The sequence below is a fragment of the Winogradskyella sp. genome, from assembly GCF_016744625.1.
Classification (GTDB): Bacteria; Bacteroidota; Bacteroidia; order Flavobacteriales; family Flavobacteriaceae; genus Winogradskyella.
The window spans coordinates 1-43,178 of sequence record NZ_JADGDZ010000022.1 but is presented as its reverse complement, the minus strand read 5'-3'; the positions used below and the strand labels follow the sequence as shown (position 1 = coordinate 43,178).

Below are 43,178 nucleotides of genomic sequence, written 5' to 3'. Positions count from 1 at the left end.
AATCGGACATTACGTAGATATATTCAATATGATTATGCCAGCAACAGTTGGTGATAGATGGTCTATTGGAATTCCAGAGATAGGAGCGATATTATTATTTGCAGGTTTATTTATACTTATAGTGTTTACAGCACTTGGCAAATATCCATTGTTAGCAAAAGGAAATCCTTTTATGAAGGAAAGTGAACATTTCCATTATTAATTTTAAATAAGAACAGAAACGATAATGACTGCTTTATTAACTATTATAATTGTACTCTTTGTAGCTGTTGCCTTATGGCAAATGGTAAAGATTTTTGATTTAGCTGAAGTTGGTTCATCAAATACGCAAGTTGCTGATGATAATGACAACAAGCTAAATGGTTATTTAATGATGGGATTCTTAATATTCATCTATGCTATTACCATAGCTAGTTTTTGGTATTTAGGTGATTTACCATTAATGTCTAATGCAGCATCAGCGCATGGGCCAGAATTAGATAACCTTATGATAATTTCAATGATTATCATATTTATAGTTCAAACAATAACTCAATTCCTATTACATTATTTCGCTTTTAAATATAAAGGTGAAAAAGGTAGAAAGGCATTGTTTTATGCTGATAATAATACCTTAGAATTTATATGGACAATTATTCCTGTAATAGTTTTAGCAGGTTTAATTATATGGGGATTATTCACTTGGAATGACATTATGAATGTTGATGAAGATGAAGATCCAATGATTATCGAATTGTATGCACAGCAGTTTAATTGGAAAGCTAGATATGGTGGTGGTGATAATGTTCTTGGTAAAGCCAATGTTAGACTCATAGATTTAGATAAAAACAATATTTTAGGAATCGCAGTAGACGACCCTAATGCAAAAGATGATGTTATTGTAACAGAATTACATTTGCCAGTTGGGCAACCAGTATTGTTTAAGATGCGATCTCAAGATGTATTACACTCAGCTTATATGCCACACTTTAGAGCACAGATGAATTGTGTTCCTGGTATGGTAACGCAATTTGGTTTTACACCGACAATTACAACAGCAGATATGCGTCAAAATCCTGATATGATTGATAAGGTTCAAAACATCAATATGATTAGAACCGAAAAGAGTAAATCATTAACAGCAAATGGAGAGGAAGCTTTAGAGCCTTACGAGTTTGATTACTTATTGTTATGTAATAAGATTTGTGGAAAATCACATTACAATATGCAGATGAAAATTATTGTAGAGACTCAAGAAGAATTTGATGCCTGGATAGCAGAACAAAAAACGTTCACTAATTCATTAAACTAAATTAAAATCATTTTAAGAAATAGATAAAGAGATTATGTCAGCAACAGTAGATACACACGATCACGACGATCACGACGTACATCATCACAAAGAGACTTTTGTAACTAAATATATATTTAGTCAAGATCATAAAATGATTGCAAAGCAGTACCTAATTACTGGTACTATTATGGGTGTTATTGGTGTTTTAATGTCAATAATGTTCCGTATGCAAATCGCATGGCCAGAAGAGCCAAACGTATTATTTGAAGCTTTATTAGGAAAATGGGCACCAGATGGTGTTATGGATGCTGATATCTATTTAGCACTGGTAACGATACATGGAACCATAATGGTATTCTTTGTATTAACAGCAGGATTAAGTGGTACGTTTAGTAACCTTTTAATTCCATTACAGATTGGTGCACGAGATATGGCATCAGGATTTCTTAATATGATATCTTATTGGTTATTCTTTTTATCTAGTGTAATCATGATAATTTCATTATTTGTTGAAGCTGGACCAGCAGCAGCAGGTTGGACAATTTATCCACCATTATCTGCCTTGCCAATGGCTCAAGGTGGTTCAGGTATGGGTATGACTTTATGGTTAGTGTCTATGGCTATATTCATTGCATCTTCATTATTAGGTTCATTGAATTACATTGTTACTGTAATAAACTTGCGTACAAAAGGAATGTCAATGACAAGACTGCCACTAACAATATGGGCATTCTTTGTAACGGCTATAATTGGTGTGATTTCATTCCCAGTATTATTATCAGCTGCATTATTATTAATAATGGATAGAAGTTTTGGTACATCCTTCTTCTTATCAGATATATTTATTCAAGGTGAAGTATTACATTATCAAGGTGGTTCACCAGTATTATTTGAACATTTATTTTGGTTCTTAGGACACCCAGAAGTGTATATTGTATTATTACCAGCTTTAGGAATAACATCGGAGATTATTGCTACAAACTCACGTAAACCAATATTCGGTTATCGTGCCATGATTGCTTCAATTTTAGCAATCGCATTCTTATCTACAATTGTTTGGGGACATCATATGTTTATTTCAGGAATGAATCCATTCTTAGGGTCTGTATTTACATTTACTACTTTATTGATTGCGATTCCTTCTGCAGTAAAAGCATTTAATTATATAACCACGCTTTGGAAGGGTAATCTACAGATGAATCCGGCCATGCTGTTTTCAATTGGTTTAGTATCTACATTTATAACTGGTGGTTTAACTGGTATTATTTTAGGTGATAGTGCATTAGATATTAATGTACACGACACGTATTTTGTTGTAGCCCACTTCCACTTAGTAATGGGTATTTCTGCACTTTATGGAATGTTCGCAGGAATCTATCATTGGTTCCCGAAAATGTTTGGTAGAATGCTTAATAAAAACTTAGGCTACTTACATTTCTGGGTAACAGCAATCTGTGCTTACGGAGTATTTTTCCCAATGCACTTTATAGGTATGGCAGGTTTACCAAGACGTTATTATACGAACTCAAATTTCCCATTATTTGATGATACTGCTAATGCCAATGTGGTTATTACCTTATTTGCAATTGTTGGTGGTATTTTTCAATTGGTATTCTTATACAATTTCTTCAGTAGTATATTCTTTGGTAAAAAAGCACCACAGAATCCATGGAGATCTAATACACTTGAATGGACAGCACCAGTTAAGCATATGCATGGTAACTGGCCAGGAGCTATTCCTCATGTTTACCGTTGGTCTTATGATTATAGTAAGCCTGGTCATGATGAAGATTTTGTACCTCAAAATGTTCCTATGAAAGAAGGTGAAGAAGAGTTACATCATTAGAGTTTTAATAAAATAAGGATCTCACTAAAGAGACTCACAATATCAAAGTCTTTCTGTTTTCAGAAAGGCTTTTTGTTTATATTTGTTTTAGCATGAACGAAAACTTAGATCCATCCAACAATAATTTCACTCCAGAAGAACTTGATGTAGAAAAGAAGTTAAGACCCTTAAGTTTTGACGACTTTACAGGACAAGATCAGGTGTTAGAAAATTTGTTGGTTTTTGTTCAAGCTGCTAATCTTAGAGAAGAAGCCCTAGATCATACGTTGTTTCATGGACCTCCAGGTTTAGGTAAGACTACTTTAGCTCATATATTAGCAAATGAGTTAGAAGTCGGAATAAAAGTGACGTCTGGACCAGTTTTAGATAAGCCAGGAGACTTAGCCGGATTGCTTACAAATCTAGAAGATCGCGATGTTCTTTTTATAGATGAAATTCATCGTTTAAGTCCAATTGTAGAAGAGTATTTATACTCAGCAATGGAAGATTATAAAATTGATATTATGATTGAGTCTGGTCCAAATGCCAGAACGGTTCAAATCAATTTAAACCCCTTTACACTAGTTGGTGCAACTACACGTTCTGGATTACTAACAGCACCAATGCGAGCACGTTTTGGTATCAGTAGTCGATTACAATATTATAAAACGGATTTATTAACAACAATAGTACAGAGAAGTGCTTCAATTTTAAGTGTACCAATTTCTATGGAAGCTGCAATTGAAATTGCAGGACGTAGTAGAGGAACACCTCGTATTGCGAATGCTTTGTTAAGAAGAGTTAGAGATTTTGCTCAAATAAAAGGTGATGGGAATATTGATATTAAGATTGCCAAATTTGCATTAGAAGCTTTAAATGTTGATGCACATGGTTTAGATGAAATGGATAATAAAATTTTAACGACTATTATCGATAAATTTAAAGGCGGACCTGTTGGTATTAGTACAATTGCTACGGCAGTTAGTGAAAGCACAGAAACTATTGAAGAAGTATATGAGCCCTTTTTAATTCAGCAAGGGTTTATTATGCGTACACCTCGCGGTCGTGAAGTTACAGAGCAAGCTTATAAGCATCTTGGAAAGATAAAAGGGCCAACTCAGGGAGGACTTTTCTAGATTTATTTCATTTCCAATCATCGGAAAAATTAGCACCTTACATTCATTCAACTAATTTATTGCTCTTTGGTCTAAATGCGTAACTATATAAAATAGCTTCATTATATATTTGAGAGCCTTAAATATATAAATAATGAAAAATCTACATCTAAAATCAATTATCGTATTGATTTTTATATCACTTATGTCGTGTAATTCAGATAACGACAATTACCAAAACGTTTCAAATCAAATAGAACTCGAAAGTAGAATTATAGAATTATACGGTTCTAAAGTAGAATTAATTCAACCTCTAGAAACAGACTTTTCGTCTATTCCTAGCGATATTAATAATCCAATTACTGCTGCAAAAGTAGAATTAGGAAAGATGTTATATCATGAAACTATGATTGCTAAAAATGCGAACATGGATGATGGAATGTATACCTATTCTTGTGCAAGCTGTCATCATGTAGATGCAGGTTTTCAAAGCGGTGTAAAGCAAGGCATCGGAGAAGGTGGTTTAGGTTTTGGGACTTATGGAGAAGGTAGGATTAAAAACCCAATGTATACTGAAGATGACCTAGATGTACAACCAATTAGAACACCAACAACATTAAATGTAGCGTTTCAGTCAGTAATGTTATGGAATGGGCAGTTTGGTGCTAAAGGACTAAATGAAGGTACGGAATCTCAGTGGACAGTTGGTACACCAAAAGAAGCAAATACTTTAGGTTTTGAAGGTGTAGAGACACAAGCAATTGCTGGTTTAGATGTGCACCGATTACAAATAGATGCTGATGATATTATAAACTCTTCATATAAAGATCTTTTTGACAATGCATTTCCTAATGTAGAAGTAGGTCAACGCTATACAAAACTTAATGCAGCATTAGCAATTGCGGTATACGAACGTACGTTATTACCAAATCAAGCTCCTTTTCAAAGATGGTTAAGAGGAGATACAAATGTAATGAGAGATAATGAAATTGCAGGAGCAAATCTATTTTTTGGAAAAGGGCAATGTTTTACTTGTCACTCAGGTCCTGGATTAAATGGTATGGACTTTCATGCCATTGGTATGAATGATTTAGAAGGCGCAGAAATTATGACTGTTGTAGACGAAAGAACTAAAAAAGGTCGTGGTGGATTCACTGGAAACTCTGAAGATGATTATAAGTTTAAAACACCACAATTATATAACTTAAAAGATGTTCAGTTTTTTGGACATGGAGGGAATTTTCAAACCGTAAAAGAAGTTGTAGAATATAAGAACGATGCTAATTCTGAAAACTCAATTGTACCTCAAGATAAATTATCAGCTCTTTTTGTTCCTCTAAATTTAACCGAAATTGAAATTAATCAGTTAACAGTTTTCTTAGAGACATCTTTATATGATGATAACTTACAACGTTATGTGCCTGAAAGCCTTCCATCTGGAAACTGTTTCCCAAATGCAGATTATATGTCATCTTCAGACTTAGGATGTAACTAAGTGTTTTGAAGCTATATTTTGTAAAAACATTATTGTAGTTTAGTTCTTTATAGAACTCAGTTGAACAAAGAAACTTATACTAAAATAATAAAAGCCGAAGCTAAACGCCTTGGCTTTTTGTCTTGTGGTATAAGCAGAGCAGAATTTTTAGAAGATGAAGCTCCACGTTTAGAAAGATGGCTAAAGAATAATAGCCATGGAGAGATGCGCTATATGGAAAACCATTTTGATAAGCGCTTAGATCCAACATTACTAGTTGAGGGCTCTAAAAGTGTGGTGTCTTTATTACTTAATTACTATCCTTCAGAATTACAAAATGATAATTCTTATAAGCTTTCTAAGTACGCTTACGGCACAGACTATCATTTTGTAATAAAGGATAAGCTAAAATCACTTTTACATTATATTCAAGACGAAATTGGTGAAGTAAGTGGTAGAGCTTTCGTAGATTCTGCACCAGTTTTAGATAAAGCATGGGCAGCAAAATCAGGTTTGGGTTGGATAGGTAAACATTCAAATCTTTTAACCCAACAAGTGGGTTCTTTTTATTTTATTGCTGAATTGATTATCGATTTAGAATTAGATTACGATACACCAGTAACTGATCATTGTGGTACATGTACCGCATGTATAGATGCGTGTCCAACAGAAGCAATTACAGAACCTTATGTAGTAGATGGGAGTAAATGTATTTCTTACTTTACGATAGAACTAAAAGAAAATATACCAACAGAATTTAAAGGCAAATTTGATGATTGGATGTTTGGTTGCGATATCTGCCAAGACGTTTGTCCTTGGAATCGATTTTCTAAATCTCATAAAGAACCTTTATTTAATCCACACCCAGAGTTATTAGATATAACAAAAAAAGACTGGGAAGAGATTACGGAAGATACGTTTAGAAAAGTGTTTCAGAAATCTGCAGTTAAACGTACAAAGTTTTCTGGATTGGGTCGGAATATTGGGTTTTTGAAAAGCTAAAAGCATTACTTAAAACTAAACCCAAAGGAATATTTAAAAGCAAAATTATCACTAGAGTTGTCAAAACTATGATAGCCATAACGGTAAAATGCACCAACTCCTAAGCCAACATAACCTATATCTCCAAAAGGTATTTTTATAAGGTTCTGAAGTTCTAAACCAGTTTCCATAAATAATTGCTCTTTAGTAGAAAAGTCTATGAGTTGATGATTAGAAGCATTAGATAGACTTCCGACACCTAAATTATTATGCATTAAAATGTCTGGTTGTAAATACCCTTTATTATTAAAAAGCCTTCCAAAATTATGCACAGTAAAGAGATTCGTGAATTTATCAGATAGAAACTCATAAGGAGTTACAGTCTGAAAATAATTGCGAACTACAAACGGGATTTTCTTATCAAAAGTTCCTTCACCAGTAAAAAGTAATCCATAAGGAAGTGATCTATCTATATAGCCCAAATCTAATCGATATGTTGTTTTCCCAAGCCCTTTAGTTATAAAGCTATGGTCTAATGTAAATCGTAGTTTGTTGTAATTAAAGTCGCCATCAAATGTTCCTTTTAAACCTCTCGAGTAAATCAAATTAAAAATAGGTGCATTATTTTCGAGCCTGCTTGTCGTTCCAAAAACGTCTACTAATTTTTCGTTAACATGATAACCTATGCCTACATTAAATTCTGAATTGGTATAATCAGTAACGGTTAACCCATTCATCATAAACTCATAATCATAAAGAGGGTTCACATCAGCTGTATTAAATCCTAAAGACCAATTTACATTCCTTAATATTTTCATATCTGTATTTATGCTAAATGCTTCAAGACCATCCATCTGACTGGCTATCCAATTACGTTGTAAAAAAGGACTTTCAATTCTATCACTTGAGTAAGTTCCAGTTTCACGTAAATCATTGACATATTTTAAACTAACGGTGATGTCATTTTTATTTGGTACATCAATCAAAAGTTCTCCTCCATATTTCCAAGCTTTATCTTTTAAACCATAACCAGCATAACCACCAATTGAAACATGTTTAAAAATATCATCATTTGTATAAAGCCCTAAACCTAGTCTATTACCTTCGTAACGATTAAATCGTGTAATTTTATTAAGATCAATATCAACATACTTTAACGGAAACCGACCTTTAATTAAACTTGGAAATAAGTTAAATATCTTATCGATTTTCACCTTTTCTACAATGCTATCTATAAAAACATAAGTGCGTTTCTCATTACTATTCAAGGAGTCTCGTCTATTTAATTTCCAAAATGAAGCATCTTTTAGTCCTGCGTTTTCTGGTAAAGTTATTAATGTCAAAGGAAAATCCTTTTTAGTTAAAATGGCATTTGGTATAATTTCAGATAAATAGCTTTTACCAACATATTTGATGCTGCTAAAACCAGAACCAACATTAATTTCAAAATTTAACTGGTTAGGAAACCAATACTTATTTTCAATAAAGTTGTATTTCTGCTGAATTGTAACTTCTAATTTTCCTGAATTAAATGTAGTTGCATCTACACTCTGAACAGCATATTTATTAGAGTTAATTTGAAGTAAACCTTTTAAGCCTTCAAAATTTCGATTGGTTTTAGGTTCAAAAGAAATTACAAAAACAGTGTCTTTTCCTTTAATATATTCTTCCTTTAATCTGAATTTATACTTTTTTGTACTTCCTTTAGAAATAGGGTTAAGGTAATTCGTTTCAAATAATGAAATGTGTTCACTATAAAAAGAGAACGGTTGAAAACTATTAGCTAGTAGTGCAAATTTCGGGTTTTTAAAGCCTGAAGATTTTGTAGCAATAATACTATCCTCAGAGAATCTGGGCTTTAAGTATTTGTGTTTAGCTATGGTTTCAGTAATAAAAAAATAAGAGCCTTTCATTACCTTTTCCATTTCCTCTCTTAAAGAATCTGTTTTTTCTGCTTGCTTGCCAGACGTGATAATAATTTTGTCGTAGGACTTGTAAGTGTATGAATTTAAACTTTCTGGATTATTAATATTTTTATTAGCGACCGCTTTTCTGATAATACGATGCGCTGGGTTTTCTCTATCAATAAAAACTTCATCAAGTGCGCTAACTTTTTGTTTTAAGCTTATATAGTGGTTCTTTATGTCATCTATTTTTAAAACTTTTCTTTCATAACCAATATAGCTTATCGTTATATTTTCAACATGAGATAGTACATAAAAAACACCGTCAATATCTGTTGACGTTCCTTTATAATCTTTTCCATTAAAAATAATATTAGCAAAAGGAATTATTTTTTTGGTGCCTTCATCAATCAAGATAAACTTCTTCGTTGTTTGAGCTATAGTTTTAAAACTTAAAAGAAGAAAAATTAGTAATAAAAAGTTTTTCATAAAGAATGGTGGTTAGCGGTATTGCTAATTAACGTAGAATTTTTGAAACTATTGAGTTTTTAGACCAAGTTTCATTGTTTATCTTTGTGGCTTATTTTAATCAGATTATGAGTAAACAGAGTAAACGTATTGAGGCTTTAGTATATCATGCCAAGCCTACTCCAGGAAAGATAAAGGTAGTACCTACTAAAAAGTATGCTTCTCAACGTGATTTGTCCTTGGCCTATTCTCCAGGTGTAGCAGAACCTTGCTTAGAGATTGAAAAAGATGTCGAAAACGTTTATAAATACACAGCTAAAGGTAATCTTGTTGCCGTAATATCTAACGGAACAGCCGTTTTAGGATTAGGAAATATTGGTCCTGAAGCTTCTAAACCTGTAATGGAAGGAAAAGGGTTGCTCTTTAAAATCTTTGCAGATATTGATGTGTTTGATATTGAAGTTGATACTGAAGATGTAGATGCATTTATTGAAACCGTAAAAAATATTGCACCAACATTTGGTGGTATAAATCTTGAAGATATTAAAGCTCCTGAGGCTTTTGAAATAGAACGTCGTTTAAAGGAAGAATTAGATATTCCTGTAATGCATGATGATCAGCATGGTACAGCAATCATATCTGCTGCAGCATTATTAAACGCATTAGAATTGGCTGAAAAGAGCATAGGTGAAGTTAGTATAGTTGTAAGTGGTGCAGGTGCAGCTGCAATTTCTTGTACGCGTTTATACCAGGCTTTTGGAGCAAAGCGCGAAAATATAATAATGCTAGATAGCAAAGGTGTTATTAGAGATGATAGAGATAATTTAACATCGCAAAAAGCCGAGTTTGCTACTCATAGAAAGATTGATACTCTAGATGAAGCCATGGTAAATGCTGATGTGTTTATAGGTTTGTCTATGGCAGATATCGTTTCCCCAGAGATGTTAAAGTCAATGGCAAAGAACCCTATTGTTTTTGCAATGGCTAACCCAAATCCTGAAATAAAATATCAACTTGCTATAGATACTAGAGATGATATTATTATGGCTACTGGTCGTAGTGATCATCCTAACCAAGTCAACAATGTTTTAGGTTTTCCTTTTATTTTTAGAGGAGCATTAGATGTAAGAGCGACAAAGATTAATGAAGCTATGAAAATGGCAGCAGTTAAGGCTTTGTCTCGTTTAGCTAAGGAACCTGTACCAGAACAAGTAAACATTGCTTATGCAGAAACTCGACTTACTTTTAGTAAAGACTATATTATTCCAAAACCATTCGATCCAAGATTAATTGCCGAAGTACCACCTGCTGTAGCTAAAGCAGCAATGGAGAGTGGTGTTGCTAAAGAACCTATAGAAGACTGGGATCGCTACAAAAATGCACTATTAGAACGATTGGGTTCTGATAATAAATTAGTTCGTATGCTTTTAGGTAGAGCGAGAACTAATCCAAAACGTGTTGTTTTTGCAGAAGCCGATCAGCTCGATGTTCTTAAAGCTGCACAAATTGCATATGAAGAAGGTGTAGCTCATCCTATTTTATTAGGAAGAAGAGATACCATTATCGATTTAATGAAAGAAATAGAATTCGATGCAGACGTACCAATTATTGACCCTAAATCTGATGAAGAATTAGAACGTAAAAATCGTTATGCCAAAGCTTATTGGAAAAAACGCAAACGACAAGGTGTTACTATTTATTCTGCAGAAAAGAAAATGCGTGAGCGTAATTATTATGCCGCAATGATGGTAAATGAAGGAGATGCAGATACATTGATTACGGGCTATTCTCGTAGTTATCCGTCGGTTGTTAAGCCAATGTTGGCGCTAATTGGTATGGCTCCAGGTATTTCTAGAGTAGCAACAACTAATGTGATGATGACCCAACGTGGTCCAATGTTTTTAAGTGATACTTCTATAAACATTGATCCTACTGCTAAGGATTTAGCAAGAATAGCACGTATGACTTGCCGAGTTACTAAAATGTTTGGAATTGAGCCAGTAACTGCAATGATATCTTATTCTAACTTTGGGTCTTCTGAAAACCCACAAGCAGAAAAAGTAAGAGACGCTGTTGCTTACTTGCATAAAGCGTATCCAGAAATGATTGTTGATGGTGAGTTACAAACAGATTTTGCTTTAAATTCAAAAATGCTACAAGATATTTTTCCATTTTCAAAATTAGCAGGCAGAAAAGTAAATACGTTAATTTTTCCAAGTTTAGATTCAGCAAATATTACATATAAGTTGCTAAAAGAGCTTAATAAGGCAGAATCTATTGGTCCAATTATGATGGGTATGGCAAAACCAGTTCACATTCTACAATTAGGTGCTAGTGTAGATGAAATTGTAAATATGACGGCAATTTCAGTTATCGATGCTCAAGAACGCGAAAAGAAACAGCAGAAATAGTTGGTTTCTTAGTGGCTTACTTCATTCTGTAATGTAAATAATTTTATTACATTTGGTTTTTTAACCTTTGGTAATAAATGATTACACACATAGAAGGCAAGCTTGTTGAAAAAAATCCTACAGATGTTGTGATTGATTGCAATGGAGTAGGCTACTTTATTAATATATCTCTACATACGTTTTCTCAAATTCCAGATAGAGAGAATCTAAGGCTTTATACGTATCTCCAAGTAAGAGAAGATTCGCATAGTCTTTATGGATTTTCATCTAAAACAGAACGCGAAATATTTAAATTATTAATTTCCGTCAGTGGTATTGGGGCTAATACAGCACGTGCAATGTTATCTTCTTTAACTCCAGAACAAGTAAAAGAAGGAATTGCTAGTGGAGATGTCGCTTTAATTCAGAGTGTAAAGGGTATTGGTTTAAAAACAGCACAGCGTGTTATTATTGATTTAAAGGATAAAGTGTTAAAAGTTTATGGTATTGACGAACTTTCTTTAATACCAAACAATACAAGCAAAGATGAAGCGTTATCAGCTTTAGACGTTTTAGGATTTAACAAAAAACAATCAGAAAAAGTGGTTGATAGAATTTTACAAACCCAACCAGATGCCATTGTAGAGCACATTATTAAAGAAGCTCTAAAAAACTTATAATGCAATTGAACAAAACTAACTATACACAACCCAACTCGTTCCCTTTTTATTGCGTATTAGCGCTTATGATGCTAGTAGGTACATCTGTTTTTGCTCAAGAAACAGAACAAGAACAAGATTCAACAAAAACAACTTTTGCATTTGGAAAGCTTAATATGCCAAATCCAAGTAGCATTGTTTCAAAATATACGTACGATCCTATTTTAGATCGTTATATCTATACCGAAAAAATAGGAAGCTTTAATACTAACTATCCATTAATTCTAACTCCAGAAGAATTTCAAAAATTGGTGTTACAAGAAAAACTGAAGGAGTACTACAAGCGAATGGCTGATGCCGCAGCAGGACAAAAAGAAGGTACGGAAGAAGATCAAAAGAATTTGTTGCCAGAGTTTTATGTCAATTCAGGATTATTTGAAACTATTTTTGGAGGTAATACCATCAATGTAATTCCGCAAGGTTCGGTTGAAGTCGATTTGGGTGTATTATTTTCTAAACAAGATAATCCATCGTTTTCTCCAAGAAATAGAACAAATTTCACCTTTGATTTCGACCAAAGAATTAGCTTAAGTTTACTTGGTAAAGTTGGTACTCGACTTCAGGTAACGGCAAATTATGATACCGAAGCTACTTTCGATTTTCAACAACTCGTAAAATTAGAATATACACCAACTGAAGATGATATTGTTCGTAAGATTGAAGTTGGTAACGTTAATATGCCTTTAAACAGTTCTCTAATTACAGGTGCTCAAAGTCTTTTTGGTGTTAAAACGGAATTACAATTTGGTAAGACTAAAGTAACAGCTGTATTTTCAGAACAACAATCTCAGTCTAAGTCAGTTACTGCACAAGGAGGTGGAACTGTTGAAGAGTTTGAATTCTTTGCCAGAGATTATGATGAGAATAGACACTTTTATTTAGCACAATACTTTAGAGATAATTACGATAAAGCATTATTGCAATATCCTTTCATTGATAATCAAGGACTTCAAATTACTAGAGTAGAAGTATGGGTTACCAATAGAAATAATCAAACTGAGAATGTTAGAAATATTGTTGCATTTCAAGATTTAGGTGAATCTGAAGCAGATAATATAGGATTAACTCCATTGCCAGGTGGTTTTATAAATGCTGCACCAGGTGCATTGCCAAACAATGAAAACAATGATTTTGATCCAACTAATATTGGTGGAGCTGGTTCATTGTTAACTGATGCTGTTAGAAATATCACTAATGTTGAATCTGGAATCAATGTCCCAGTAAATGAAGGTTTTGATTATGGTAAATTGGAAGCCGCAAGAAAATTACAAGAAGGACAAGAGTATGTTTTAAACTCAGAATTGGGCTATATATCATTAAATCAAAGGTTGCTTAATGATGAAGTTTTAGCAGTTGCGTTTCAATATACGCTTGGTGGAGAAGTTTTTCAAGTTGGTGAATTTGCAAATGATGGTGTAGATGCCACACAGGTTAGCGATGGTATTAACGGAAATCAGGTTGTAAACAATCAAAGTTTAGTCTTAAAAATGTTGAAAAGTGCAGTGACTTCTGTAGATCAACCAATTTGGGATTTAATGATGAAAAACATCTATGATACAGGTGCTTTTCAATTAAGTCAAGAGGATTTTAGGCTTAATATTTTCTATACTGAAGCATCTGCATTAAATTATATTAGACCGGTTGAAGGCACAGCATTTCCTCCCTTTGATAATAATACTCCATTCCCAGGTGATGATACTGTAATTAGTGAAACACCTTTAATTAGACTTTTTCATTTAGATCGATTAAATTTTAACAACGATCCACAAGAACGAGGTGATGGTTTCTTTGATTATGTTGAAGGGCAAACTGTATTAAGTCAAAATGGAAAAATTATTTTCACTAAAGCAGAGCCTTTTGGTCGTTATTTATTTGATGTTTTAGATGATGATGGCAATCCTAGTAATAACGATGTTGATTATGAGGATATTCCAGATACTCAAGCTGGATTTAATGAAAATCAGAAAAAGTATGTTTACGATTTGCTTTATAAATCTACTAAGACGCAAGCTTTAGATGAAGCCGAAAAGAATAAATTCCAAATCAAAGGACGTTTTAAAAGCAGTGGAGGAGATGGTGGTATTCCAATCGGAGCATTCAATGTTCCAAGAGGATCTGTGAGAGTTACTGCTGGTGGACGCCTACTAGTTGAGGGTGTTGATTATACCGTAAATTACCAATTAGGACGTGTGGAAATATTAGACGAAGCTTTAAAGGCATCAAACACTCCAATTAACGTTTCGGTAGAAAATAACGCCGTTTTCGGACAACAAACAAGGCGTTTTACAGGTATTAATATTGAACATCAATTCAATGAAAATTTCGTTTTGGGTGCAACTTTATTAAACCTAAACGAACGACCAATCACACAAAAGGCTAATTTTAATTCTGAGCCTATTAATAATACCATTTTTGGTTTTAATGGAAACTATTCTACAGAAGTACCATTTTTAACACGTTTAGCAAATAAGCTTCCAAATGTAGATACAGATGTACCTTCTAACCTTTCTCTTAGAGGAGAGTTTGCATACTTATTGCCAGGAGCTCCAAAGGGTACAGATTTCAATGGTGAAGCCACAGCTTATATTGATGATTTTGAAGGTACACAAGGATCAATAGATTTATTGAGTCCGTTATCGTGGTCGTTATCAAGTCGTCCAAAAGAGTTGCCTAATACAACTCCTGGAACCGACGCTAATGGTATTGACAATGGTTATGGTAGAGCATTTTTAAATTGGTATACGATTGATCCAATTTTCTATAGTAATCAACGCCCAGATGGTATTACAGATGATGACGTTTCAGATTTATATACGAGACGTGTATTTATAGAAGAAATTTTCCCACAGGTAGATATCGTACAAGGACAAACTTCAGTAATTAATACGCTAGATTTATCTTATTACCCAACAGAACGTGGACCTTATAATTTTGATCCTAATGAAACTGATGATACACTTAACCCGAATCAAAGTTGGGCAGGTATAACTAGACAAATTACATCAACAGATTTTGAACAAGCGAATGTAGAATATATAGAATTTTGGATTCAAGATCCATTTTTAGATAATCCATCCAGTACAGGAGGAAAACTAACTATAAACTTAGGTAACATTTCTGAGGATGTATTAAAGGATGGTAAAAAGCAATATGAAAATGGATTACCAGAGGATGGTGATATTACTACAATTCAGCAGCAACTACCAACATTAGCTAGTCCTTATGTTGTGCCTCAAAATCAATCTTTAATTTATACGTTTGCAACTACTGGAGCCGAAAGAGCGAATCAAGATGTCGGTTATGATGGTTACGATGATGCAGAAGAAAGTCAAATGTTAACTCAGGTTTTCGGCGCTAACAATTTTGGTGAAGATGATCCTGCGAGAGATAACTATACGTATTACTTAAATACAGATGGAGATATTTTTGAGCGTTATAAAGGGTATAACGGTCAACAAGGAAATACACCAGATGTATTTACAGATACTAATAGAGGATCTACTACACAGCCAGATGTTGAAGATATCAACCGAGATAATACTATGAATACTATTGATAGTTATTATGAGTATGAGGTTGATATGAATCCTACCAATCTTAATATAGATAATCCTCAGATTAATGATGTTAAGGTAAGAAACGTAACCTTGCCAAACGGTAATCAAAGAGAAGTGACTTGGTACCAATATAGAATCCCAATAGCAGATGGCCCTAATAGAACAGCTATTGGTGGAATTACAGATATTAGATCCATACGTTTTGCACGTTTATATTTAAGAGAGTTTACTGAAAACACAGTACTTAGATTTGCGTCTTTAGATTTAGTACGTAGTGACTGGAGACGTTATACTTTAGACTTAGATAATGATGCGACAAATAACAGTGTAGATGCTGAGTTTAATGTTGCTATTGTCGGTGTTCAAGAAAATGATGGTGATTATGTTATTCCGCCAGGAGTAAGACGAGAAGAGTTAAACAATAATAATAATGTTATTAGACAAAATGAGCAGTCCTTAGTGCTACAGGCTTGCGATTTAGAGCCAACGGATTCTCGTGGTGTGTTTAAGAATATTAATATTGATATGCGTCAGTATAAGAAATTGAGAATGTTTTTGCATGCCGAAGCTCAAGAAGGATCGACTTTAGATCCAGGAGAATTAGTAGCCTTCATTAGAATGGGTAATGATTTTACGCAAAACTTTTACCAGATAGAAATACCATTATTGCCAACAGATTTTGCGGATGGTACTATTGAAGAACAAATTTGGCCAGATCAGAATGAAATAAATATTCCACTCGAATTTTTACAGAAGATTAAAGCACTAGGTATTTCTGCTGGTACGTTGAGTAATGAAGATCCTACGTTTTATAATGTTGTAGATGGGCAATTAAACGAAACTGCATTGGTTGATGGTGATGTGCCTTTTGATGATGTATTAGGTAGTGTTAAGCAGCAGCGTGTTGCTGTAAAAGGAAACCCAAATTTTGGTAATATCAGAGTATTGATGGTCGGTGTAAAAAACTCTGGTAGTACAACGATGAATGCTTGTGGTGAAGTTTGGTTTAATGAATTAAGAATGTCGGACTTAGAAAATGAAGGAGGTTGGGCAGCAGTTGTAAGTATGGATTCTAACATTGCAGATTTTGCAGATATTAGTGCTACAGGTAGACGAAGTACTATAGGTTTTGGAGGCATTGAGCAAGGTCCTAATGAGCGAAGCTTAGAGGATGTGCAACAATATGATGTTGTTACTAATATACAATTGGGACAATTACTACCAAAGAAATGGGGAGTGCAAATTCCATTTAATTATGCACAAAGTGAAGAATTGGTAACACCAAAATTTGATCAATTCTACAATGACTTAACTTTAGATTCTCGAATAGATGCGGCTGAGTCTAGTGAAGAAGAAGATCGAATAAGAACACAATCTGAAGATTATACGAAGCGAAAAAGTATCAATTTTATTGGAGTTAGAAAACAAAAAACAGGAGATTCTAAAAAACGTTTTTATGATGTTGAAAACTTAACATTCAATTATTCTTATAACAAGGTTGAACATCGTGATTTTGAAATCGAAAATGCACTCGATCAAAATATTAGAGCAGGTGCTAACTATAATTATTCATTTGAGCCATTAAAGATAGAACCATTTAAAAAGAACGATTCATTATTTACTGGTAGCTACTGGAAGATTTTAAAAGATTTTAATCTTAACTTATTGCCTTCAAGTATCTCGGTAAATACAGATATCAATAGACAGTTTAGTAAACAGAAATTTAGAGAAGTCGAATTAGCTGGTAGTAATATTGGTATTGAAGAATTATTTAGAAGAAATTACACCTTCGATTTTCAATATGCAATCAATTATAACTTAACAGATGCTTTAAGTTTAAACTTTACAGCTGCGAATACTAATATTGTACGTAATTACTTTATAGATGATCGAATTAACGGAAGACAAGATCCAGAATTAGATGTTTGGGATGGTTTCTTTGATTTTGGTGATCCAAATTTCCAAACACAACAGCTTCAAGTTAATTACGAATTACCAATTTATAAAATACCAGCTTTAAGTTTTTTAAGAGCAACATATGCCTATAATGGTGCATTTCAATGGCAAAAAGGTTCAGATTTAAATCAAGGGTTAGAGCTAGATGGAAATACTTATAATTTAGGGAATTCCATTCAAAACTCTAACACACATAATATTAATTCAACTCTTAACATGGAAACCTTATACAAAACCTTAGGTTTAGTGAGAAAGGGTAATCCAAGAGGTAGAGGACGAGCTAGAAACACAGGAGCAAAGCGACGAACTGGGACACCAGATACTTCAATTGCAAATAAGGACGACCAAGCGAAAGACCCTAATAAATTAAGTACAGGTAAAAAGGCTTACAATACCTTAATTGATGTTGTTACTATGGTAAAACGTATTCAGTTTGGTTATACTGAAAACAATGGTACATTTTTACCAGGCTATTTGCCAACACCTGGTTTTGTTGGTACGTTAAGACCAACAGTTGGCTATACATTTGGAAGTCAAAGAAATATTAGAGATTTAACTGCAGAAAATGGCTGGTTAACAATATTTCCAAATCTTAATCAGCAATATTCTGAAGTTCAAAATAAAACATTAGACTATTCGATTAATGTTGAGCCAATGCGAGATTTAAAAATTGACCTTATTGGAAATAGAACATATGCCAATAATATAACTCAAAATTTTAGAGCTCTAGATAATAATAATGATGGCTTAAGTGATGAATACGAAGATTTAATTACCAACTCATTTGGTAACTTTAATATTTCAACAATACTTATTAAAACGGCTTTTAGTAAAAGTGATGAAAATCAATCTGCTACTTTTGATGATTTTAGAGCTAATAGACTAATTATAGCAAACAGGCTTGCAACACGCGCAGGAATAGACATCAATGATATTGCAAATTTAGATGCAGAAGGTTATCCTTTAGGTTTCGGTAAAAATAGTCAACGTGTGTTATTACCTTCATTTTTATCAGCTTATCAAGGTTCTAATCCAGATAAAGTAAGCACAAGTGCATTTAGAGATGTGCCAATACCAAACTGGACTTTGAAATACACAGGTTTAATGAAGATTCCATGGTTTAAGAAAACTTTCAGACGTTTTTCTATTCAGCATGGTTACAGATCACGCTATACTATTAATCAATTTAGAACTAACTTAGATTATGATGCGCCAGATTTTAGTTTTGCAGCTGACGCACCTCAAAATCAAGAGGCAGTAGATCAAGCAGGTAATTTTAAAAATGAGACGTTATACAGTAACATAAACTTAGAAGAACAGTTTAGTCCTTTAGTGCGTTTAGATTTTGAAATGAAAAATTCAATTAAGGTCTTAGCAGAAATTAAAACAGACAGGTTATTGTCTCTAAGTTTTGATAATAATTTAATGACCGAAATACAAGGAAAAGAATACACACTTGGTTTAGGTTATCGTTGGAAAGATTTGAGAATTCGTACAGCTCTAGCAGGACCAAAACAAGCCGTTGTAGCTGATTTAAATATGCGTGCAGATATTTCTGTAAGAGATAACAAAACCATTATTAGGTATTTAGACCTAGAGAATAATCAAATTACGGCAGGTCAAACAATTTGGGGATTTAAATACACAGCAGATTATTCATTTAGTAAGAACTTAACGGCTATTTTCTATTTCGATTATACCTTTTCAGATTTTGCTATTTCTACATCATTCCCACAAACCTCATTAAGATCTGGAATTACCTTGCGTTATAATTTTGGAAATTAATTTTGAATTGAAGCAATTAAAAATTTACTTTTGTTTCATTAATAATATACAACATTAAAAATGAATATACCATCAGAATTAAAGTACACCAAAGATCACGAATGGATCAAAATTGAAGGAGATATTGCTACAATAGGTATTACAGATTTTGCTCAAGGAGAGCTTGGTGACATTGTTTACGTAGAAGTAGATACGTTAGACGAAACCTTAGATATTGAAGAAGTTTTTGGTACGGTTGAAGCTGTAAAAACAGTTTCAGATTTATTTTTACCATTATCTGGTGAGATTGTAGAATTTAATGAAGGTCTTGAAGATGAGCCAGAAAAGGTTAACATAGATCCTTATGGTGATGGCTGGATGATAAAATTAAAATTTTCTGATGCGTCTCAAGTAGAAGATTTATTATCAGCAGAAGATTATAAAGCTATTATCAGTGCTTAAGAATTTGCTATTACCAGTTGCAATTGTCTATACGATTGTATTGGTTGTTGCTACTTTAATTAATCTGAATGGTATACCTAGTTTAGGGTCATCATTTGACGATAAAATATATCACCTTATAGCATATTTTGGACTTGGTTTTCTTTGGATAACATATTTTAAGCCTCGTAAAAAAAAGAATAATCTCGTAATTGTATTCTTATGTCTTATTCTATTTGGTGTGGTTTTAGAATTGATACAGCATCAGCTAAACCCTAATAGGACTTATGATACTTACGATTTAATAGCCAACTGTTTAGGAGTAATGCTTGGCACACTAATTGCAACCAGAATAAGCATATATAAGTTAAAATAACACAAAGCCTTGTTTTTTTTACTATTATTTAGTTAAATTAGCGATGTTATAATAAATAAATAATATGGAACCTAAGAAGAATCCAAAATCAGATGTAAGTCGCAATAGCTCAATATACTTTGCGGTTGGTCTTGCATTAATGCTTGCTGTTACGTATATGTCTATTAACTATAAGACTTACGATAAAAGTGATATTGCAATAGACTCACTTAATTTAGATGATGAGTTAGAGGAAGAAGTGCCAATTACAGAACAGATTGTTACTCCACCACCTCCACCACCTCCACCACCAGCTGCTCCAGAGATTATTGAGGTTGTAGAGGATGAAGAAGAAGTTGAGGAAACGGTTATAGAATCTACAGAAACAGAAATGGATACAGAAATTGTTGAAGTAGAAGAAGTAGAAGTAGAAGAAGTCGAGGAAGATATAGAAGTACCATTTTCAGTAATTGAAAATGTGGCTGTGTTTCCTGGTTGTGAAAAGAAAAAAGGAAATGCCGCTAAAAAAACCTGTATGAATGAAAAGGTGAACAAGTTCATCAACAAGAAATTTAATACAGAACTGGCTAGTGATCTAGGACTAGCTCCAGGTAGAAAGCGAATCTTTGTTGCTTTTAAGGTTGATAAATCTGGTAACATAACAAGTATTAATGCTCGTGGTCCACACCCAGGACTCGAAAAAGAAGCAAAGCGTGTTATAAGTATGTTACCTAAAATGAAACCAGGAAAACAAAGAGGTAAGGCTGTAGTGATGCCTTTCTCAATTCCAATTGTATTCCAAGTACAAGATTAGATAAAGCATATTTTTTAAATATAAAAATCCCGTTCAAAATTAATTGGACGGGATTTTCGTTTTGGTATGCTTATTGCGATATTCTCATAATATTAACATTTAAATAACACGTATTATGAAAAATTCTAAAAAAGACTTCGGTATTGCTGGTCAGAGCACTACTGAAGCAAAGAAACCACACAAGCATGATGCAAATTTACAAAAAAACTCAACCCTTTATTTTCAAATAGGGTTGATACTTTGTTTATTGGGCACTTATTCACTTTTCGAAATGCAGTTTCAAGACAAAAAGATTACTGTCATTGATGAAGATGATGTAGCAGAAAAAATTGTTATTGATTATGTTCCACCTTTTGTGGTTGAGGTTATTAAACCAAAAGATCCAGAGCCATTACCTAGTAAAGATTTAAAGGATGTTTTTAAAGTAATTAAAGATGATAATCCAATTGTTACAAAAATTATAAATACACCTGATGATCCTGCTCCTGAAACAAAACCTGTTGACGTAGGTTCCATTGTTGTTATTGATGTTCCAAAAGATCCTATTATTGTTGATTTTATTAGAATCGAAAATGTGCCAGTTTATCCAGGATGTGAGAAATACAAGATTAATGAAGAACGTAAAAAATGTATGTCAGAAAAGATATCTAAATTGGTAAACAGAAGATTTGATACAAATATTGCTTCAGAATATGGATTATCTGGAATACAAAAAATACAAACACAATTTACTATTGATAAAAATGGTAATGTAGTAGATGTTAAAGTTCGTGCACCACACCCAGCACTAAAAAAGGAAGCTCAGCGAATTATAGATAAAATACCACACATGAAACCTGGCTACCAAAGACAGGTTGCTGTTGGTGTTGTGTACAATCTTCCAATTACTTTTCAAGTCGAAAATTAGAGGTTACTTTATTAAAAACTCTAGAACCGTTATTGTAAAATAACGGTTTTTTAATGCTTAATTTAGACTTAAGGTTACTAAAAAAAATAAGTATCTTTCAGCCATTAAAATCACGTCTTTTATGAAGCGCATTATTTTTGTTGCTATTCTATTCATTTCTTCTTTTGGTTTTGCTCAAACATTATCAACCTACGAGAAGCCTCCTACTTTTAGTGAATGTGAATCTGAAGCTATAAATCAAATAAAATCGTGTTTCAACTTTACACTCAATAGTTTTATTTATAAAAATTTTAAAGTACCACAAATTGCGATTGATGAAATGTATAAAGGTGACGTACAGGTGTTGTTCGAAGTTAATAAAGAAGGTGAATTTAAAATCATTTATGTAGATGCGATATATGATGAGCTAAAAGAAGAGAGTAATCGTGTTTTTGCATTACTTCCAAAAGTAAAGCCTGCAACATATAATGGTAAACCAACATTTGTTCAGTACAGTATTAGTATAGCGATACCTCTTTCGGAACCCGTTAGAGAATCAGATAAATCAGTTGAAGTTCAGCTCACAGAAAAAGATAGTCTTAATGCGACACTATCAAATGAATTTGATGCCATTGCAGATCAATTAAAACCTTACGAAAAACTAGAATACAATAGCCAATTAAATGTGCCTTTTACACATTCTTATTATGCACGTTTTGATGACGAAATGAATGCTATTGGCACAAATAGTCATACAGCAGCAAAACCTTTTGTTTATAGTGATGTTGCGAGGTACTATGATATCAAAGCAGAAAAAGAGAGCTTGGCTAAAGAAACAGATTCTTGGTTGGGTAGAAAATTGTATAACGAACATTTAGTTGAAGTACAAAGCAAAGACTATTGGTTTACTGTAGATCCGATCTTAGATTTACAAGTTGGAAAAGACACTGAAGCCGATTATGGTTCTTGGAATAATACAAGAGGACTTTTTATACAAGCTGGTTTAGGAAAACGATTTAATTTAACAGCTTCAGTCTATGAGAGTCAAGGACGATTTGCAGATTATTTTAATCAATATGCGGAAAGTTTAAAGGCTTTTGGTCCAGATCCTGCAATTATTCCAGGTCGTGGTATTGCAAAACGATTTAAGGATAACTCTTATGATTATCCTGTAGCTGAAGCCTATTTATCTTATACTCCTGCAGATTTTTTAAATATTCAATTTGGTCATGGTAAAAATTTTATTGGTGACGGTTATCGATCTTTATTACAAAGTGATGTAGCTAGTCCGCACCCATTTTTAAAATTGAATGCTACATTTTGGAAAATTAAATACACTAGCACATGGATGTGGTTAAAAGATGTTAGAGATGAAGTGGTGGTTGATAAAGCCTTTTTGACCAAGTACATGGCAAATCATTATTTGAGTTGGAATGTATCCAAACGTCTTAATATTGGTCTTTTTGAATCTGTAATGTGGGCAGATACCAACGGAAGAGGTTTTGATGTTAATTATCTAAATCCAATTATATTCTTTAGAGCCATAGAATTTCAGACAGGTCAAGGTGCAGGAAATGCTATTTTAGGATTAAGCTCTAAGTATAAATGGAACAATAAAGTTAATATTTACGGTCAATTCGTTTTAGATGAATTTTCTTTAGGTGATGTGACTGGTGGTGACAAAAGTTGGAAGAATAAATTCGGTTTTCAATTAGGAGCAAAGTATTTTAATGCCTTTAAAGTTGACAACTTGTTATTACAAGCAGAATATAACCAAGTGCGACCTTATACATATTCGCACAATACTCAAATTCTCAATTATGCACATTTTAATCAGCCTATGGCGCATCTTTGGGGATCTAATTTTAGAGAATTGGTGTTAATAGGTCGTTATAATTACAAGCGTTGGTTTGCGGATGCGAAGTTTATTGTTGGTCAACGAGGATTTGATTTTAATACTACTGAAGATAGTTTTAATTATGGCGGAAACATATACGGAGATGAAGACAACCGTGTAAGTAATACAGGAATAAGAATTGGTCAAGGAAATAAAACAAATAGTTTTATGACCGAACTACAAGCTGGTTATTTATTAAATCCAGCAACCAATTTAAAGTTATTTACCAATATTATCTACAGAGATTTTAATCCTGAAGCTATAACAGCATCAACTATGGATTCTAATACGCTATGGTTTAGTATTGGTGTAAGAACAGACTTGTTTAATTGGTATAATGATTTTTAGGATTTATCTTCCTTCAAACTCTTATAAAATGTCAATCTAATTTTTTCGCTATTAATAAAACCAGTGCCAAAATCTAAATCATCATAGGTTTTAGTAAGGCTATTATCTGCTTTTATTTCATCTTCTGTTTTTCCTTCGTCGATAGCTTTTTGAATATTTGTTTTCAATGCTTCAAGCATTTTTAAAAAGCTTTTATATTCTTCTTTGTTAGATAGTTTTCCATGACCAGGAATAATTTTTGTGTCTTCATCTATAAGCATTAATCCACGTTTTACAGCTTCAATATAACCGTTTACACTTCCACCAGAATTTAAATCAATGTAAGGATAATGACCATTAAAGTACGTGTCACCAGTATGAAGCACATTACTTTGTGTAAAATATAATAAAGCATCACCATCTGTATGCGCATTTGAAACATGGAATACAGCAACACTTTCATCATTTATTGTAATGTTTAGTTTGTCATTAAATGTTATTACAGGTAAAGCCTCTTTTGGTTTAAAACTACCATCACGTTGTTTAGCTTCAAGACGTTTCTTCACATTATCGTGTGCTATAATTGTAGCACCAGCTTTAGTCATATTTTCGTTTCCACCAGAATGATCACCATGATAATGTGTGTTTATCAAAAATTTTAAGGGTTTATCACTAAGGGTTTTAATAGCGGTTAGAATCTTCTCAGACAGAGGTGCAAACTGATCATCAATTACAAAAATACCATCGTCACCAACAGAAACACCTATATTTCCACCTGCACCTTCCAGCATATAAGTGTGTTCTGATAGCTTAGTTGTCTTTATTTTAACCTTATCAAAACGTCCTTGGGCAAGAATTGAAGTTGAAATTAATAATATAAACATTGGAAGTAACTTTATAGTTTTCATAGCTTAGTTTTAAATGCTTTTGGTCTTATAAAAATAGGTAAACTTACACTTAACAATTGTGGTAGAATTAAAACTAAGGTTTTACGTTGGTTAGAATCAATTTTCAAACTATCTTTGCACTCGCTAAGAATAGAACCAAAAACGCATAGTTTGAGCAGCACAAAATCTTCGGTATCAACAGCTTCTGTGATAACAGATTTTAAGGAAATTACTAAAATGGGATTATCCCTAAGTGTGGTGTTTTCCTCAATCGCTGGTTACCTTCTTGGAGCAGAAGTCATAAGTTTTACTACTCTTATTTTATTGGCTTTCGGTGGTTACTTTATGGTTGGCGCTTCTAATGCTTACAATCAAATCATTGAGCGTGATTTAGACGCTTTAATGGATCGCACAAAGAATAGACCAATACCAGCTGGTCGTATGACTGTTAATACAGCATTTACAATTGCGACATCATTCACAGTTTTAGGGTTAATTACTTTATATATTATCAATCCTAAAACAGCAATGTGGGGAGCGGTATCAATATTCCTATATACTTGTGTTTATACACCATTAAAGACTAAAACATCGTTATCTGTTTTTGTTGGTGCTTTGCCAGGAGCAATCCCTTTTATGTTAGGTTGGGTTGCTGCAAGAAATGAATTTGGTATAGAACCAGGAACTCTATTTGCAATTCAGTTTTTTTGGCAATTTCCACACTTTTGGGCTATTGGTTGGTTCTTGTTTGAAGATTATAAAAAAGGCGGCTTTTTTATGTTACCAACAGGTAAGCCAGATAAAGGAACGGCAGTACAAATTATAATGTATAGTGTTTGGACGGTTTTAGCATCTATTATTCCGGTGCTTGGGTTTACAGGAGACTTAAAGTTGTCTATTGTTGGTGCCGTTTTGGTATTTATATTAGGTATGATTATGTTGGTATATGCTTTTAAGTTATTTAAGGATCGTACGGCAAAAACAGCTAAACAATTGATGCTGTCTAGTGTATTTTATATCACCATGTTACAGATTATATATGTTGCAGATAAATTTTTGAGATAGATGGATTTAACACAAGGAACACAAGAGGAGAAAAGAGCAAGGTCTAAGAAAATGATGCTGTGGTTTGGTATTGGTTCATTAATTATGTCTTTTGCAGGCTTAATAAGCGCATTTATTGTAAGTAGTAAACAAAGAGTAGATAAAGATTGGTTAAGTGATTACCAATTGCCAGATGCTTTTCTGATAAGCTTAATAGTAATTTTAGCAAGTAGTCTTACTTTTATTCTAGCTAAACGAGCATTAAAACAGAACAATCTAAAGATGACCTCGATTTGGTTACTTGTAACTCTAGCTCTAGGAATTGCATTTGTTTTTAATCAGTTTGAAGGCTTTAGACAAATCATTGAAGCAGGTCATAATTTCACAGGTCCAACAAGTAATATTACGATGTCTTACATATATATTATGGCAGTAGCGCATATAACACACGTCATTGCTGGGTTAATATGCTTGCTTGTCGTAATTTATAATCATTTTAAACAGAAGTATAATGCCAACAATATGTTGGGTTTAGAACTGGCAGCTAATTTCTGGCATTTTGTAGATATACTTTGGCTTGTGCTCTTTTTGTTTTTATATTTTTTTAGATATATAATTTGATTATTTTTGTCCAATCTTAAAATTTAAATAAATTCTATGGGTTCTACAGTAGAAAGTACTGGTACAGAAGGAAAAGCTTGGGGAGGAGCCAATAAGCCTCTAAAGGCAAGTTATGGAAAGATGATGATGTGGTTCTTCATTGTATCTGATGCGTTAACATTTTCAGGCTTCTTGGCAGCTTATGGTTTTTCAAGATTTAAGTTCATAAAGGAATGGCCAATTGCAGATGAGGTGTTTACTCACGTACCGTTTTTACATGGTCAGGAGTTGCCAATGATTTATGTGGCATTTATGACCTTTATTCTTATTATGTCTTCTGTAACTATGGTGTTAGCTGTTGATGCAGGTCATCATATGAATAAAGCAAAAGTGACCATATATATGTTCTTAACCATTATTGGTGGAGCTATTTTCGTAGGTTCGCAAGCATGGGAATGGGCAACATTCATTCAAGGAGATTATGGAGCTGTACAAACTAAGGGGGGTAATATTCTTCAATTTGGAGAGTATGTTACTGAAGATGGTAAAGAAAAATTTAAACGAATTTCTATAGATGATTTTGCAGCAGTGCAAGTTGGTGAAAGAGCTGAGCACGAACGTAAAAATGGACTTTGGTTTGTAACTGAAGGTTCACTACCTCCTTATACAGTTAATGAAATATATAATGGTTTAGCTGCAAATGACAACATTCAGGTAAGAACACAAATCATTGATGATAATGGAGAAAAAACTGTACTGTCTAGAGCAGAATCTCTTAAGCAAATAAAAGAAAATGGTAAGCTTGTTGTAAAAGGAGCTAATCTTCATGTAAATGAATATGGAACATCTTTATTTGCCGATTTCTTCTTCTTTATTACAGGGTTTCACGGATTCCACGTATTCTCAGGTGTTGTGATTAACATTATAATTTTCTTTAATGTTATTCTTGGAACATATGAACGCAGAGGTAGTTATGAAATGGTAGAAAAAGTTGGACTATATTGGCACTTTGTCGATTTAGTTTGGGTATTTGTTTTCACATTCTTCTATTTAGTATAAAAGAAATTAAGAGTTAAATTATGGCACACGAACATAAATTAGAAATATTTAGAGGCTTAGTTAAATTTAAGTCTAATACAAGTAAAATTTGGGGAGTCTTAGTATTCCTAACTATAGTTACTCTAGTAGAGGTTGTACTTGGTATCTATAAGCCAGATGCATTAATGACACCATTAATGTCACCTTTTGAAGGTGGTTTTATTGCAACATTAGGAAATATTCTTTTCTCACCAATTATTTACATGAAGTCATTGAATTTAATCTTCATTGTATTAACAATTGTAAAGGCATACTATATTACTTGGGACTTTATGCATATGAGAGATGAAACAGGAAGCATGAGAAAAATGGTCGTATGGACAGCAGTTTTTCTTATCTGCTATTTAATCTTCATTTTATTGCAAGAAGGTGGATATGTGTTTGAAGTTTACAATTCTGATGATGCATTAATTAAAAGAGATTTTTAAACGTAAAATTTTGCGTTAAATGATATTAAAAGGTGGTTTTTCTAAACCACCTTTTCTATTTTTGTATTCTATGAAAACAAGCAACGCAAAACGAAACATTGTCCTAGGTATTTTATTCTTTTTACCTGTTGCTTTTTTATTGATGCTCTATCCTGCGAAACATAATTATGAGCCGTTAAATGTTGTAAACGAAAATGTGTCTGATATTGAAAATTTTTATTCAGATAAAACAGAGACTATTTTATTAAAAGATCATATCACAGTTTTAGGTTTTTTAGGAAAATCACCATTGTCTAAATCTATAGCGGCTTCAAATCTTAAAGAACTCGTTTACGACAAGTTTAAGGGATTTAAAAAGTTTCAGATTGTTATTGTTATTCCTGAAGGCACAGAAGAAGAAATAAAGGAACTTAAAAAGGAAATAAATACATACGAAGATTTAAAATTTTGGCATTATACTTTTGGTACAGAGGGCGAAATTAAGATGCTTTATAATGGGTTAATATCTAAAGCTACACTAGATGACGAATTATCTACAGATGATGTGTTTATCATAGATAAGGATTTAAATCAGAGAGGGAGAATAGATGGTAGAGATGAAAAAGAGGTTGAAGCTAATGAACCTAGTTTTAGTGTGTATTCCTATAATACAATTGAAGTTGCAGAAATTAAGAATATGATGAGTGATGATATGCGTATCTTATTCACGGAGTATCGCCAAAAACGAAAAGGGAAGTTTGATGATTCTGATACAAGAAGAAAAAACGATTTAAAACAAACCGATGAGTAAAAAAAATAATTATTCATACATAAGCATTGCATTTATTCTTTTAGTTTTTGGAATAATTTTCGTTCCAAAAATTATAAATAGAATTAGTAGTGATGATATAACAAGAGACGAAAGTAGGAGTAAAGAAGTTTCTACGGTAGAAAAAAAAGAAAAAACTAAGTCTAATAAGAGTGATTTGGTTTACATTCCTAATGTAGACGGAGGGAGTAAAAAAGTGCCTAGTTTTAGTTTTACCAATCAAGATGGTAAGATTATTACAGATAAAGATTATATAGGTAAAGTCTATGTTATTGAGTTCTTTTTTACAACTTGCCCAACGATTTGTCCTAGAATGAATAGTAACCTTGTAGAAATTCAAAATGAGTTTAAAGATTTTGAGAATTTTGGAGTGGCTTCTTTTACTATAACTCCAGGTATTGATACGCCAGAAGTATTGAAAGCTTATGCAGACAAATATGGAATAACAAATTCTAATTGGCATTTAATGACAGGAGACGAAGACGAAATATATAAGTTAGCTAATGAAGGTTTTTATCTTTACACTGCAAAAAATGACGAAATCATAGATGGTTTTGAGCATTCAGGTAATTTTGCTTTAATAGATAAAGAAGGCTTTATTCGTTCGCGATTAAAATCTCCAAATAATCCTTTAATTTATTATAACGGAATTGTATCAGAGAAAGAGGGAGTTGATGATGAAGGAATTCCACAAGAAATTACAATCTTAAAAGAAGATATCGCTAAATTATTAAAGGAGTAATTATGAGCTCAGTTGATATAGAAAAAGAAAAGAAATATAATAAATGGATAGTAGCACTTTCAATTATTATTCCTGTTGCTGTGGCTGTTTTATTTGGTGTTAACTTAAGGTCATTAGGATTTAATATAGAACCATTGACTTTTCTGCCTCCAATCTATGCTAGTGTAAATGGCTTAACTGCTTTAGTTCTAATTTTTGCTGTAGTGGCAATCAAGAAAAAAAACAGAAAACTTCACGAGCGTTTAATGAAGTTTGCTATTGGGTTATCTGTAGCTTTCTTACTGATGTATATTGCATACCACATGACAAGCGATTCTACTAAATTCGGAGGCGAAGGTTTTGTTAAGTACATTTACTATTTTATACTATTAACACACATATTACTATCAATTGTTATTATTCCATTTGTACTTATAACATATGTTAGAGCAATTACCAACAATATAGAACGACATAAGAAAATTGCTAAAATCACGTTTCCATTGTGGTTATACATAGCTGTAACTGGTGTTGTTGTTTATATTATGATATCTCCATATTACGCATAAAAATGAAACGAAAAATCACCTTTTTATTTTTGTCTCTTTTCTTTTTTTTAAAGACAAATGCGCAATGCGCCATGTGTAGAGCTGTACTTGAGAGCGAAGAGAGTCAATCTACTGCAGAAGGCATCAATGATGGTATTCTTTTCTTAATGGCAGTTCCCTATATTTTGGTAGCAGCTATCGGTTATTTTATCTACAGAAAATATAGCACTTCAAATAAGATTGAAAATACAGAAGAAACACTGTAACATTTTTTTAGTTCAAGAGTCTTATTTATACTAGTTTAAAAGGAAGTCTTAACAATTTGTTGGCATAAAAACTATACGAATTTTCTTAAAATTGCATGCGCTAATCAATTCACTATGATTGAAATTAAAGATTTACATAAATCTTACCATATGGGAAGCAATTCTCTTCACGTTTTAAAGGGTATTAACTTTAATGTAAAAGAAGGAGAACTAGTTTCTATAATGGGTTCTTCGGGTTCAGGTAAATCAACATTACTTAATATTTTGGGAATGTTGGATGAAGCTGATAAAGGAGAATATGTTCTCGATGGTGTGCCGATTAAAAACTTAAATGAAAAAATAGCAGCACGTTACCGAAATGAATTTTTAGGATTCGTTTTTCAGTCTTTTAATTTAATTAATTATAAGTCTGCTACAGATAATGTAGCGTTGCCATTGTATTATAAAGGTATTCCAAGAAAAGAGCGTATCGAAAAAGCAGAACATTATCTTGAAAAAGTGGGCTTAGCAGATTGGTCGCATCATTTACCAAGTGAGCTTTCTGGTGGACAGAAACAACGTGTAGCAATTGCGAGAGCTTTAGCGAGCGAACCAAAAGTATTACTAGCAGATGAACCAACAGGTGCGCTAGATACCAAAACGTCTTATGAGGTTATGGAACTTATTCAAGGGATTAATGACGAAGGCAAAACTATTTTAGTGGTAACGCACGAAGATGATATTGCACACATGACCAAGCGTATTGTGAATCTTAAAGATGGAGTTATTATTAATGATAGTCTAGTAGAACAAGTTAGAGTAAAACAAAATGTTTAACGTAGAGCGCTGGCAAGAAATATTCGAAACACTTAGAAAGAATAAGTTAAGAACTTTCTTAACAGGTCTTTCTGTGGCTTCTGGTATTTTTATTTTAGTCATTCTTCTTGGTTTTAGTTCTGGCATCGAAAATGGTGTGACTTCAGAGTTTCAACAAGATGCAACTAATGAAATCAGTATAAGAACCAGAAGAACAACTAAAGGTTATAAAGGCCTGAATCCAGGACGTTATATTCAACTTAAAGATGAAGATTTTATCAACCTGTCTTCTACTTACGATGATAATCTAGAATACCGCTCTGCAAGTTATAGTATATGGGGAGGACAAGTCACTCATAAAAACGAATCTGGTAATTACAGAGTAAGAGGTGTTATGCCAGATGAGCAATTCATCGAAAATGCAGATATGACTATTGGTCGCTTTCTTAATTATTCAGATTTAAACGAAGGAAAAAAAGTTGCGGTAATAGGTAATAAAGTCAAAACCGATTTATTTAAAGATCAAGACCCAATAGATAAAGATATTGCGATTTGGGGAATTAATTTTAAAGTGATTGGTGTCTATACAGATCCAGGAGGTGAACGTGAAGAAAGTAATGTGTTTTTACCATTAACAACAGTACAGAGGTCTTTTAATGGTGGTGATAACATTAGAAACATGTCGTTTACAGTAAAAATGTCTGAGAATTTTCAGGAAGCTGTTGATTTATCGAAGAACCTATCACTAGCTATAGAGAATGATTTAAAACAAAAACATATTGTCGCACCTGATGATGTTGCCGCAATAAGAGTGAATAATACACTCGAAGAAGCAAAGAAAATTTACTCATTAATTGATACGATTAAAGCCGTTTTTTGGTTTATAGGAATAGGAACCATAATAGCTGGTGTTGTTGGTGTAGGTAATATTATGATAATTATAGTTAAAGAACGAACCAAAGAAATTGGGATACGGAAGGCACTTGGTGCTGAGCCTATGTCTATTATTGCTATGATTTTACAAGAAGCTGTTTTCGTAACTATGTTTTCTGGATTGTTTGGTTTGATATTAGGATTAGGATTATTAGAATTAGTGGGGCCTCAAGTAGATAGTCCTTTTATAAAATTCCCACAAGTAGATTTTAAAACAGCAATTATTACTGTTTTTATTTTGGTTGCAGCTGGTGCCTTAGCAGGATTTTTACCAGCGTACAGAGCTGCCAAAATTAAACCTATTGTAGCCTTAAGAGACGAATAAGATGTTTAATAAAGATCGTTGGACAGAAATATTAGAAGCATTAAATGCTAATAAGGTAAGAACTTTTCTTACTGCATTTGGCGTATTTTGGGGCATCACTATTTTAGTGCTTTTACTGGCTTTAACTAATGGATTACGTAATGGTGTTACTGCTGACTTCGGAGACTTTGCAACCAACTCGATGTTTATGTGGACGCGAGGTACATCTAAACCATATAAGGGCTTACCAAAATCAAGACGTTTTAATTATAAATTTGATGATGTCGCTGCTATAAAAGCTGAAATACCAGAACTAAAATATGTTTCTCCAAGGAATCAACTTGGTGGATATAATGGTGCAAACAATGTTATTCGAGGGACAAAAACTGGAGCATTTCAAATATATGGTGATTATCCAGAATTTATTAAACAAAAACCAATGGATATTCTCCAAGGACGCTTTATAAGCTATTCAGATATTGATGCTAGGAGGAAAATATGTGTTATTGGTCCAGATGTAGTAAAAGGACTCTATAATAAGAGAGAAGATGTTATTGGCTCATATATTAAGATTAATGGCGTCAATTTTATGGTAGTTGGTACGTTTAAAATAACGAATAGTCAAGGTGATTCAGAAGAGGAAGCTAACACTATTTTTATTCCATTTTCGACATTTAATCAAGCTTTCAATTATGGAGATCGTGTCGGTTGGATGGCAATTACAGCAAGTGACCAAATAAGTATTACAGACGTAAAAGAACGCATTTTTGCATTGATGCGAAACCGACATACAATTCATCCTGAAGATGTAAGAGCCATAGGTCATTTTGATTTATCTAAAGAATTTGGTAAAGTCAACGGACTATTCGATATATTATCTGTCGTAGGTTATTTTGTAGGAGCTTTAGTGTTAATGTCTGGTATTATTGGTATTAGTAATATTATGCTAATTGTGGTTAAAGAACGTACAAAAGAAATCGGAGTAAGACGTGCTTTAGGAGCAACACCTTGGACTATAAAAGGACAAATATTACAAGAAAGTTTAATTCTTACTATACTTTCAGGGATGGTAGGTATTTCATTTGCAGCACTAGTGATTTGGATAATGAATACAATTTTAGATAGTGTTGGGCCTGTAGAGAATTTTGCAAATCCAAGTGTAAGCATGCAAGTGGTATTTACTGCGTTAATTATATTAGTCGTTTCTGGTTTGTTAGCAGGATTGATTCCTGCTAATAGTGCAACGAAAATGAAACCTGTAGATGCATTAAGAATAGAATAATTATAAAATCAAAAAAATTAGAATAAATAAAATCATCAACTGAGAAATGAAAAGAACTACAACCATTATCGTACTAATTTTAATAGTCGTTGTCTTCGGAGGATCTTTATATTATTTATGGGCAAAAAATCAAGAAGATCCCATAACCTATACTACAGAAAAACCATCAATTGAAACAATTGTTTTAAAAACTGTAGCAACAGGAAGTATTGTACCAAAAGAAGAAGTGCTTATAAAACCAAATATTTCTGGAGTTATAGAGGAAGTTTATATTGAAGCAGGAGAATATGTAAAACAAGGAGATCTAATAGCTAAAATTAGAGTGATTCCTAATGTGTCTTCATTATCTAGTGCAAAGAATAATATTGCATCTAATAGAACAGCATTACAAACTGCAGAAATCAATTTCAAAACTCAAAAATCAATTTTTGATCGTCAGAAAGATTTGTTTGATAAAGGTGTCATCGCAGCTAATGAGTTTGATCAAGTAAACAACACATACCTGCAAGCAAAACAACGTGTTGAGCAAGCTAGAATTGATGTGACACAATCACGTCAAAATTATGATATTATTAAAACAGGTACAACATCTGGTTTAGGTAATATAGCGCAAACTCAAGTTAGGGCAACTGTTGCAGGTATGGTTTTAGATGTGCCAGTAAAAGCAGGAAATCAGGTTATCGAAGCTAATAACTTTAATGAAGGCACTTCAATTGCATCTCTTGCAGATGTAAGACAAATGATTTTTGAAGGAAAAGTAGATGAAAGTGAAGTCGGTAAAATTAAAGAGGGTTTGCCATTAGAAATTACTGTTGGTGCTATTGAAAACGAAAAGTTTGATGCTGTGTTAGATTATATTGCGCCAAAAGGTGTGGCTGAAAATGGTGCTATTCAGTTTGAAATTAAAGGCACACTTAAAAAAATAGATTCTACATTTATTAGAGCTGGTCTTAGTGCCAATGCATCTATTATTTTAGATAAAGTAGAAAAGGTACTTGCTATTAAAGAAGCAATGGTTCAGTACGACCCAAAAACAAAAAAACCTTTCGTTGAAGTAGCAGTTGGAGATCAAAAATTTGAAAGACGTGATATTGAGCTAGGGCTTAGTAATGGTATCTTTGTTGAAGTGAAAAGTGGAATTTCAAAATCAGATGAACTTAAGGTTTGGAATCAGCTTCAAGGTCCTCCAGCATATGGTAGAAATAATTAATTAAGAATTAGTGTAACACATAGAGATTTATCTAGACAAATAGACATCATGAAAAAATCAATCATCATAGTATTACTCCTTTTAGGAGTTTTTGCACAAGCTCAAAATAAAAAGTGGACGCTTAAAGAATGCGTGGTTTATGCTTTAGAAAATAATATTTCCGTTAAGCAGAGCGAATTAGATTTGCAAGCGACAGATATAGAAAAATTAACTGCGATAGGTAGGTTTTTGCCAACAGTAAATGCTAGTGGAAGTGTGTCTAAAAACACAGGTTTAAGTTTTGATCCTACAACTGGTAACTCTTCAACAACTACATTCTTATCAGCATCTGGTAATCTAAATTTAGGTTATAATTTGTTTGATGGTTTACAGAATATAAGACAAGTTCAACGTGCTGAAATTTCAAAAATTGCAGCAGATTACAGGTTGTCTAAAATGAAAGATGATATTTCACTTTTTGTAGCAAATGGTTATATTTCTGTAATTTTAAATAAAGCAAATCTTGAAGTTTTAAAATCTCAAAATTCAGTGACTCAAGAGCAAATTGAAAGAACAAATCAATTAGTAGAAGCAGGTTCTTTACCTCGAGGTGATTTATTAGAGATACAGGCAACAGATGCTAGTGAAAAACAGAGTATTGTAAATGCCGAAAATGTAATTCAAATTTCATTAATAAATTTAGCTCAATTACTTTTAATTAAAGACTATGAAACTTTCGATATAGAAGATGAAGGTTATGATATAGTAGATGAAGGTATTTCTAATAAGTCAGCATCAGAAATTATTGAAAACGCAAAAGCGAATAGATCAGAGATTAAAATAGCTGAACAAAATGTTGCTCTAGCTGAAAAAGATGTACAGATTGCAAAAGGATCGTATTGGCCAACATTAAGAGCTTTTTTAGGGTATGATACGCGTTATACAGATGCTAACCCAATTTCATTTGGTGATCAGATTTATTTAAATGATGGTATTGGTTATGGTTTGAGTCTTAACATTCCAATATTAAATGGGTTTTCTGTCAAAGGAAATGTACAAAGAAATAAAATTAACTTAGAGCGTTCTAAGTTTCAATTAGAGCAAGCCGAATTAGATTTAGAATCTACAGTGTACCAAGCTTATGTTGATGCCAAAGGATCTTTGAAATCTTTTGAAGCTGCTAATACAGCATTAGAATCACAACAATTGGCTTATGATTATGCCAAAGAGCGTTATGATGTGGGCTTAACAAATGCATTTGATTTTAGTCAATCTAAACTAAGGTTTGATAATTCTAAAATCGAATTAAATCGTGCTAAATACGATTATATTTTTAAGTTAAAGGTACTAGAGTTATATTTCGGAATACCTGCAACTGAATTAAAGTTTTAATTATGAGCAAAACAGTAAAAATCATTATCGGAGTAGTTGTTTTTCTGCTAATAGCATTAGTGGCAGGTAAGTCAATGGGATTATTTGGTAAAAAAGGTAATTTTAAAGAAGTTACGATTAAAGAAGTGTCTCTTAAAGATATTGTAGAAACCGTATCAGCTACGGGTAAAATTCAGCCAGAAGTAGAAGTTAAAATATCTTCTGAAGTCTCTGGTGAAATTTTAGAATTGCCATTTAAAGAAGGTCAAGAAGTTAAAAAAGGAGACTTATTGGTAAGAGTAAACCCAGATTTAATTCAATCTGCTGTGAGTAGATCTCAGGCTTCATATCAAAATGTTAGAGCAGGTTTAGAGCAGGCCGAAGCAAGTTTAAAACAAGCGAAAGCAGATTATGATAGAAATAAATCACTATTTAATAAAGGGGTTATTTCTAAAGCAGATTGGGATCGCTCTATCGCTTCTTATGAAACTGCTGAAGCTGGTAAAAATTCAGCGTATTATAATGTGCAAAGTGCTGCAGCTACTGTAAATGAAGCAAAGGACAATTTAAACAGAACGACAATATATGCGCCAATGAGTGGGACAATCTCGCTTTTAAATGTTGAACTTGGTGAACGTGTGGTTGGTACACAACAAATGGCTGGTACTGAAATTTTACGTGTTGCTAACCTTAATAATATGGAAGTTGAAGTTGACGTCAATGAAAATGATATTGTAAAAGTTAATATTGGTGATTCTACAATTGTTGAAGTAGATGCTTATTTAAAGAAAGAGTTTAAAGGTGTTGTTACTGAAATAGCGAATTCAGCAGCAGGAAATTTGGCAGCTGATCAAGTTACTAACTTTAAGGTAAAAGTGAGAATCTTAGAAGAGTCTTACGCAAACTTAACTGAAGGGAAACCTGAAACTTATTCACCTTTTAGACCAGGAATGACAGCAACTGTGGATGTCATTACAAAAACACGTAAAAATGCGATTTCTGTTCCTATTAGTGCTATAGTAATTAAAACAGATACAAGTTCAACGAAGAAATCTTATGGTAAATCTTCTGAAATCGAAGAGGATGATTCACCAAAAGAAGAGGAAAAATTTGAATGTGTCTTTGTAAATGTGAATGGCAAAGCCAAATTAAGAGTGGTTAAAACAGGTATACAAGATGATACTAATATTGAGATTATCGAAGGTTTAACAAAAGATGATAAGATTATTACTGGCCCTTATAATGTAGTATCTAAAACGCTTAAACCAGGTGATCTTATAGAAGAAAAAAAGAAAAAAACAAAATCTTCGGACGAAAAGGAAGAAGAGTAGCTTAATACATATTAGCTAATGGCAATAGTGCTTAATATAGAAACAGCAACTACAAATTGTTCAGTCTCTCTGTCTAAAGATGGGGAGATTTTAGTTTTAAAAGAAGATAATAGTCCGGGCTATTCTCATGCTGAAACTTTGCATGTTTTTATTGATGAGGTTTTTAAAGTCTCTAATATAAAACCTTCAGAAATTGATGCTATTGCGGTAAGCAAAGGACCTGGATCTTATACAGGATTGCGCATTGGAGTGTCTTCTGCTAAAGGCTTGAGTTTTGCTCTAAATAAGCCTTTAATTGCAATTGATACTTTAGAAAGTTTATCACATCAAGTACATATTGAAGATGGGTTTATTGTGCCCATGCTAGATGCTAGGAGAATGGAAGTCTATTCAGCTATTTACAATTCTGAATTAGAACTATACAGAGAAATTAAGGCTGAAATTTTAGAAGAAGGAAGTTTTAGTAAGCTTCTTGAAACAAGTAAAGTATACTTCATTGGCAGTGGTGTTGAAAAAACAAAGGGTTTGATTCAGCATTCAAATGCTGTTTTTATTGAGGGTAAGTTACCATCTGCTAATGAAATGGCATTATTAGCAGAATTAAAGCATCAAAAAAGCGACACAGAAGATGTCGCTTATTTTGAACCCTATTATTTAAAGGATTTTATTGCTTTAAAAAAGAAGGCTTAGCCTTGTTTTTGTATTTCTACGGCATGCGGATAAGGTATTTCTATTCCAGCAGCATCTAGTTCCTTTTTAACACTTTCGTGAGTTTCAAAATATACATCCCAATAATCTGCTACAGTACACCAAGGTCTAACTGCAAAGTTAACAGAGCTATCTGCTAATTCAGATACATTTACAGTCGGAGCGGGATCTTGTAAAACTTTTGGGTTAGATGTCAATACATTCATTAAAACATCTTTGGTCTGTTTGATATTAGAATCATAACCAACACCAAATGTAAGATCTACTCTAAGTTTTCCTTCTGTAGAGTAATTCACAATATTTCCATTAGATAAAGCTCCATTAGGAATAATAACTTCTTTATTTGTTGGCGTCAAAAGCTTAGTTGTAAAAATTTCAATTTCTTTAACAACACCAAGTTCTCCCTGTGCTTCAATTAAGTCTCCAATTTTTATGGGTTTAAAAATCATGATTAAAACACCACCAGCAAAATTCCCAAGAGAACCTTGTAAAGCTAATCCGATAGCTAAACCAGCAGCAGCAAGTATTGCAGCAAATGAAGTTGTCTCAATACCAACAGTACCTAATACCACTATAATTAAAACAATTTTTAGAATCCAATTAACAAGATTTAATAAGAACTTTTTTAAGCTTTCGTCATATTCAGCTTTACTCATTGCTTTTTTGACACCTTTAAGTATCATTTTAATAATCCAGCTGCCAATTATCCATATAAGAATGGCTGCAATCAATTTTGGGCCAAACTCTACGATTAAGTTGTAACCTGCGTCAATCCATTTTTGTGTGTCCATGTTGGTTTAATTAATTTAAGTTGAATAAAAAAACTCGACTTTTTTTAGGCCGAGTTTTGTGTTTAAGTAAATTACATACAAGTGTTATTATTTAACTTCGAAAGTTAATTTTAAAGCGACTCTAAATTCTGTAACATCATCATCATTAACTATTGCGCTTTGATCTTGTACATATACAGAACGAATATTTTTCACAGACTTTGAAGCTTCTTTTACTGCTTTTTTAGTTGCATCTTCCCAACTTTTATTTGAGTTAGATAATACTTCAATAACTTTTAATACTGCCATAATATTTTGATTTTTAAGGATTATATATTTTAGAAACAAAAAACTCTAATTAGTCACTCAAAAATTAATGATATTTAACCATTAATAGCATTTACAGTTATAGAACTATCTTTAAGCATTTCTTTGAGCATATTTTCTATACCATTTTTTAAAGTAAAAGTTGATGAAGGGCAACCACTGCATGCACCTTGTAATAATACTTCTACTTTTTTAGTATTGGCATCGTAAGATTTAAATTCTATATTACCGCCATCACTTTCTACCGCAGGCTTTATATATTCCTCTAAAATGTTTACAATATTTTTTGATGTATCATCTAAGGCTTCAAATTTTTGTTCAATAGCCTTTTCAGTTTTATTAAGTTTTTTAGGTGCATCATCGCTTAATATGGTTTTACCTTCTTCGACATAAGATTTTATAAACTCACGGAGTTGAATAGTGATTTCTTCCCATTCGATTATATCAAACTTTGTAATGGAAATAAAATTCTTTTCCATAAATACATTTTTTACAAAAGGAAATTGGAATAAAGAAGTTGCTAATGGTGATGGTTTGGCTTCTTCAATAGAAGTGAACTCATATAGACTTGGAACTAATACTTTATTACAAACAAACTTTAAAACACTAGGGTTTGGTGTGCTTTCCGCATATACTGTTACTGCTACTTTTGGTTTAATAGCCTCTTCAGTAATCACTATTCCGTCTTTAGATAAGTAGTCTTCAATTTGTGTAGCAACTTCGTTTTGTACATCAGTCCAATCAACAATATTATAACGTTCAATTGCAATAAAATTAGAGGCGATATAGATTTTCTTTACAAATGGTAAATAAAATAATTGTTGAGCTAATGGGGAATGCTTAGCTTCATCAATATTGTTGAATTCAAAACTATTATGATTTGTTAGAAACCGATCAGCTTCAAATTTTAAAATCGTTTCGTTAGATGTAGGTACTATGGAAATTTTTGTCTGCGACATCTTTTTTTTGCAAAAGTATGAAATATCAGGTATAAACGTTCATCCCTTATATTAAGTTTTGTAACTTAATTTTTAAGTCAAGTCATATATTTTGATTAAATTTCGTCCTCAAAAAATAACCTCTATTTCTAAATGTGTAATTGCTAGCATTTATTAGAGTTAGTTTGATAAAAACTAAATATGAAAAAGATTCTCTATTTCTTGATTCTAATAGCTACTTCTATTGGGTTCGCGCAAGACTTATCTATGCAGGATGGTACCTTCAATCGTTGTGCTCCTGATAAATTTTTTGATTCTGGAGGTGAATTTGGTAATTATGGCAATGATGAAGATTTCACAATCACTATTTGTCCTCAAAATGTAGATGAATTTGTTATTCTTAATTTTATTCAATTTAGTACTCAGCTTAACCAAGATATATTAACAATATATGATGGAGATGATACCTCTGCGCCACTTTTAGGAACATTTTCTGGTACGGCTTCACCTGGAACCATTTCATCATCACCATCTAATATTTCAACAGGTTGTTTAACCATTGCATTTATATCAAATGGTTCAGGGAATACAATAGGCTGGGAGGCAGAAATTCTATGCGCAGCTCCTTGTCAAGATATTATAGCAATCATTGATGCTACTGTACCTGCTCCTAATGGAACTGGAGTTGTTGGTATTTTACCAGGTGAATCTGTTGATTTTTCTGGTAGTGCTATATTTTCGGATGATGGAACAAGTGCAACATATGACTGGGATTTTGGAGATTTAAATACAGCAATGGGTACTGACGTAACTAATACGTTCGCTAATCCTGGAACTTATACCGTGACTTTAACTGTAACCGATGATAACCCACAGGGATGTACTGGTATGGCTACAATTACTGTATTTGTATTAGGGCCTAATGTAGTAGTCGATCAAGATTTATTTACTCCTCAACAATTAATAGAAGAGGTGTTAGTAAACAGTCCATGCGCTTCTGTGTCAAATATTATAGCATCAACAGGAGTAGATTTTAGTCTTGCAGAACCTAATGGCATAGGTTATTTTTTTAGTAATGGTATTGATTTTCCTTTTGAAGATGGAATTTTATTAACTAGTGGAGATGCAAGTAGGTCAGGTGGCCCAAACGTATTTTTAGGTGATGGTACTGCAGGCGTTTGGCCAGGTGATCCAGATTTAAATTTAGCTACTGGCATAAATTCAAATAATGCTACATTTATTCAGTTTGATTTTACTCCCTTAGCTGATACTATAAGTTTTGATTTTCTTATGGCGTCAGAAGAGTATGATATGGGCGGCTTTGAATGTACTTTTTCTGATGCTTTTGCCTTTTTATTAACTGATTCTATGGGTAATACTACTAATTTAGCAGTTTTGCCTGGAACTAATACGCCAATATTAGTAACCAATATTCACCCAGATAATGGTGCAGCCTGTGGTGCAGCCAATCCTCAATACTTTGGTGAATATACCCCTAATAACGGACCTCCAATTTCCTTTGACGGTAGAACGACAGTTTTTACAGCCCAGTCTACGGTAATACCTGGCGAAAATTATACTATTAAATTGGTTATTGCTGATGCTGACGATGCAAATTTCGATTCAGGTGTGTTTCTCAAAGCTGGTAGTTTTGATTTAGGTGGTGACTTAGGAGAGGATATAACAATTGCTGCTGGTACTGCAGAATGTGGTGGCACCCCAGTTACTTTAGATACAGGGATACCTACAGCAAGTCATGTATGGTATTTTGAAGGTATTGAGATTTCTGGTGAGACAAGTTCAACTATAATGGTTAGCGATACTGGAACATATTCGGTAGATGTTGTTTTTACTGGTGTTTGCCAATCTACGGATTCCGTTTTTGTTGAATTTAAAGCGAGTCCTTCTGCTAATTTAGGACAAGATTTAGTCGGTTGTAGTGGCTCCGGGTCTTCAGAATTTATTTTATCTGTAAATGATGATGACATTTTAGGTACACAAAGTGCAATAGATTTCGTCATAACTTATCATCTCACAGAGCAAGATGCTATTGATAATATAGGTGCATTGCCCACCAATTATACTAACGTAACAAATCCACAAGTGATATGGGCACGTATGGCTGACCCTACACAGACTTGTTTTGATACGACATCATTTTCTATAGCTGCATCTATTCAACCTACAATCAACTCAGCGAGTAACCTTGAGTTATGTGATGACATTAGTAGTGATGGTATTGAAGAGTTTGATTTAAGTATTCAGACGGCTATTATATTGGGTTCACAATCAGCAACGGACTTTAATGTGACGTATCATTTAAGTTTTGTAGATGCAGATTCGGGTATGGGAGCATTACCGAGCATGTATACCAATGTTACTAATCCTGAGCCAATCTTTGTACGAGTAGAGAGTATAGGGGATAGTAATTGTTATAATGCTTCGGCTACAGCCGTATTTAATTTAGTGGTTAATGCGAGAGATACTGCAGCGACACCACCTAACATGGTTGTCTGTGATGATTTGAGTAATGACGGTATAGCGACTTTTGATTTAAGCACTCAAGAAAGTACAATTTTAGGAACCCAAGATCCATTATTATTTGATGTATCGTTTCATGCGAGTCAAGTTGATGCAGATACTAATGTAGGGGCTTTAGCCACGACTTATACCAATAGCACCCC

34 protein-coding genes and 1 pseudogene are annotated in these 43,178 nt (G+C 33.0%); 30 read left to right on the top strand and 5 right to left on the bottom strand.

What is annotated here, in order from left to right:
• From QZZ53_RS07015 to queG, 6 genes and pseudogenes are all read left to right on the top strand, one after another.
• A pseudogene (locus QZZ53_RS07015) lies at positions 1 to 202 on the top strand (quinol:cytochrome C oxidoreductase); the annotation flags it as partial.
• A gap of 24 nt (positions 203 to 226) precedes the next feature.
• Complete coding sequence (locus QZZ53_RS07010) at positions 227 to 1,291, top strand: cytochrome c oxidase subunit II (protein ID WP_296382978.1); 1,065 nt, start codon at positions 227 to 229, stop codon at positions 1,289 to 1,291.
• 34 nt (positions 1,292 to 1,325) lie between these two features.
• Positions 1,326 to 3,119, top strand: coding sequence for a cbb3-type cytochrome c oxidase subunit I (locus tag QZZ53_RS07005; protein ID WP_296382976.1), 1,794 nt, complete (start codon positions 1,326 to 1,328; stop codon positions 3,117 to 3,119).
• A 92-nt stretch (positions 3,120 to 3,211) separates the two neighbouring features.
• A complete protein-coding gene (gene ruvB, locus QZZ53_RS07000; RefSeq protein WP_296382974.1) occupies positions 3,212 to 4,234 on the top strand; it encodes a Holliday junction branch migration DNA helicase RuvB in 1,023 nt (340 codons plus the stop codon).
• A 133-nt stretch (positions 4,235 to 4,367) separates the two neighbouring features.
• Positions 4,368 to 5,708 carry a cytochrome c peroxidase gene (locus QZZ53_RS06995; RefSeq protein WP_296382971.1) on the top strand — a complete coding sequence of 447 codons (1,341 nt, stop codon included), beginning with the start codon at positions 4,368 to 4,370 and terminating at the stop codon, positions 5,706 to 5,708.
• Positions 5,709 to 5,768: 60 nt separating this feature from the next.
• Complete coding sequence (gene queG / locus QZZ53_RS06990) at positions 5,769 to 6,689, top strand: tRNA epoxyqueuosine(34) reductase QueG (RefSeq protein ID WP_296382968.1); 921 nt, start codon at positions 5,769 to 5,771, stop codon at positions 6,687 to 6,689.
• 5 nt (positions 6,690 to 6,694) lie between these two features.
• Here the strand turns inward: queG and QZZ53_RS06985 are convergent, their stop codons facing one another.
• Positions 6,695 to 9,061 (bottom strand): DUF5686 family protein, encoded by a 2,367-nt coding sequence (locus tag QZZ53_RS06985; protein WP_296382966.1) that lies wholly within the window; start codon positions 9,059 to 9,061, stop codon positions 6,695 to 6,697.
• Between the two features lie 107 nt (positions 9,062 to 9,168).
• Here QZZ53_RS06985 and QZZ53_RS06980 point away from each other — a divergent pair, with 107 nt between their 5' ends.
• The 8 genes from QZZ53_RS06980 (at position 9,169) to QZZ53_RS06945 (ending at position 24,167) form a co-directional block, all read left to right on the top strand.
• Positions 9,169 to 11,451, top strand: coding sequence for an NADP-dependent malic enzyme (locus tag QZZ53_RS06980; RefSeq protein WP_296382964.1), 2,283 nt, complete (start codon positions 9,169 to 9,171; stop codon positions 11,449 to 11,451).
• 77 nt (positions 11,452 to 11,528) lie between these two features.
• The gene (ruvA, locus tag QZZ53_RS06975; protein WP_296382962.1) at positions 11,529 to 12,110 is read left to right on the top strand and encodes a Holliday junction branch migration protein RuvA; all 582 of its coding nucleotides are present in this window, start codon (positions 11,529 to 11,531) and stop codon (positions 12,108 to 12,110) included.
• Positions 12,110 to 19,447 (top strand): cell surface protein SprA, encoded by a 7,338-nt coding sequence (gene sprA, locus QZZ53_RS06970; protein WP_296382960.1) that lies wholly within the window; start codon positions 12,110 to 12,112, stop codon positions 19,445 to 19,447. The genes ruvA and sprA overlap by 1 nt, the downstream gene beginning before the upstream one ends.
• 60 nt (positions 19,448 to 19,507) lie before the next feature.
• Positions 19,508 to 19,888: a glycine cleavage system protein GcvH gene (gene gcvH, locus QZZ53_RS06965; protein WP_296382958.1), complete on the top strand. Its 381-nt coding sequence runs from the start codon at positions 19,508 to 19,510 to the stop codon at positions 19,886 to 19,888.
• Entirely contained in the window at positions 19,881 to 20,243 is a 363-nt protein-coding gene (locus tag QZZ53_RS06960) for a VanZ family protein (RefSeq protein ID WP_296382956.1), read from the top strand. The genes gcvH and QZZ53_RS06960 overlap by 8 nt, the downstream gene beginning before the upstream one ends.
• Positions 20,244 to 20,307: 64 nt before the next feature.
• Positions 20,308 to 21,036: an energy transducer TonB gene (locus QZZ53_RS06955; RefSeq protein ID WP_296382954.1), complete on the top strand. Its 729-nt coding sequence runs from the start codon at positions 20,308 to 20,310 to the stop codon at positions 21,034 to 21,036.
• A 115-nt stretch (positions 21,037 to 21,151) separates the two neighbouring features.
• A complete protein-coding gene (locus QZZ53_RS06950) occupies positions 21,152 to 21,943 on the top strand; it encodes an energy transducer TonB (protein WP_296382951.1) in 792 nt (263 codons plus the stop codon).
• A 121-nt stretch (positions 21,944 to 22,064) separates the two neighbouring features.
• A complete protein-coding gene (locus QZZ53_RS06945) occupies positions 22,065 to 24,167 on the top strand; it encodes a gliding motility protein RemB (protein ID WP_296382949.1) in 2,103 nt (700 codons plus the stop codon).
• On the opposite strand, the gene QZZ53_RS06940 is transcribed toward QZZ53_RS06945, so the two are convergent.
• Positions 24,164 to 25,054, bottom strand: a complete 891-nt coding sequence (locus QZZ53_RS06940; RefSeq protein WP_296382947.1) for an MBL fold metallo-hydrolase — start codon at positions 25,052 to 25,054, stop codon at positions 24,164 to 24,166. The genes QZZ53_RS06945 and QZZ53_RS06940 overlap by 4 nt on opposite strands.
• 150 nt (positions 25,055 to 25,204) lie before the next feature.
• Between QZZ53_RS06940 and cyoE the strand changes: the two genes are divergently transcribed.
• From cyoE to tsaB, 15 genes are all read left to right on the top strand, one after another.
• Positions 25,205 to 26,098 (top strand): heme o synthase, encoded by an 894-nt coding sequence (gene cyoE / locus QZZ53_RS06935; RefSeq protein ID WP_296382945.1) that lies wholly within the window; start codon positions 25,205 to 25,207, stop codon positions 26,096 to 26,098.
• On the top strand, positions 26,099 to 26,698 hold the full coding sequence (locus QZZ53_RS06930) for a cytochrome c oxidase subunit 3 (protein WP_296382943.1): 600 nt from the start codon (positions 26,099 to 26,101) through the stop codon (positions 26,696 to 26,698). It abuts the gene before it with no gap.
• Positions 26,699 to 26,734: 36 nt separating this feature from the next.
• Positions 26,735 to 27,736 (top strand): cytochrome c oxidase subunit 3, encoded by a 1,002-nt coding sequence (locus QZZ53_RS06925; protein WP_296382941.1) that lies wholly within the window; start codon positions 26,735 to 26,737, stop codon positions 27,734 to 27,736.
• Between the two features lie 20 nt (positions 27,737 to 27,756).
• Positions 27,757 to 28,203 carry a cytochrome C oxidase subunit IV family protein gene (locus QZZ53_RS06920; protein ID WP_296382938.1) on the top strand — a complete coding sequence of 149 codons (447 nt, stop codon included), beginning with the start codon at positions 27,757 to 27,759 and terminating at the stop codon, positions 28,201 to 28,203.
• 19 nt (positions 28,204 to 28,222) lie between these two features.
• A complete protein-coding gene (locus QZZ53_RS06915) occupies positions 28,223 to 28,993 on the top strand; it encodes a hypothetical protein (protein WP_296382936.1) in 771 nt (256 codons plus the stop codon).
• Entirely contained in the window at positions 28,986 to 29,753 is a 768-nt protein-coding gene (locus tag QZZ53_RS06910; RefSeq protein WP_296382934.1) for an SCO family protein, read from the top strand. The genes QZZ53_RS06915 and QZZ53_RS06910 overlap by 8 nt, the downstream gene beginning before the upstream one ends.
• Positions 29,754 to 29,755: 2 nt before the next feature.
• Complete coding sequence (locus tag QZZ53_RS06905; RefSeq protein WP_296382932.1) at positions 29,756 to 30,301, top strand: DUF420 domain-containing protein; 546 nt, start codon at positions 29,756 to 29,758, stop codon at positions 30,299 to 30,301.
• Between the two features lie 2 nt (positions 30,302 to 30,303).
• Positions 30,304 to 30,546, top strand: a complete 243-nt coding sequence (locus QZZ53_RS06900; RefSeq protein WP_296382930.1) for a hypothetical protein — start codon at positions 30,304 to 30,306, stop codon at positions 30,544 to 30,546.
• Positions 30,547 to 30,660: 114 nt separating this feature from the next.
• Entirely contained in the window at positions 30,661 to 31,362 is a 702-nt protein-coding gene (locus QZZ53_RS06895; protein WP_296382927.1) for an ABC transporter ATP-binding protein, read from the top strand.
• Entirely contained in the window at positions 31,355 to 32,599 is a 1,245-nt protein-coding gene (locus tag QZZ53_RS06890) for an ABC transporter permease (protein ID WP_296382925.1), read from the top strand. Before QZZ53_RS06895 ends, QZZ53_RS06890 begins: the two co-directional genes overlap by 8 nt.
• Before the next feature lies 1 nt (position 32,600).
• Positions 32,601 to 33,860 (top strand): ABC transporter permease, encoded by a 1,260-nt coding sequence (locus tag QZZ53_RS06885; RefSeq protein ID WP_296382923.1) that lies wholly within the window; start codon positions 32,601 to 32,603, stop codon positions 33,858 to 33,860.
• 46 nt (positions 33,861 to 33,906) lie between these two features.
• Positions 33,907 to 35,070 carry an efflux RND transporter periplasmic adaptor subunit gene (locus tag QZZ53_RS06880; protein WP_296382921.1) on the top strand — a complete coding sequence of 388 codons (1,164 nt, stop codon included), beginning with the start codon at positions 33,907 to 33,909 and terminating at the stop codon, positions 35,068 to 35,070.
• A 48-nt stretch (positions 35,071 to 35,118) separates the two neighbouring features.
• The gene (locus QZZ53_RS06875) at positions 35,119 to 36,441 is read left to right on the top strand and encodes a TolC family protein (protein ID WP_296382920.1); all 1,323 of its coding nucleotides are present in this window, start codon (positions 35,119 to 35,121) and stop codon (positions 36,439 to 36,441) included.
• Between the two features lie 2 nt (positions 36,442 to 36,443).
• Positions 36,444 to 37,751, top strand: a complete 1,308-nt coding sequence (locus tag QZZ53_RS06870; protein ID WP_296382918.1) for an efflux RND transporter periplasmic adaptor subunit — start codon at positions 36,444 to 36,446, stop codon at positions 37,749 to 37,751.
• 18 nt (positions 37,752 to 37,769) lie between these two features.
• Positions 37,770 to 38,441, top strand: a complete 672-nt coding sequence (tsaB, locus tag QZZ53_RS06865; RefSeq protein ID WP_296382916.1) for a tRNA (adenosine(37)-N6)-threonylcarbamoyltransferase complex dimerization subunit type 1 TsaB — start codon at positions 37,770 to 37,772, stop codon at positions 38,439 to 38,441.
• Here the strand turns inward: tsaB and QZZ53_RS06860 are convergent.
• The 3 genes from QZZ53_RS06860 to QZZ53_RS06850 form a co-directional block, all read right to left on the bottom strand.
• Positions 38,438 to 39,250 (bottom strand): mechanosensitive ion channel domain-containing protein, encoded by an 813-nt coding sequence (locus QZZ53_RS06860; protein WP_296382913.1) that lies wholly within the window; start codon positions 39,248 to 39,250, stop codon positions 38,438 to 38,440. The genes tsaB and QZZ53_RS06860 overlap by 4 nt on opposite strands.
• An 87-nt stretch (positions 39,251 to 39,337) precedes the next feature.
• Entirely contained in the window at positions 39,338 to 39,538 is a 201-nt protein-coding gene (locus QZZ53_RS06855) for a dodecin family protein (RefSeq protein ID WP_296382911.1), read from the bottom strand.
• Between the two features lie 74 nt (positions 39,539 to 39,612).
• Positions 39,613 to 40,515 (bottom strand): NifU family protein, encoded by a 903-nt coding sequence (locus tag QZZ53_RS06850; protein WP_296382910.1) that lies wholly within the window; start codon positions 40,513 to 40,515, stop codon positions 39,613 to 39,615.
• A 180-nt stretch (positions 40,516 to 40,695) separates the two neighbouring features.
• On the opposite strand from QZZ53_RS06850, the gene QZZ53_RS06845 reads away from it, so the two are divergent.
• Positions 40,696 to 43,178: choice-of-anchor L domain-containing protein (locus tag QZZ53_RS06845; protein WP_296382908.1), on the top strand; the 2,483-nt coding region annotated here is incomplete at its 3' end.

What these genes read in the sequence shown, in the direction of transcription:
- QZZ53_RS06945 (WP_296382949.1), top strand. Translation starts at nt 22,065, where the DNA reads ATGAAGCGCATTATTTTTGTTGCTATTCTATTCATTTCTTCTTTTGGT.
- gcvH (WP_296382958.1), top strand. Translation starts at nt 19,508, where the DNA reads ATGAATATACCATCAGAATTAAAGTACACCAAAGATCACGAATGGATC.
- ruvA (WP_296382962.1), top strand. Translation starts at nt 11,529, where the DNA reads ATGATTACACACATAGAAGGCAAGCTTGTTGAAAAAAATCCTACAGAT.
- QZZ53_RS06870 (WP_296382918.1), top strand. Translation starts at nt 36,444, where the DNA reads ATGAGCAAAACAGTAAAAATCATTATCGGAGTAGTTGTTTTTCTGCTA.
- QZZ53_RS07005 (WP_296382976.1), top strand. Translation starts at nt 1,326, where the DNA reads ATGTCAGCAACAGTAGATACACACGATCACGACGATCACGACGTACAT.
- QZZ53_RS06915 (WP_296382936.1), top strand. Translation starts at nt 28,223, where the DNA reads ATGATATTAAAAGGTGGTTTTTCTAAACCACCTTTTCTATTTTTGTAT.
- QZZ53_RS06850 (WP_296382910.1), bottom strand. Translation starts at nt 40,515, where the DNA reads ATGTCGCAGACAAAAATTTCCATAGTACCTACATCTAACGAAACGATT.
- QZZ53_RS06955 (WP_296382954.1), top strand. Translation starts at nt 20,308, where the DNA reads ATGGAACCTAAGAAGAATCCAAAATCAGATGTAAGTCGCAATAGCTCA.
- sprA (WP_296382960.1), top strand. Translation starts at nt 12,110, where the DNA reads ATGCAATTGAACAAAACTAACTATACACAACCCAACTCGTTCCCTTTT.
- ruvB (WP_296382974.1), top strand. Translation starts at nt 3,212, where the DNA reads ATGAACGAAAACTTAGATCCATCCAACAATAATTTCACTCCAGAAGAA.
- QZZ53_RS06980 (WP_296382964.1), top strand. Translation starts at nt 9,169, where the DNA reads ATGAGTAAACAGAGTAAACGTATTGAGGCTTTAGTATATCATGCCAAG.
- QZZ53_RS06950 (WP_296382951.1), top strand. Translation starts at nt 21,152, where the DNA reads ATGAAAAATTCTAAAAAAGACTTCGGTATTGCTGGTCAGAGCACTACT.
- QZZ53_RS06985 (WP_296382966.1), bottom strand. Translation starts at nt 9,061, where the DNA reads ATGAAAAACTTTTTATTACTAATTTTTCTTCTTTTAAGTTTTAAAACT.
- QZZ53_RS06940 (WP_296382947.1), bottom strand. Translation starts at nt 25,054, where the DNA reads ATGAAAACTATAAAGTTACTTCCAATGTTTATATTATTAATTTCAACT.
- QZZ53_RS06880 (WP_296382921.1), top strand. Translation starts at nt 33,907, where the DNA reads ATGAAAAGAACTACAACCATTATCGTACTAATTTTAATAGTCGTTGTC.
- QZZ53_RS06995 (WP_296382971.1), top strand. Translation starts at nt 4,368, where the DNA reads ATGAAAAATCTACATCTAAAATCAATTATCGTATTGATTTTTATATCA.
- QZZ53_RS06925 (WP_296382941.1), top strand. Translation starts at nt 26,735, where the DNA reads ATGGGTTCTACAGTAGAAAGTACTGGTACAGAAGGAAAAGCTTGGGGA.
- QZZ53_RS07010 (WP_296382978.1), top strand. Translation starts at nt 227, where the DNA reads ATGACTGCTTTATTAACTATTATAATTGTACTCTTTGTAGCTGTTGCC.
- QZZ53_RS06875 (WP_296382920.1), top strand. Translation starts at nt 35,119, where the DNA reads ATGAAAAAATCAATCATCATAGTATTACTCCTTTTAGGAGTTTTTGCA.
- QZZ53_RS06890 (WP_296382925.1), top strand. Translation starts at nt 31,355, where the DNA reads ATGTTTAACGTAGAGCGCTGGCAAGAAATATTCGAAACACTTAGAAAG.
- QZZ53_RS06860 (WP_296382913.1), bottom strand. Translation starts at nt 39,250, where the DNA reads ATGGACACACAAAAATGGATTGACGCAGGTTACAACTTAATCGTAGAG.
- QZZ53_RS06895 (WP_296382927.1), top strand. Translation starts at nt 30,661, where the DNA reads ATGATTGAAATTAAAGATTTACATAAATCTTACCATATGGGAAGCAAT.
- QZZ53_RS06900 (WP_296382930.1), top strand. Translation starts at nt 30,304, where the DNA reads ATGAAACGAAAAATCACCTTTTTATTTTTGTCTCTTTTCTTTTTTTTA.
- QZZ53_RS06905 (WP_296382932.1), top strand. Translation starts at nt 29,756, where the DNA reads ATGAGCTCAGTTGATATAGAAAAAGAAAAGAAATATAATAAATGGATA.
- QZZ53_RS06920 (WP_296382938.1), top strand. Translation starts at nt 27,757, where the DNA reads ATGGCACACGAACATAAATTAGAAATATTTAGAGGCTTAGTTAAATTT.
- QZZ53_RS06885 (WP_296382923.1), top strand. Translation starts at nt 32,601, where the DNA reads ATGTTTAATAAAGATCGTTGGACAGAAATATTAGAAGCATTAAATGCT.
- QZZ53_RS06855 (WP_296382911.1), bottom strand. Translation starts at nt 39,538, where the DNA reads ATGGCAGTATTAAAAGTTATTGAAGTATTATCTAACTCAAATAAAAGT.
- QZZ53_RS06910 (WP_296382934.1), top strand. Translation starts at nt 28,986, where the DNA reads ATGAGTAAAAAAAATAATTATTCATACATAAGCATTGCATTTATTCTT.
- tsaB (WP_296382916.1), top strand. Translation starts at nt 37,770, where the DNA reads ATGGCAATAGTGCTTAATATAGAAACAGCAACTACAAATTGTTCAGTC.
- QZZ53_RS06930 (WP_296382943.1), top strand. Translation starts at nt 26,099, where the DNA reads ATGGATTTAACACAAGGAACACAAGAGGAGAAAAGAGCAAGGTCTAAG.